Genomic DNA, 56,641 nt, shown 5'->3' with positions numbered 1-56,641 from the left:
ATGGTCGACGGCTCGGCCGAGAAGCCGAGCAGGCCGATGCGTGCGGCAGGCGAGGCGATCTCGATGGCCTCGGCGAGAATGGCGGGATGGCAGGCGGCATCGATGATCAAGGTCGGCGTCACATCGGCCGCGGCGAGGGCCTCGGGCAGGGCGGTGCTGGCGGTGTTGATGACGCGGTCGGCGCCGTTGTACCGCGCCGCTTCGAGCCGGGCATCGATGCGATCGGTGACGATCAGCTGCTTCACGCCGTAGACGTGCTTGAGCACCTGGATCACGGTCAGTCCGATCGGGCCCGCGCCATAGACCAGCGCGACGTCAGAGGCGAACACGCGGGTGTGGTCGGTAATGTTGGCGGCGATCGAGAACGGCTCGACCAGCGGCGCCTGGTCGTCGTCGACGCTGTCCGGCAGCAGATGCGCGTTGGCCGCCGGCACGCAGGCATATTCGGAGAAGCCGCCGTCGCGGTGGACGCCGAGCACGGCGAGATGGGCGCAGACGTTGGGGCGGCCGACCGAGCAGGGATAGCATCGGCCGCAGGCCACCACGGGATCGACTACCACGCGGGCGCCGAGCCGTGCGCTGACACCGTCGCCGAGCTTGTCGATGCGGCCGAAGAATTCATGGCCGATCACGCGCGGATAGCGCGCGAACGGGTTGCTGCCGTGGAGGATGTGGATGTCGGAGCCGCAGATTCCGGCGCGCTCGACCTTGATGCGGACCTCGCCTGCCGAAGGCTCGGGAACCGGGCGCGTTTCGATCGACAGGCGGCCGGGCCGCTCCACCACGAGGCTCTTCACACGTTCCTCCATCCCTTCTCGCCCATTTCGACCGCGAGCTGCCGTCGTATAGCAATCCCAGTTCTTGGATACAAGTTTATGATTGAAAGCCTATTTGGTATCCCTTATAGGATTGGAATATAGGAATGACATACAAAGGCCCCGCAGCGGGCCGGCAGGGGAGGTTTGCCAGTGTCTTTGCCCACATCCATGTCTCGTCGCAGTTTCGTCGGCACCGCGCTCGCGGGAGCCTCGGCCTTGGCGTTCACGCCCGCCCGGGCGCAGTCGGCGAAGTATCGCCTGCGCTACGGCACGGCGTTTCCCGCCACCCATCCCGGCGTCGTCCGGATCATCGAGGCGTCGGAGGTCATCAAGAAGCAGACCAATGGTCTGGTCGACCTGCAGGTCTATCCGAACAGCCAGCTCGGCAGCGAGCCCGACATGTTCTCGCAGGTGCGCAGCGGCGCGCTCGACTTCATGTCGACGTCAGGTGTGAACCAGACGGTGGTGCCGATCGGCGGCATCAATGCGGTGGCGTTCGCGTTCGAGAGTTACGACCAGGTATGGTCGGCGATGGACGGCGATCTCGGCAACCATGTGCGCGGCGAGTTCGCCAAGGTCGGCCTGCACGTGCTCCCGAAATGCCTCGACAATGGCTATCGCAACATCACCTCCGGCGCCAAGCCGATCGCCTCGCCCGACGATCTCAAGGGCTTCAAGATCCGCGTGCCCGGCAATCCGTTGTGGGTGACGCTGTTCAAGACGCTCGGCGCGGCGCCGACGCCGATCAATTTCGGCGAGCTCTATGCGGCCCTGCAGACCCGCATCGTCGACGGCCAGGAGAATCCGCTGGCGCTGATCCAGAGTGCCAAGCTCTACGAGGTGCAGAAGTACATCGCGCTATCAGGCCATATCTGGGACGGCCACTACATCTTCGCCAATGCAGCGCGCTGGAATGTCATGCCTGCCGACGTCCGCGACGCCATCACCGCGGCGCTGTCGGAGGCCGCCGTCAAGGAGCGCCAGGACATCCAGAGCTTCAACGAGAAGGCGCAGGCGGACATGCAGGCGGCCGGCGTGACCTTCAACAAGGTCGACACCAAGCCGTTCCGCGACGCGCTGCGCACCGCCGGCTTCTACACCGAGTGGAAGACCAAGTTCGGCGCCGAGGCGTGGGGCCTGCTGGAGAAATCGGTCGGCCAGCTCTGAGCGAGCTGCCGTTGCATCCCTGATGCATGTCCGCATGCGCGGACATCAGCAGGATCTTGCGGGGAGGGTGGAATGGCCGTTGACATGACCGCGACGACCTCGGTGCCGTCGCATGGCGCCTTTGCGCGTTTCGATCATCTGCTAGGCCGCGCCGTCGAGGCGCTGGCCGCCGCGATCGTGGTCGCCGAATTGGTGCTGCTCGGTGCGGCCACGGCCGCGCGCTACGTGTTCAATGCTCCGCTGATCTGGTCCGACGAGCTCGCCACCGTGCTGTTCGTGTGGTTGGCGATGCTCGGCGCCGTCGTCGCATTGCGACGCACCGAGCACATGCGGCTCACCGCCTTCGTCCGCAATCTGTCGCCGGCGTGGCGGGCGCGCACCGACGCGCTCGGCCTGATGCTGGTCTGCACCGTGCTGGTCGCACTGGTGATGCCGTCCTGGCACCACCTCGAAAGCCACCTGATCAGCCGGATGCCCGTGCTCGAGATCAGCGAAGGCTATCGCGAGGCCGCGATGCTGGTCGGCGTGCTGCTGATGCTGCTCACCGCGGTCGACCGGCTGATCCAGCAGGCGAGCCTCATGCAGATCGTCGGCGCTCTGGCTCTGGTGCTCGCCGGTGCAGGGACGCTCTATGCGGCCGCACCTGTGCTGGAGGATCTCGGCAACTACAATCTGTTGATCTTCTTCTTTGTGCTCGTCGCCAGCGCCATGGTGATCGGCACGCCGATCGCCTTCACCTTCCTGCTCGCCACCGTGGCCTATCTACATTTCAGCACCACCGTCCCGGTCCTGATCGTTCCCGGCCGGGTCAGCGAGGGCATGTCGCACATGGTGCTGCTGGCGGTGCCGATGTTCGTGCTGCTGGGTGCGCTGATCGAGATCGCCGGGCTGGCGCGGGCGATGATCCTTTTTCTCGTGTCGCTGATCGGCCACCTCCGCGGTGGCCTGCAATATGTGCTGCTCGGCGCGATGTACCTGGTCTCCGGCATCTCCGGCGCCAAGGCGGCCGACATGGCCGCGGTCGCGCCGGCGCTGTTTCCCGAGATGAGGCAGCGCGGCAGCTCGGAAGGAGACCTGGTGTCGCTGCTGTCGGCCTCGGCCGTTATGTCGGAAACGATCCCGCCCTCGATCGTGCTGATCACGGTCGGATCGGTGACGGGCGTGTCGATCGCGGCGCTGTTCACCGGCGGGCTGCTGCCGGCGGTGGTCGGCCTGATCGCACTCTCCGTCGTCGTCTTCCTGCAGACGCGCAAGGAGTACATGAGCGGCGCGCAGCGTTTCGATGCCAAGACGCGGCTGCGGCTGTTTGCGATCTCTATTCCCGGTCTCGGTCTGCCGATCGTGATCCGCTCGGCTGTGGTCGAGGGCGTCGCCACCGCGACCGAGGTCGCGGCGATCGGCGTCATCTACACCGTGCTGGTCGGTATCTTCGTCTATCGCCAGTTCGACTGGAAGCGGGTGTATCCCATCCTGGTCGATACGGCCTCGCTGTCCGGCGCTATCCTGCTGTTGGTGGGGGCTGCGACCGGCATGGCCTGGGCGCTGACCCAGTCCGGCTTCTCGCAGCAGCTCGTCGACCTCATGGTGGCCGCGCCCGGCGGCCGCTGGGGCTTCCTGCTGATTTCGGCGCTCGCCTTCGTCGTGCTCGGCAGCGTGCTCGAGGGCGTGCCGGCGGTGGTGCTGTTCGGGCCGCTGCTGTTCCCGATCGCACGCATGATGGGCGTGCACGAGGTGCACTACGCCATCATCGCGGTGTTCGCGATGGGGCTCGGCCTGTTCACGCCGCCTTTCGGCGTCGGCTTCTATCTCGCCTGCGCCATCGGCCGCGCCTCGCCGGACGAGGTCATCCGCCACGTCTGGCCGCATCTCGCCGCACTCGTCGTTGCGCTGCTCTTGATCGTGTTCCTGCCATGGATCTCGATCGGCTTCCTGTGAATCGGGTAGACTGCCGTCATGGATGACGATCTGACACCGCTGACACGACTGGACGGCAAGGCCGGCCGGCGGCTCGCCGACCAGGTCTACGAGCGGCTGCTCGAGGACATCGTCTCCGGCGCGCTGCCGCCGGGCACGCCGATGGCCGAGCTCGATCTGTGCGAGCGGCTCGGCGTCAGCCGCACGCCGGTGCGCGAGGCGCTGATCAAGCTCGCCGATGTCGACCTCGTGCGCATCTATCCGCAAAGCGGCAGCGTGGTGGCGCCGGTGTCGCGCGAGGCGTTCGGCGAGGCGCAGTTCATCCGCGAGCATCTCGAATGCGCGCTGGTTGCCGAGGCCGTGCGCTACATCGATGCGACGGCGCTGCGCGAGCTGACCGAGCTGATCGACAAGCAGAAGGCGGCGGCGACGCCGGCGGAGTTCTACGTCCATGACGAGGCGTTCCATCAGACGATCGCCCGCACCAGCCGGCATCCCCATGTCTGGCAGGTGATCCGTCAGACCAAGATCCATTTCGACCGCGTCCGCCATCTGACCTTGATCGAGGATGCCGGCCATATTCCGCTCCTGATCGCGCAGCATCAGGAGATCCTGGACGGGCTGGCCGCCTGCAACGAGGCCCAGGCGGTCGCGGCGATGCGCCGGCATCTGCGCGAGGTGTTTCGCCGCGCTGACGGCATCTTTGCCCGGCAGGAGGAGATGTCGCAGGCCGAACCGCGCACGCGGGCACGGCGGCGGCGCTGATCGCGCGCTTGATTCATTCTGGAAGGTGACGACATGGAACAGACGTGGCGCTGGTTCGGACCCGATGATCCCATCACCTTGCCGCAGGTTCGCCAGACCGGCGCGACCGGCATCGTGACGGCGCTGCATCACATTCCCTACGGCGTGGTGTGGAGCACCGATGAGATCATCAGGCGCATCGGCTTGATCGAAGGCGATTCATCGCTGCGGCTGCGCTGGAGCGTGGTCGAGAGCCTGCCGGTCTCCGAGGCCATCAAGCTGGGCGAGGGCGATCTGACGTCCTTGTTCGACAACTACCGCCAGTCGCTGCGCAACCTCGCCGCCTGCGGCGTCACCACCGTCTGCTACAATTTCATGGCGGTGCTGGACTGGACCCGCACCGAGCTCGCCTTCCGCCTGCCGGGCGGCGCCACCGCGCTCCGCTTCGACATGGATCGCCTGGCGGCGTTCGACTGCTACATCCTGCAGCGGCCCGGCGCCGAGGCGGAGTTCTCCTCCGACGTGCTCGACCGCGCCAGGGCCTGGGTGGCGCAGGCCTCCGAAGCCGACAAGGACCGGCTGCTCGCGACCATCATGGCCGGGTTGCCCGGCGCCTATGACCGCTATGACGTGCCCGGCCTGCGCCGCATGCTGGAGAAATATCGCGGCATCGGCCATGCCGAGCTGCGCGCCAACTACGCGCGCTTCCTGCGCGAGGTGGTGCCGGTGGCGGAGGAGTGCGGTGTCAGCCTGTGCGTCCATCCCGACGATCCGCCGCGCGACCTGTTCGGCCTGCCGCGCGTGGTGTCGTCAGCCGAGGATCTGCAGTTCATCGTCGATGCCGTCCCGTCGAAGGCCAATGGCATCACGTTCTGCACCGGCGCACTCGGCGCCGGCGGCCACAACAACGTGCCGCGGCTTGCCGAGCGGTTCGCCCCGCACATCCGCTTCGTCCATCTGCGCAACGTCACCAAGATGCTCGACGGCTCGTTCATGGAGGCCGAGCATCTGCGCGGCGATGTCGACATGGTTGCGATCGTGACGACGCTGCTCAAGGAGCAGGCGCGCCGCAAGGCCGAGGGCGATCCGGACTGGCGGATACCGTTCCGCCCCGATCACGGTCATGAGCTGGTCGACGACATCGGCCGCGGCACGCATCCCGGCTATCCGCTGGTCGGCCGGCTCAAGGGCCTCGCCGAGATCCGCGGGGTGATGACCGCTGTCGCGGCCATTAACCGTCTCCCGGTTTGATCGGCAGGGCCGGATAACGCGCTTGTCAGCGCGCTGTCCGTCAACGAGGATGCCAGCCGGAACGTCGTCCACGAGTTGAACAGATGTCGACCTCGCTCTTCGATCTCTCCGGCAAGACCGCGCTGGTGACCGGCTCCTCCCGCGGCCTCGGCCGCGCCATTGCCGAAGGCTTTGCCAAGGCCGGGGCGCGGCTCGTCATCAACGGCACCGACCCGGCGCGCACGCTGGCGGCGGCGGAAGAATTCCGCGCCGCGGGCCATCAGGCCGAGGCCTGCCCGTTCGACGTGACCGATGAGCAGGCCGTGGTCAGCGCCTTCGCGCGTTTCGATGACCAGGGGATCGCGATCGACATCCTCGTCAACAATGCCGGCATCCAGCACCGCAAGCCGCTGGTCGAGTTCACCACCGACGAGTGGCGCCGCGTCATCGAGACCAACCTCACCAGCGCGTTCGTGATCGGGCGCGAGGCCGCCAAGCGGATGATTCCGCGCAACAGCGGCAAGATCATCAACATCGGCTCGCTCGGCAGCGAGCTGGCAAGGCCGACGATCGGGCCCTACACCACGGCCAAGGGCGGCATCCGCAACTTGACCCGCGCGATGGCCGTCGAATGGGCCGCGCACGGCATCCAGGCCAATGCGATCGGTCCCGGCTACATGCTGACCGACATGAACCAGGCGCTGATGAGCAACCCCGACTTCAACAACTGGCTGATGTCGCGCGTCCCGGCGAAGCGCTGGGGTCGTCCCGACGAACTGGTCGGCACCGCGATCTTCCTGGCCTCCGACGCGTCGACCTATGTCAACGGCCAGACCATCTATGTCGATGGCGGCATGCTGGCGGCGATGTAGGATCGCGGAAGACACGAGACAGGGAGGCCGGCCATGCGTGCGGTCGTCATTCACGCGCCGAAAGATCTGCGCATCGACAGCTTTCCCGATCCGGCGCCGGGACCCGGCGAGGTCCGGGTCAAGATCGAGGCCGGCGGCATCTGCGGCTCGGATCTGCATTACTACCATCATGGCGGCTTCGGCACGGTCCGCATCAAGCAGCCGATGGCGCTGGGTCATGAGATCGCAGGCCACGTCGCCGCGGTCGGTGCCGGCGTGACCGGCCTCGCCGAGGGCACGCGCGTCGCCGTCAATCCGAGCCTGCCGTGCGGCAGATGCGCCTATTGCCGCGAGGGGCGGCGCAACCAGTGCCTGGACATGCGCTTCATGGGCAGCGCGATGCGCGATCCCCACGTGCAGGGCGGCTTCCGCGAGTTCGTCACCGTGGATGCCTCGCAGGCGGTGCCGATCGCGCCGTCGTTGTCGCTGGGAGAGGCCGCGATGGCCGAGCCGCTGTCGGTCTGCCTGCATGCCGCGCACCAGGCCGGTTCGCTGCTCGGCAAGCGCGTGCTGGTGACCGGCTGCGGTCCGATCGGAGCGCTGTCGATCCTGGTCGCGCGTTACGGCGGCGCAGCCGAGATCGTGGCGACCGACGTCGCCGACGCGCCGCTTGCGATGGCGCGCACGCTCGGCGCCAGCCATGCGTTCGATGTCGGGGCGAAGCCGTCGGCGCTCGATCCGTGGCGGAGCGGGAAGGGCACGTTCGACGTGCTGTTCGAGGCCTCCGGCAACCAGGCCGCCCTGCGGGCGGCGCTCGACGTCATGAGGCCCGGCGGCGTGATCGTCCAGCTTGGGCTCGGCGGCGAGATGACCTTGCCGGTCAACACGCTGGTCACGAAGGAGCTGCAATTGCGCGGCACGTTCCGGTTCGACCGCGAATTCGAGCTGGCGCTGCGGCTGATGGGCGAGGGTCTGCTGGACGTCAAGCCGCTGATCTCGGCTGCGCTGCCATTCGAGCAGGCGGTCGCCGCCTTCGAGCTCGCCAGCGATCGAAGCCGGTCGATGAAGGTTCATTTGACGTTTTGATGGATGGATTGACGCCGATGAAAGTCGCCTGCATCGGAGAGTGCATGGTGGAGTTTGCGCAGGAGGACGGCTCGCTGTTCCGGCGCGGCTTCGGCGGCGACACGCTCAACACGGCGCTCTATCTGGCCCGGCTCGGCGTGCCCACCTCCTACGTCACGGCGCTCGGCGATGATCCCTTGAGCGCCATGATGCTGGCGGCCTGGCAGGCCGAGGGCATCGACACCTCGGAGGTGCTGCAGGTCGAGGGCCGCGTGCCCGGCCTGTACATGATCGAGCGCGATGCCCGGGGCGAGCGCAGCTTCCTCTATTGGCGCGACCGCGCGCCGGCGCGCGAGCTGTTCGATCGCGCCGACCGCGACATGCTCGACAGGCTCTCCCGCTTCGACTGGATCTATCTCTCCGGCATCAGCCTCTCGCTCTATGGCGAGACCGGCAAGGCCAAGCTGCGTGAGCTCTTGACGGTGGCGCGCAAGCGCGGCGCGCGTGTGGTCTTCGACGGCAACTACCGGCCGCGCGGCTGGGCCAGCCGCGAGGTGGCGCAGCGCGCGTTCCGCGCGATCCTGCCGCTGGTCGACGTTGCGCTGCCGACACTGGAGGATGAGCAGATGCTGTTCGGCGATGCCGACGCCTCCGTCAGCCTGCGCCGCTTCAAGGAAGCCGGGGTCGGCGAGGTCGTCGTCAAGCGCGGCGCACGCGGCTGCCTGATCCATGCCGATGGTGTGCTGGTCGACATCGCGCCGCCTGCGGTGCTCAAGCCGATCGACACCACGGCGGCCGGCGATTCCTTCAATGCGGGTTATCTCGCCGCGCGCATCAAGGGCGCGCCGCCCCGCAAGGCGGCGTTGGCCGGCCACCGGCTTGCCGGCGCCGTGATCATGGCGCCGGGAGCCGTGATCCCGGCCACCGCGATGCCGCGGGACATTCTGACGATGAGCGAGGCATGATGAACAATTTGGACAAGCGCACGAAGCTCGATGCGGTGTTCGCTCTGGCGCCGGTGATTCCGGTGATCACGATCGAGGACGCCGCGCATGCCGTGCCGCTTGCGCGCGCGCTCGTTACCGGCGGTCTCCGCGTCATCGAGATCACCTTGCGGACGCAGGCGGGGCTCGATGCCGCACGCGCGATCATCGATGAGGTGCCGGACGCCGTTGTCGGCATCGGCACGGTGCTGACGCCGGCGGACTACGAGCGCGCCGCCGCGCTCGGTGCAGCCTTCGCGATCAGCCCGGGCCTGTCGATCGGCCTGCTCGATGCCGCGAATGCGGGCGAAATGCCGTTCGCGCCGGGCATTCAAACCGCCTCTGATCTCATCGCCTGCGTGACGCGCGGCTATGAGCTGGTGAAGTTCTTTCCTGCGGTGCCGGCCGGTGGGCTCGCCGCGCTGGATGCGCTGGCCGGGCCGTTCCCCAACGTACGGTTCTGCCCGACGGGCGGCATCAATGCCGGCAACGCTGCGCAATGGCTGGCGCATAAGAAGGTCGTTGCGATCGGCGGCTCCTGGGTCGCCCCCGCGGCCGACATCAAGGCCGGGGCCTGGGCTGCGATCGAGCAGCGCGCCCGCGACGCGACGAAGCTGCGCTGATCTGGCCTGTCCACAACTTAAAATTTTGTTTGTGTCCGACGTTCATCTTCGGCAGCGTAGGCCTCCGTCGGCGCTTGTCATTCTCAAAAAGTATTACAGTCAAATAATATGACTAGTCATCCCAAGTGTTCCGTGGAATAACGGACGTCACCGGCCGTCGAGGCGGGTGAATAGGTGCGTCGGCACCGCTGTTCGCGGCGGCGCATCAAAAAACAGTACCTTTTTGGGAGAGAACGTCTGATGACCCTGAAAGCCCTCTTTGCGGCCTCGGCAACGGCCGCCTTGTTGCTTGCCACGTCCGCTGGCGCCGCGGAGCTGACCGTCGGCTTCTCGCAGATCGGATCGGAGTCCGGTTGGCGCGCCGCCGAGACCTCGGTCTCGAAATCTGAAGCCGTCAAGCGCAAGATCAACCTGAAGATCGCCGACGCCCAGCAGAAGCAGGAGAACCAGATCAAGGCGATCCGCTCCTTCATCGCCCAGGGCGTGGACGCGATCTTCCTCGCGCCGGTCGTGGCCTCCGGCTGGGACGCGGTGCTGAAGGAAGCCAAGGAAGCCAAGATCCCGGTCGTGCTGCTCGACCGCGACATCGATCCCTCCGGCAAGGATCTCTATCTGACCGCCGTCACCTCCGACAGCGTGCACGAGGGCGAGGTGGCAGGCGAATGGCTCGCCAAGACGGTCGGCGGCAAGGCCTGCAACGTCGTCGAGCTGCAGGGCACGGTCGGCGCCAGTGTCGCCACCAACCGCAAGAAGGGCTTTGACGCCGTCGTCGCCAAGAACGCCAACCTGAAGGTCGTTCGCAGCCAGACCGGCGACTTCACCCGTGCCAAGGGCAAGGAGGTGATGGAAAGCTTCATCAAGGCCGAGAACGGCGGCAAGTCGATCTGCGCGGTCTATGCCCACAACGACGACATGATGGTCGGCGCCATCCAGGCGATGAAGGAAGCCGGGCTCAAGCCGGGCAAGGACATCCTGACCGTCTCGATCGACGCCGTGCCGGACATCTTCAAGGCGATCGCCGCCGGCGAAGCCAACGCCACCGTCGAGCTGACGCCGAACATGGCGGGCCCGGCGTTCGACGCAATCGTGGCCTTCAAGGAGAAGGGCACCGTTCCGCCGAAGTGGATCCAGACGGAATCGAAGCTCTACACCGCGACTGACGATCCGCAGAAGGTCTACGACAGCAAGAAGGGGCTCGGCTACTGAGCCGAAGATCTCGCCGTCGTCCTGGCTGTTGCCGGGACGACGGAAATCGATCGTGGCGCCCGCATCGCGTGCGGGCGTCGACTTTCCGGTCTTGCCCAAGTAGTTCGTCATGTCTGATCCTTCAGCTCCGCCGGCGATGCGTCCGTCTCTTCTGGAGATCCGCGGCCTCACCAAGAGCTTCGGTGCGCTCAAGGCGCTGCAGGATGTCGACTTCATGCTGGGTGAGGGCGAGATCCACGCGCTGCTCGGCGAGAATGGCGCCGGCAAGTCGACGCTGATCAAGGTCGTCACCGGCGTTTTCGCGCGGGACGCCGGCACCGTGCGGCTGGCCGATCGGGAGATCGCGCCGCGCTCGGCCAAGGACGCGGTCGATGCCGGCATCGCCACCGTCTATCAGGAAGTCAATCTGCTGCCGAACCTCTCGGTGGCGCAAAATCTGTATCTCGGCCGGCAGCCGACGCGGTTCGGCGTCGTGCGCGAGGCCGAGATGCGGCGGCGCGCGCATGCGCTGCTGCTGGATTATGGGCTGGACATCGACGTCGGCGCACCGCTTTCGAGCTACTCGGTCGCGGTCCAGCATATCACGGCGATCGCGCGCGCCGTCGATCTGTCGGCGCGCGTCCTCATTCTCGACGAGCCCACGGCGAGCCTCGACCGCCACGAGGTCGAGATCCTGTTCAAGGTGATGCGAAAGCTCGCGGCTGATGGCATCGGCATCATCTTCGTCAGCCACTTCCTCGATCAGGTCTATGAGATCTGCGACCGCGTCACGGTGCTGCGCAACGGCCGGCTGATCGGCACGCGCGAGATTGCCGATCTGCCGCGGCTCGACCTGATCCGCATGATGCTCGGGCGGGAGCTGGCCGAGACCACCCACGAACGCGCAGCGAGCCAGCCGGACAAGGCGCGCGAGGTCTGCATCAGTTTCAAGGGCTATGGCAAGCAGGGCTACCTTGCGCCGTTCGATCTCGAGCTGCGCCGCGGCGAGGTGGTCGGGCTCGCCGGCCTGCTCGGCTCCGGACGCACCGAAACGGCACGGCTCGTGTTCGGCGCCGAGCGCGCCGACAGCGGCGCGGCCACCGTCAACGGCGAGACCGTCCGGCTGAATTCGCCGCGCGATGCCGCCGGGCTCGGCTTCGGCTATTGTCCGGAAGAGCGCAAGACGGAGGGCATCGTTGCCGACCTCACCGTGCGCGAGAACATCGTGCTGGCGCTACAGGCGCGGCGCGGCCTGCACCGGCCACTGTCGCGGCGCGAGCAGGACGAGATCGCGATGCGTTACATCCGCATGCTCGACATCCGGCCGCCGGATCCGGAACGTCCGATCGGGCTGCTGTCGGGCGGCAACCAGCAGAAGGCGCTGCTGGCGCGCTGGCTCGCCACGTCGCCGAAGCTCCTCGTTCTGGACGAGCCGACGCGCGGCATCGACGTCGGGGCCCATGCCGAGATCATCCGGCTGGTGCGCGAGCTGTGCGAGCAGGGGCTGGCGCTGCTTGTGATCTCCTCCGAGCTCGACGAGATCGTGACCTATTCCAACCGCGTCATCGTGCTGCGCGACCGCGCCCATGTCGAGGAGCTGAAGGGCGACGCCGTCGAGGTCTCCAGCATTCTTGCGGCGATCGCTGCGGATACCGAGTCCGTGCGCGAGGCCGCATCATGACGCTTCGCATTCCCCGCCGTGGCCTGGCACAAGCGCTCGCACTGATCTTGATCCTGATCATCGATCGCGCGGTGTCGCCGCAGTTCTTCAATCTCCATCTGCAGGACGGCCGGCTGTTCGGCAGCGTCATCGACGTCCTGAACCGCGGCACGCCGGTGGCGCTGCTGTCGCTGGGCATGGTGCTCGTCATCGCGACCGGAGGCATCGACCTTTCGGTCGGTGCCGTGATGGCGATCGCGGGCGCCACCGCGGCGAGCCTCGCCGATACGCATTCGCTGCCGGTGGTCATCGGCTCCGCGCTCGCTGTCGGTCTGGTGTGCGGGCTCTGGAACGGCATCCTCGTTGCCTTCTTGCGTATCCAGCCGATCGTCGCAACGCTCATCCTGATGGTCGCAGGACGCGGCATCGCGCAGCTCATCACCGAGGGGCGCATCGTCACGTTCACGTCGCCCGATCTGGTCTGGATGGGCAACGGCGCCGTGCTCGGCCTGCCGACGCCGGTCGTGATCGCGATCGGCATGCTGCTGGTGACGGGGGCGGTCGTGCGCGGCACCGCGCTCGGGCTCTTGATCGAGGCGACCGGCGGCAACGCGCGCGCCAGCGAGCTGTCGGGCGTCGGCACCCGCGCCATGATCCTGTCGGTCTATGTCTGGTGCGGACTGTGCGCCGCGCTCGCGGGCGTCATTGCGGCCGCCGACATCATGGGGGCGGATGCCAACAATGCCGGGCTGTGGCTCGAGCTCGATGCGATCCTCGCCGTCGTGATCGGCGGCACCTCGCTGTTTGGCGGCCGCTTCAGCCTGGTGCTGGCGGTGGCCGGCGCGCTTATCATCCAGGCCATGAACACCGGCATCCTGCTGTCGGGCTATCCGCCGGAGCTCAATCTGCTGGTCAAGGCCGTCGTCGTGCTTGCCGTGCTGCTGGCGCAGTCGCCGCGGCTCGGCGATCTCTCGCGCTTCACCGCACGCTGGCGGAGGACCAAGCCATGAGAGCATCGACCTCGGTTGCGATCACGGCCTTTGTGCTGGTCGCCGGCTTCGCGTTGTGCGCGCTGCAGTTCCCGAACATCGCCTCGACCCGCGTCGTCGCTAATCTGCTCACCGACAACGCCTTCCTCGGCATCGTCGCGGCCGGCATGACCTTCGTCATCATCTCCGGCGGCATCGATCTGTCGGTCGGCTCGGTGATCGGCTTCACGACGGTGTTCGTGGCTCTGGCGGTCGAGCGCTGGGGCATTCCGCCGTTTGCCGCGTTCGCAATGGTGCTCGTGCTGTGCGCGCTGTTCGGCGCCGCGATGGGGGCGGTCATTCACGTATTTGAGCTGCCGCCCTTCATCGTGACGCTCGCGGGCATGTTCCTGGCGCGCGGCGTCAGCTTCCTGCTGTCGACCGAGTCGATTCCGATCACCGCTCCGATCTACAGTGCCGTCTCCGACTTTGCGATCCGGCTGCCAGGCGGCGGACGGCTCACCGCGATCGCGATGGCGATGCTCGTGATCCTGGTGCTCTGCGCGTTGCTGCTGCATTTGACCCGGTTTGGCGCCAACGTCTACGCGCTCGGCGGCAGCCGTGTGGCGACAGCCCTGATGGGCATTCCGGTCGGGCCGATGACGATCCGCATTTATATGCTGTCGAGCGTGCTTGCGGGCCTCGCCGGCATCGTCTTCTCGTTCTACACCGCGGCCGGCTACTCGCTCTCGGCCGTTGGCGTCGAGCTCGATACAATCGCGGCCGTGGTGATCGGCGGAACCTTGTTGACGGGCGGACAAGGCTCGGTCATCGGCACCTTCCTTGGCGTCCTGATCCAGGGCATGATCCAGACCTACATCAACTTCGACGGCACGCTGTCGAGCTGGTGGACCAAGATCGCCACGGGGGTTCTGTTGTTCGTCTTCATTGCGTTGCAACAAGGTCTGATGGCGCTCGCGCGCCGCTCATCCGTCAAGCCCGCAGGGGCCAAGCCGATGGGGGCGCCGACATGACGACGTCGCACATCGTCTCGATTCCGACCCGGCGCGCGCATTCCAACCATGCCGAGGTCGCCCGCAGCATCGGCATCGACATCATCTCCGGCCGACTGGCCGAGGGGGCGCGGCTGCCGGGTGATGCCGAGCTGACCGCGACCTTCGGCGTCTCACGGCCGGTGCTGCGCGAGAGCGTGAAGACCCTCGTTGCAAAAGGTCTGCTGTCGACCAAGGCCCGCGTCGGCACCGTGGTGCGCGGACGCTCGGACTGGAACATGTTCGATCCCGACGTGCTCGCCTGGCACCTCGACGCGGGCATCGACAAGCGCTTCCTCGCCGACCTCGCCGAGATCCGGTTGGCGATCGAGCCGCGCGCCGCGGCGCTCGCGGCGGAACGCCGTACGGATGACGACGTCGCGGCGATGCGCAAGGCGATGGCGCAGATGGAGCGCGAGCCATCGACATCGGTGGCTTTCGCCGAGGCTGATCTTGCGCTGCACATCGCGGTCGCCAACGCCTCGGGCAATCCCTTCATGCGCTCGATCGGCGCTGTCATCGAGGCCGCGTTGCGCGCCTCGTTCGTCCTGAGCGCCCCGATCGAGACCGCCGATCGCGACACCGTGCTGGTCTGGCACCAGCGCATCATCGACGCGATCGCCGATGGAGACGCCGACGGCGCCTCCGAGGCCATGATCGAAGTCATCTACAACGGCCGGCGGCGCCATGCCCAGTCGGCTGCACGAACGGACCGGGAATGAGCAACGACAACGAGAAGAAGACGCTGCGGAGCCAGGCGTGGTTCGGCCGCCAGGACAAGATGGGCTTCTATTATCGCTCGTTCCTGAAGAACAGCGGCACGCCGCAGGATCGCTTCGAGGGCCGTCCGGTCATCGGCATCTGCAACACCTGGTCGGAGCTGACACCCTGCAACGCGCATTTCCGCGTCATCGCCGAGCATGTCCGCCAGGGCGTGCTCGATGCCGGCGGCTATCCGCTGGAGTTTCCGGTCTCCTCGCTCGGCGAGGTGACGATGCGCCCCACCGCGATGCTGTTCCGTAACCTCGCTTCGATGGATGTCGAGGAGGCGATCCGCGCCCACCCGCTCGACGGCGTCGTGCTGCTGATGGGCTGTGACAAGACCACGCCGGCGCTCTTGATGGGCGCCGCCTCGGCCAACCTGCCTGCGATCGGTGTTTCAGGCGGGCCACAACTGCGCGGCGTCTATCGTGGCCAGATCATCGGCTCCGGTACCAACATCATCTCGATGAGCGAGCAGCTGCGTGCCGGCGAGATCACGCTGAAGGAATTCCACGAGGCCGAGGCCGGCATGAACCGCTCCGCCGGCAGCTGCATGACCATGGGCACGGCCTCGACGATGGCCTCGATGGTCGAGGCGCTCGGCATCGGCTTGCCGGAAAATGCGGCGATTCCGGCTGCGGATGCGCGGCGCAACCTGCTGGCCCGCATGGCCGGACGGCGCATCGTCCAGATGGTCGGCGAGGATCTCAAGCCGTCGGATATCCTGACGCGCCAGGCGTTCGAGAACGCGATCCGCACGCTGGCCGCGATCGGCGGCTCGACCAATGCCGTCGTGCATCTGCTCGCGATCGCCGGCCGTGTCGGCGTCGAGCTGACGCTCGATGTTTTCGATCGGCTCTGCCGCGACGTGCATTGCCTGGTCGACCTGATGCCGTCGGGCCGCTTCCTGATGGAGGACTTCTATTACGCCGGCGGCCTGCCGGCGGTGCTGCGTGCGCTCGGCGAGCGCGGCCTGCTGCACAAGGACGCGCGCACCGTCAACGGCAAGACGTTGTGGGACAATGTCGCCGAGGCTCCGAACTGGAACGCCGAGGTCATCACACCGTTCGAGACCCCGTTCAAGACGGAAGCCGGCATCGCCATTCTCACCGGCAATCTCGCCCCCAACGGCGCTGTCATCAAGCCGTCGGCGGCCTCGCCGGAACTGATGAACCATACGGGACGCGCGGTCGTGTTCGAGAGCGTCGAGGAGATGCATGACGCGGTCGACGACGACAATCTCGACATCGATGCGTCCTGCATCATGGTGCTGAAGAACTGCGGGCCGAAGGGCTATCCGGGCATGGCCGAGGTCGGCAACATGCCGCTGCCTGCGAAAGTGCTGCGTCAGGGCGTGCGCGACATGATCCGCATCTCCGATGCGCGCATGTCCGGCACGGCCTACGGCACGGTGGTGCTGCATGTCGCGCCGGAGGCTACCGTCGGCGGACCGCTGGCGCTGGTGAAGAACGGCGACATGATCACGCTCGACGTCGCCGCGCGCCGGCTGCATCTGCATGTCAGCGACGAGGAACTGGCCGCACGCCGCGCCGCCTGGACGCCGCCGAAGCCGCATGCGGCCCGCGGCTATCAGAAGCTCTACATCGATCACGTGCTGCAGGCCGATCGCGGCGTCGATTTCGATTTCCTCGTCGGCCGCACCGGCTCGCCCGTGCCGCGCGACAATCACTGAGAGGGGCCCATGACCGCTTCCGCCAAAAAGCTCTACAAGGGAGTCTTCCCGGTGGCGCCGACCGTGTTCGACGCCGACGGCCGTCTCGACCTCGAAGGCCAGAAGCGAGCGATCGACTTCATGATCGATGCCGGCTCGCACGGCATCTGCATCCTCGCCAATTTCTCCGAGCAGTTCGTGCTGACCGATGATGAGCGCGATCTGGTGATGACCACGGTGCTGGAGCATGTTGCCGGCCGCGTGCCGATCATCGTCACCACGACGCATTTCTCGACCTTTGTCTGCGCCGAGCGTTCGCGCCGGGCGCAGGAGAAGGGCGCTGCCATGGTCATGGTGATGCCGCCCTATCACGGCGCGACCTTCCGCGTGCCGGACACCTCGATCTATGAATTCTATCGCGGCGTCTCCGACGCGATCTCGATCCCGATCATGGTGCAGGACGCGCCGGTCGCCGGCACGCCGCTATCGGTGCCGTTCTTGGCGCGCATGGCCAAGGAGATCGAGAATCTTGCTTATTTCAAGATCGAAGTGCCGCGCGCGGCCGACAAGTTGCGCGCGCTGATCGAGGCAGGCGGCCCGGCGATCGAAGGTCCGTGGGACGGCGAGGAGGCAATCACCCTGATGGCCGATCTCGACGCGGGCGCCACCGGCGCGATGACCGGCGGCGGCTATCCCGACGGCATTCGCAAGATCATCGATCCGTATTTCGCGGGCGACCGCGAGGCCGCGGCGGCGGCCTATGAGCGCTGGCTGCCGCTGATCAACTACGAGAACCGACAGTGCGGGCTTGCCACCTGCAAGATCCTGATGAAGGCGGGCGGCGTGATCCGCCACGACACGCTGCGCGCGCCGCAGCCGCCAATTCATCCGGCGACCCAGAAGGGACTGATCGAGATTGCGCGCCGGCTCGACCCAGTCGTGCTGCGCTGGGGACGCTAGAGATGAGTGAGCTTCGTGTCGCCATCGTCGGCTTCGGTAAGATCGCCAGGGATCAGCACGTGCCGGCGATCGCCGCCACCGAGGGCGTGACCCTGACGGCGGTGGCGAGCCGCAACGCCTCTCTGCCAGGCCTGCCGCATTTCGGCACCATCGAGGAGCTGCTGCGCGACGGGCCGGAGATCGACGCCGTCTCGCTATGCACGCCGCCGCAGGTGCGCCGCGCGCAGGCGCAGGCCGCGCTCGAGGCCGGCAAGCACGTGATGCTGGAAAAGCCGCCGGGTGCGGCGGTCAGCGAGCTCGATCCATTGATCGCGCTCGCGGCTGCCAAGCAGCGCACGCTGTTCGCGACCTGGCATTCGCGCTATGCGCCGGCCGTCGAGCCGGCGCGCGCGTGGCTGTCGTCGCGTCAGATCCGCAGCGTGCGGATCGACTGGAAGGAGGACGTGCGCGTCTGGCATCCCGGACAGGCCTGGATCTGGGAGCCGGGCGGGCTCGGCGTGTTCGATCCGGGGATCAACGCGCTGTCGATCTTGACCCGCATCCTGCCCGAGCCGGTGTTCCTGACCGAGGCCGAACTGTCGTTTCCGTCCAACCGCCAGGCGCCGATCGCGGCCAACCTGTCACTGTCGACAGCCAGCGACCTGCCGATCGCGGCCGAGTTCGATTTCCGCCAGACCGGGCCGCAGAGCTGGGACATCCGGATCGAGACCGACGCCGGGCAGTTGAAGCTGTCGCTCGGCGGCGCGCGGATGACCGCGGACGATCAGCCGATGGTCGACGAGAAGGAACGCGAATATCCCGGCCTCTATCGTCGCTTCGTCGAACTGACGAAGACCGGCGCGAGCGACGTCGATCTTGCGCCGCTGCGGCTGGTGGCCGATGCGTTCCTGCTCGGCCGCCGGCAATTCGTCGAGCCGTTCGAGGACTAGAGCGATGCCAGAAGCGCGGATCACCAGGGATGTGTTTGGCAGCCTGCCGGACGGCCGCGAGGTCGAGCGCGTCACCTTGCGTGGCGCTCACGGTTTCGAGGCGCGCATCATCACCTACGGCGCGGCGCTGCAGACGCTGCTGGTGCCGGATGCGCAGGGGCTTGTCGATGACGTGGTGCTCGGTCATGACGACTTGCTGAGCTACGTCAAGCTCCGAAAGTTCTTCGGTGCGACGGTCGGGCGCTACGCCAACCGCATCGCCAAGGCGCGCTTTTCGCTCGACGGTCAGGATCTGCGCCTCGACGCCAATAATGGTGCACATGCATTGCATGGCGGTCCCGACGGCTTCGACCGCAAGCTCTGGCAGATCGTCGCGACCGAAGACGGCGCCCAGCCCTCGGTCACGATGCTCTATGTCAGTCCCGACGGCGAGGCCAATTATCCGGGGCGGCTCGACGTTCGTGTCACCTATCAGTTGACCGGGCCGATGGAGTTGGCTGTCAGCTTCAGCGCCCGGACCACCCGGACGACGGTGGTCAACCTGACCAACCACAGCTTCTTCAATCTCGATGGCCTGGCCGCCGGCAGCGACATCCTTGATCATCGTCTGACCGTCGAAGCCGACCATTATCTCGCGATCGACGAGACCGCGATCCCGCTGGAAGGGCCGCCGCACGCCGTCGCCGGCACGCCGTTCGATTTCCGCGAGCCGCATGCGGTCGGTGCCCGCATCCGCGCTGACGACCCGCAGATCAAATGCGGTCGCGGCTACGATCATAATTTCTGCCTTCGACAGCAGGCGGGGGTGCGCTTGGCCGCCCGGCTGGCGTCCGCGCGCTCGGGGCGCGTCATGGAGTTGCTGACCGATCAGCCCGGCCTGCAGGTCTATTCCGGCAACTATCTTGACGGGACCGTGACCGGCAAGGGGCGTGTCTATCGTCAATCCGACGCGCTCTGCCTGGAGCCGCAGGTCTGGCCGGACAGTCCGAACCGTCCGGATTTTCCCAGCGCGCGTCTTGCGCCCGATGACGTCTACAAGCACGAGACGGTGTATCGCTTCTCGACCGCGGGAGCGTCCGCATGATGGAGCAGGTGCCGACCACGATCCTCTGCGACGAGCGCTGCCATCTCGGCGAGGGGCCGACCTACGATCCCCACACTGACACCGCCTGGTGGTTCGACATTCGCGAAGGCCTGCTGTTCGAGGCCAAGATCGGCAGCGGCGAACTCCGCCGCCATGGCCTCGGCAGGATGGCGAGCGCGCTCGGCCGTATCGATACCAACAGGCAGTTGATCGTGGCCGAGGACGGGCTCTACATCCGCAGCATCGCCGACGGTGCGCTATCCCTGTATCTGCCGCTCGAAGCCGACAATCCGGCGACGCGGTCGAACGACTCCCGGGTTCATCCCTCCGGGACGTTCTGGATCGGCACCATGGGCCGCAACGCCGAGTGCGGCCTGGGCTCGATCTACGCGCTGCATCGCGGCGAGATCATCCGCCTGTTCCCCAACGTCACCATTCCCAACGCGATCTGCTTCTCGCCGGATGGCACGATCGGCTATTTCGCCGACACCGACGAGAACGTCCTCTACCGTGTCGCACTCGACCCGGAGACGGGCCTGCCGTGCGGTGAGCCGGAGGTGCTGCTGCGCCATGCCGCCGTCGGGGGGCTGGATGGCGCGGTCGTCGATGCCGAGGGGCGCATCTGGAACGCGCGCTGGGGCGGCGGTTGTGTCGATGTCTATAGCCCGCAGGGCGAGCATCTCCGCAGCATCGCGGTTCCGGCCAGCCAGGCGAGCTGCCCGGCCTTCGTCGGCCGCGGTCTGTCGCGCCTGCTGGTCACGTCGGCCTGGCAGGACATGGACGCGGCGGCCAAGGCGGCCGACCCCGGCCATGGCCAGACTTTTCTTCTCGAGGTCGGCGCCCGCGGTCGCGCCGAGCCTGACGTGAAGCTGTCGATCTGAGAGGAGGAACAATCGAGTCGAGCGTCGTTCAGCCTAACAGCTATCTGGTATCGAGATACGCAATCGCGTATTCCTAGTTCAAATCTGAAAATCTTAGAGGGAGTGAAGCATGCTGAATTTCAAGACCATCATGGCCGCCGCGCTGGCCGGCCTCGGCGCGGTGGCGCTGTCCAGCGCCGCAATGGCGCAGGGCAAGGCAACCGTCGGCATCGCGATGCCGACCAAGTCCTCGGCGCGCTGGATCGACGACGGCAACAACATCGTGAAGGTGCTGAAGGAGCGCGGCTACAACACCGACCTGCAATATGCCGAGGACGACATCCCGAACCAGCTCTCGCAGGTCGAGAACATGGTCACCAAGGGCGCCAAGGTGCTGGTCATCGCCGCGATCGACGGCACCACGCTGTCGGACGTGCTGAAGCAAGCCAAGGACAAGGGCGTCACCGTGATCGCCTATGACCGCCTGATCCGCGACACGCCGAATGTCGACTACTACGCGACCTTCGACAACTTCCAGGTCGGCGTGCTGCAGGCGCAGTCGATCGTCGACAAGCTCGGCCTGAAGGACGGCAAGGGCCCGTTCAACATCGAGCTGTTCGGCGGCTCGCCGGACGACAACAACGCCTACTTCTTCTACAACGGCGCGATGTCGGTGCTGCAGCCCTATCTCGACTCCGGCAAGCTCGTGGTGGCGTCCGGTCAGAAGGGCATGGACAAGGTCGCGACCCTGCGCTGGGACGGCGCCACCGCCCAGGCCCGCATGGACAACCTGCTCAGCGCCTATTACGGCAACAAGCGGGTCGACGCGGTGCTGTCGCCCTATGACGGTCTCTCGATCGGCATCATCTCGTCGCTGAAGGGCGTCGGCTATGGCAGCGGCAACCAGCCGATGCCGGTCATCTCCGGCCAGGACGCCGAAGTGCCCTCGGTCAAGGCGATCCTGCGCGGCGACCAGTACTCGACCATCTTCAAGGACACCCGCGACCTCGCCAAGGTGACCGCCGACATGGTCGATGCGTCGCTGAGCGGCAAGCAGGTGCAGGTCAACGACACCAAGACCTACAACAACGGCGTCAAGGTCGTCCCGGCCTATCTGCTCAAGCCGGTCGTGGTCGACAAGAGCAATTGGGAGAAGGTCCTGATCGAGGGCGGCTACTACAAGAAGTCGCAGGTCGAGTGATCACGTTCGGCCGGCGAGCGCGGTCTTGCGCTCGCCGGCCACTCTCGTCTAGGACAGTCAGTGTTGCGGGATACAAAGCGATGACGGCAATCCTCGAGATGCGCAGCGTCAGCAAGAGCTTCGTCGGCGTGCAGGCGCTCCGCGATGTCAGCTTCACGGTCGAGGCGGGCGAGATCCACGCCCTGGTCGGCGAGAACGGCGCCGGCAAGTCGACCCTGATGAAGGTGCTGAGCGGCGTCTATCCCTACGGGCGCTATGAGGGTCAGATCATCTTCGAGGGCGAGGAGCGCCGCTTCCGCGACATCAACGATTCCGAGGCGCTCGGCATCATCATCATCCATCAGGAACTCGCGCTGATCCCGCTGATGTCGATCGCCGAGAACATCTTCCTGTCGCACGCGCCGCAGCGCTTCGGCGTCATCGATCGCGACGAGGTCTACCGGCGCACCCAGCAATTGCTGGCCCAGGTGGGCTTGAAGGAATCTCCGGATACGCTGATCACCGATCTCGGCGTCGGCAAGCAGCAGCTGGTCGAGATCGCCAAGGCGCTGTCCAAGCGCGTCAAGCTCTTGATCCTGGACGAGCCGACCGCGAGCCTGAACGAGGCCGACAGCCAGGCGCTGCTCGACCGTCTCGTCACCTTCCGCGAGCAGGGCATCTCCTCGATCCTGATCACGCACAAGCTGAACGAGGTCGCCCGCGTCGCCGATCGCATCACGGTGCTGCGCGACGGCCGCAGCGTCGACAGCATCGACTGCCGCGCCGAGCCCGTCCTGGAGGACCGCATCATCAAGAGCATGGTCAATCGCGACATGGCGCACCGCTTCCCCGAGCGGCAGCCCAAGATCGGCGAGCCCGTGTTCACGGTCGAGAACTGGTCGGTCTACCATCCGCAGCATACCGACCGTCAGGTGATCAAGAACGTCGACTTCCAGGTGCGCCGCGGCGAGATCGTCGGCATCGCCGGCCTGATGGGCGCGGGGCGCACCGAATTCGCCATGAGCCTGTTCGGCCGCTCGTGGGGCGTCAACATCACGGGCCGCGCCCGCCTCGAAGGCCACGACGTCAATCTCAACAGCGTACCGGCGGCGATCGATGCCGGCCTCGCCTATGTCACCGAGGATCGCAAGCAGCTCGGCCTGATCCTGGCCGACGACGTGCGCAAGAACATCACCCTGGCGAGCCTATCCCAGGTCGCGCCGAACGGCGTGATCGACGACATCGCCGAGCTCAAGGCGGCGTCCGGTTACCGCGGCCGGATGCGCATCCGCTGCTCCGACGTCTATCAGGAGGCCGGCCAGCTCTCCGGCGGCAACCAGCAGAAGGTCGTGCTGTCGAAATGGCTGATGACCGATCCCAAGGTCTTGATCCTTGACGAGCCGACGCGGGGCATCGACGTTGGCGCAAAGTATGAGATTTACTGTATCATCCAGGAGCTCGCCGATGCCGGCCGGGGTGTTGTCGTGATCTCGTCGGAGATGCCGGAGCTGCTCGGAATCTGCGACCGCATCTGCGTGATGAATGACGGCGCCTTCGTCGGCGAGTTCGCCGGGCCGGAGGCGACGCAGGAAAAGATCATGCGCGCCATCATGCGTAACGAAACCATCAAGAACCAGGAGACGGCCGCGTAAGCGGTCGGGAGGACGCCAGCAATGACCGACAAGACGGTTTCGCTCCCGGAGGAGAAGTCGCATAGCGGCTTCCTGAAGAACAATCTGCGCAGCTACGGCATGCTGCTGTCGCTGTTCGTGATCATGCTGTTCTTCCAGTTCATGACCGACGGCACCCTGCTGCAGCCGCTCAACCTCACCAACCTGGTGCTGCAGAACAGCTATATCGTCATCATGGCGCTGGGCATGCTGCTGGTGATCGTGACCGGGCACATCGATTTGTCGGTCGGCTCGGTCGCGGGCTTCGTCGGCGCGGTCGCCGCCGTGCTGATGGTGCGCTATCACATCGACTTCCCGCTCGCGATCATCGCCTGCCTGATCGTCGGCGCCGCGATCGGCGCCGCGCAGGGCTATTGGGTGGCCTATTTCGGCATTCCCTCCTTCATCGTCACCTTGGCCGGCATGCTCGTGTTCAAGGGTCTGGCGCTGGCGCTGCTGCAGGGGCAGTCGGTCGGGCCGTTCCCGGGCACGTTCCAGAAGCTGTCGTCCGGCTTCATCCCTGAGTTCATGCCGAGCGCGGCGCACCTTTATCCCACGTCGCTCGCGATCGGCGCGGTGCTGACGCTCATTCTGGTCTATGCCAGCGTCAAGGGCCGCGCGCGCGAAGTGGAGCACGGCATCGAGGTCGAGCCGTTCGGCTTCTTCGCCGCCAAGAACGTCGTGCTGGCCGGCGCATTGATGTATTTCACCTACCTGATCGCCTCGCATCGCGGCCTGCCCAACGTGCTGGTCATCATGACCGCGCTGATCGCGCTGTACGGCTTCATGACGCGCCGCACGGTGGTCGGCCGGCAGATCTATGCGGTCGGCGGCAACGCCAAGGCGGCCAAGCTGTCGGGTATCAAGACCGAGCGGCTGGTGTTCATGACCTTCGTCAACATGGGCGTGCTGGCCGCGCTGGCCGGCCTGATCTTCGCCGCCCGGCTCAACACCGCGACGCCGAAGGCCGGCCTCGGCTTCGAGCTCGACGTCATCGCGGCGTGCTTCATCGGCGGCGCCTCGGCCTATGGCGGCGTCGGACGGGTCGGCGGCGCTGTCATCGGCGCCATGATCATGGGCGTGATGAACAACGGCATGTCCATCCTCGGCATCGGCATCGACTATCAGCAGGTCATCAAGGGCCTGGTGCTGCTCGGTGCCGTCTGCATCGACGTCTACAACCAGCGCCGCTGAGCGCTATACGCCGCACATTCTCTGACAGGGCGTCTTAGCCGGGGCTCTTCGGCATCCACCATCGTCATTCCGGGGCGCGCGTCGCGCGAGCCCGGAATCCATCTGTCCTCATGCCCCCCGGTGAAATGGATTCCGGGCTCGCGCGGCGCGCGCCCCGGAATGACGAGGTCGAGTCCGTCGCCGACCTATACCACGTGGAAATTCGACACGCTGTCGTTGGCGAGCTGGGCGACGAGCTGCAGCTCCCAGTCGATATAGGCCTGCATCGCTTCCGCGGCGTTGTCGGTGCCCTCATAGGGACGCTTGTAGACGTCGTCGGCATGCGAGATCCATGAGGACCGATCGCTCTCCAGCACATGGCCGGCAGCCGTCCAGGCGCGCGTACCGCCGGTGAGCGCGCGGAGCTCACGCGTCGTTGCGGCACGTGCATCCGCAAGCGCAAAGGCCGCCTCGGCGCCGTCGTCACTTGTCAGCACGATCGGACCGTCGCCTGGCAGCTTGACGAGATCCGATGAAAAGCGCGACGCCAGCACGAAGTGTGCGCCCGGAATGTGTCCGGCCTTGTAGCTCGGACTGCGCGTGAGATCGACGATGGTCCACGCCGCCGCATCGGCCGCGAGTTGCTCGGCGCTGATCGCCGCGTCGCCAAGCTGCGGCAGCGGCGGTCGGCGTGCGGCGCGGATTTCGGTTTCGGTCGTTCCAACGACATCCGGTCCCACGACCGCCACGTCCCAGCCCATCTGCTTCAGCCATGACGCCGTCATGCGCGCGCGCACGCCGTCATCGTCGAACAGCACCAGGCGGGCGCCGCGCACGCCGACCCACTCGTCGGTCGCCTGCACCAGCTGGCCGCCCGGCGCCGACGCGAAGCCAGCCGGATGGCCGGCGGCGTAGTCCTCGGGCGTGCGAACGTCGAGGCAATACAGCGTGCGCGTCCCAGCCTCGGCCTGATAGCGCGCGAAGGTCGCGGCATCGAGCACGCCGACGCCGACGCGCTCGGCCCAGGCCTTGGCATCCGCCAGCGCGGTCGCGTAGCTCGCCTCTGGCCGCTCCAGCATGCGCGCGGTCCTGCCGCGTTCGACCTGATGGCCGGCAAGGGTCCAGCCGATGGTGCCGTTGCGCAACGCATAGATCTTGTTCGGCAGCCCGGCATTGATCAGCGACTGCGTGCCGATGATCGAGCGCGTGCGTCCGGCGCAGTTGACGATGATCGTGGTGTCGGGCGACGGCGCGATCTCGCGTGCCCGAAACGCCAGTTCGCCGCCGGGGACGCTGACCCCGCGCGGAATGCTCATGGTGCGATATTCCTCGAAGCGGCGGGCATCGAGCACGACCAGATTCGACTCGCGCTCGATCAGCGCCTTGGCTTCGTCGGCCGACAGCGACGGCGTGTGCCGGATGGCCTCGACCAGTTCGCCGAACGCCTTGCTCGGCACATTGACGTCGCGGAACACCTCGCCATGCCGCGCATAGCCCGACAGCCCGCCAGCGAGGACCGACACGTCGGTGTAGCCCAGCGCCCGGATGCGCGGCACCGCGCGCGCGGCATAGCCTTCGCCATCGTCATAGACGACGACAGGTACATTCAGCCGCGGCACGAGATCGAGGATGCGCAGTTCGATCTGCGACAGCGGCAGCGACACCGCGAAGAACGGGTGCGACAGCGAGTAGGGCCCTTCCTCGCGGACGTCGAGCAGCGCCACCTCCTCGCCGGCACGCCAGCGCCGCCGCAGCTCGGTCGGGGTCGTCTGGCGCGGCTGATCGGATGCATTTCGGGGCAGGTGAGAGGGCGTCGGCGATGTCATTCGGGAGTCCGCAGGTGAGGTCCGCCGCGGTCCCCGGCATCGTTCATGCGTCCGTGGAGCAGACCTGCGGCATGGACCCACAATCACGGTGCGCGGCCCGGGGCCGGGGCGCATGGAATCGCCCTTGTGTGGCGGCAGGACGACCGTTTGTCCAGCCCGCCGCCCCCGATTGCGCTCGGCGGCAGCGCCGGTCAGACGTGCGGCCCAAGCATGGCGATGTAGAACAAATCCTCGCTCGAGAGCCCGGCGGACCGCCGCGGAAGAACGGCCGCGTTTCGTCCGGTCGTCCTCTGCTCCGCCATGCGCTCGGAACGGAAGGTGCCGAGCCAGCCTCCAAACCACGAGACGTAGCGCATGAGATCCTCCGCAGCTGCTGTGGCCACTCGACTATCACGCGGCAGAATTGCGCGGACAAGGTCCGGTCATGCTGTCGCGCGACTTTGGCAAATCATGCTCGCTGCAACGCGTCGTCGGCAAATTCCTTTCCCGCCGCGTCCCGCTCGCACGCATCGGTTTCTCCACCGGATGCGTCAACGTCGCCATTCCGGCCCATCAGGTCGTCATGCCAATGGGTACGGAACGCCATCCAAGAGGCGTGATCCTGAAAGGCGACCTCGGCGAACCACTCGACCGTGACAGCGCCGCTCGGCCAATAGCGTTCCTGGTCGTGCCAGCACACCACCGGCCAGCGCGGATTGCGATAGGAGCGGCCGGTCTCGTCATGTAGCGACGGCCGGCCGAGGTGATCGATCAGCCACGCCATCACCTCGGGCAGGAACGTCGCGGCAAACGACACGCCGTGGCGGCCGAGCCGTTGCGGCATCCGCATGACGCGCTGATCGATGATGGCGAACGCCGGCGGCACGGCACCGACGTTGAACTGCCGAATCATCAGCAAGCGGAAGCCGCAGTCGCAGAGCTCGGCGGGAACGGCATGAATCGCGGTCGGCTGTAGCGGAGCCGTGATGTTCATTCCAGTGCTCCCCGCGCCTGGCCGAGCGTGAGGTCGATGGCGTGCTGCAACGCTGTGCGCGTCAGCACATCGCTGCGTTTTAGATAGGCGGTCAGAACGCGTGCCATCCCTGTCTCCCGTCGGCATCTGCACATTGCTGGTCGCAGCCGTCGCAGATCGCCTTGCGTGGAGACGGACATCCGGTCCGAATCCGACGCGACGAAAATCAACAATCTCCGACATTGCTGCCGGTCAGGGAGGACACATCAAGTTTCGTGCCAGATGCGGCGGTCAGTGGAGGCGATGGCCGTCGGCGTCGTCTTCCGGCGTTGCGAGCTGCGCGATCGGGCTGGATTGGTGGTGGATCATCCGCCAGGCGCCGTCGATGCGCGCGAAGTGATTGGCCGCGGCGAGCGCCGCGCCGTCCACCAGCTCGATGCAGAGCACGTGACCATGATCGCCGTCGACGATCGCGTGCGGATCCGCGCAGACGATGTTCGGCCGACCCGGGTTGGCGAGGATGTCGCGCCAGCTGCCGATCACGGCGGCGCGGCCGACGATCGCCGGCCAGCCGGGATGAATGCAGGAGATGCCGTCGCGATCGGCCCAGAGGGCGACGAGCGCCGCGAAATCACCGTCCGTGAAGGCGGCATAGAAGGCCGCATTGGCGGCCAGGATCTCGCGGTCATCGCTCATCGTGATGGCGTGAGCCAAGCCGGTGCGAAAATCAAGCAATGTTTGGAAACGCACATCCGCGCGCCTGCGAAAACTTGCAAGCTTTTTGCAGGACGCGGTCGCAACGCATCAGCCGAGGTCCTGCCATGCTCGAAACGGCCATTGTCGGAGGTGGATTGTGCGGAATGGCACTCGCGCGCAGCCTGCAGCAGCGCGGCAGCACGTTCGCTTTGTTCGAAGCCCGACATCGCCTGGGCGGACGGGTGCTGTCGGCCAGGAGCAAGGCGGGGCTTGCGCTTGACCTCGGCCCGACCTGGTTCTGGCCGGACACCCAGCCGCTGCTGACCGGCCTGATCGCGGAGCTCGGCCTGTCCGACTTTGCCCAGCACGATGACGGCACGGTTCTTCATCTGAAGGAGGCGGACAAGTCGGCCGAGCAGATCGGCGGGCCGCCGGTCCACCAGGGCGCGCGCCGGCTCTCCGGCGGCATGACGAAGCTGGTCGAGGCGCTGGCGCGTGATCTGCCGCAGCCCTTCATCCATCTCGGCCATGAGCTGATGCGCATCGTCGATTGCGGCACGCATGTACGGCTGATCTTTGCCACATCAACGGAATCGGTCGCGATCGAGGCCAAGCGCGCCGTGCTCGCGCTGCCGCCGCGGCTGCTGATCGATCACGTCGGCTTCTTTCCCGAACTGGACGACGCGACCTTCGATGCGATGCGCGGTGCCGAGACCTGGATGGCGGCGCAGGCCAAGGTCGTGATCGCCTACGACCAGGCGCATTGGCGCGACCAGGGCCGGTCCGGCAATGCGTTCGTCAGCCACGAGCAGGCCGTGATCGGCGAGATCTTCGACGCCTGCGATGCCGGCGGCGACCGTGCTGCGCTCGGCGGCTTCCTCGCCTTCTCGCCCGATCTGCGCGCGACCTTCAGTGTCGGGCTGCCGCTGCTGATGGACAGCCAGATGGTGCAGCTGTTCGGCTCCGCGCTGGAAGGCGGCGAGCAGCACTATCAGGACTGGGCGGCCGAGCGCTTCACCTGCAGCGCATTGGATCGCACCACGCCGCGCGGCGAGCACAGCGAGATCGCCAATCCGATGCTGCGGCGGGCGCTGTGGGAGGGGCGGTTGCATCTCGGTGGCGCCGAAACCGCAAGCCACGCGGCCGGCTATCTCGAAGGTGCCCTGAACGCCGCCAGGCGCATCGAGCGTGCGATGGCCCGGCGCATGGGCGAGACCGCCGGGCCGCGCCCGGCCGCGGCGATCGGCGACGGGATGTCGGGCAACGCAGCGAGTCTCGCCTGGTTCGGCGCCTGGGTCGCCGCGCAGCGTGATGCCGCGTTCGACGATTATCGGCAGCGGCTCAACCGCGGCCTCGCCGCGCAGCAGCGCGAGCAGCTGACCCAGCTCGCTCTTCTCGGGGCCACCGAGCAGGTGTTCGCTGCGGCGCTGCAGGTGCTGGACGCACTGACCTTCGACATGCGCGACGTCGCCGTCGAACGCGGTCGCTCCGCCCTGATGCCCGAGATCCAGAAGCCGTTTCGCGACGTCATGCAGTCGCTGCTCGACGACGCCGTCGCGTTCAACCGCACCTCCTGCGCGCTGTCGAACTTTCCGTTCGAGCACAAGCCGTCGAAGGATTATCTGCAGACGATCCTGCGCGACATCGCCGCCGCCTGGCAGGAGTTCTCGCTCGCCGCGAACCGTCTGCTGCTGGCGAAGGCGGAAGCGGCGATGCGCCCGCCGACGAGAGTGTCGTCGTGAGTCGGACGGCCGTGGAGCGGTGACCGATGTCCGGCGCGCGCCGTCGGCTATATCAGCCCCAGATGTGGTGCAGTGCGTGGTGGTGATGATCGACGACGGTCGAAGAATGCGCCGCTGCCGTGGTGTGGGTGGAGGTCGAGTTGTGGGCGGCGGCCGTCGTGTTGTTGTGGTGATGGTGCGAAGAGCCTTGAGTGGTCGTCTTGGTGGTCGTCGATGTCGTATTGCCGGTGGCGTTGGTCGCGGTCGTCGTCCCGGTCTTGGTCGTGGTTCCGCCGCTCGATGTCGCGGCCGTGGACGTGCTGGTACCGCCGGTGCCGTTTGCGATGTTCGGCGTGGCCGTGACCTTCGTCGTCCCCTGGGCGAGGCCGGCGACCGATGTCGCCTTGGAGACCGTCGTTGCCGATCCGACATAGGTCGCGCCGCCGATCGCGATGTTGTTGCCGCTGACGTCGTTCGCGTCGGCGACGAAGCCTTCGCCGGCAGCCGTCAGCATCGCGAGGTCCGAAGTGAGCGCCGCGCCGGTATCCCCGTTCAGGATGCCCTGCAGTCCTTTGATGGCGGTGGCGGAGTCCGCCTGCAGCGTGCCATTGTTGAGCTCGTTGTCGAAACGGCCCTGGAACACGGCGCCCTGGGCGGCATCGAAGCTGGCGCCGAAATTGTTGTAGTTCTCGATCTGCGTGATCAGCGCCTGGCTGGCCGTACCGCTGCCGTTCACGATCGCCATCAGTTGCGCGTTGATCGTGTTCGCCTCGGCGACGAAGGTGGCCCAGAAATTGGTTTGCGCCTGATTGTCTTGGAACCGCGTGACCGTGCCGGTGAGGCCGCCCGGATCCTCGGCGAAGCCGCCGGTGTGGCCCGGATTGCCGTTACCGCCGGCCGCGACGTTCAAAGCGGCGTCGTTCTGGACGATGTCGATGATGTCGAGCAGATTGTCCGCCGTGCCGCGCAGCGCGGTGGTGTTTCCGGTCGCGGCGGCGGCATCGTATTTCTCGAGCTGCAGCGTGACCTGATTCAGCACGGTCTGGAGATGAAGCGTCGTGGCGGCTGCCGCGTTGGTGGTTTCTCCGGCTTCGATCTGCGCGAGCATGGTCGCGTTGGCGAGGATGGCCGTGAGGCCCGATTGCACCGCCGTCAGGTCGTTGGTCACTTGGGTCAGATTGGTCGCGTTGATGCCGCCGGAGATGACGCTCACTGCGGCATTGAAGACCTCGCCGACCACCTTCAGGCTGGTGCCCGCCGTCGCGGCCGCGAGCGTGGTCGGATCGTCTGCGCCTGCCGGCAGGTTCTGGAACGCAACGTCGGTCGCGCCGGTATTGGCGGTGAAGGTGACGTTGTTGAGTGCCGCCGACAGATGCGCGTCGTTGTTGATCTCCGACAGGATCTCGGTCTGCAACGCGTGGATGGTCTGCGACGCCGCCGACAATGTCGTCGCATTCGTGGTCTGCGCGGCCGCGGTCAGCAGCGTGCCGAGCTGGGTCTGGACGTTGGTCAGCGCGGCGATGTCTGTGGAGTTCAGCGCAAACGTCTCGCCACCGATCGTCACGTCGTTCGGGTTGGCCAGGATGGCCGCGATATCGTTCTGCACCGCATGGATGTCAGTGGTGTAGTTCGACAGGAAGGTGTTCGAATTGCCGCTGCCTTGACTGCCGGAATAGAGGCCGAGCGAGATGCGAACGGCGTCGTCGAAGACGACGCCGGCTTGAACCAGATCGGTCGACAGATTGAGCGCACTCGCTCGCGTGAGCAGGTTGGACGTGCCGTTGGCGAGCGCAGTCGCATTGAAGTTGGTGGCCATTCGATCGTCTCCTCACACTTTACTGCTGTCGCGGCATGACAATCCTGGTCGGCAATGCATCTGCGTTCGCCTGTATCGCTTCGATGCAGGTCGTCGGGATGGTGCATGTCGTGACGTGAGGAGCTTTGTAGTTACACAATCGGGCCGTCGGCCGCTGCAAAGTCGTCATCGAACGGGCAGCGGGCCGGCTTTCCAGTCTGTTTGTTTCTGTCTGGCGGAGGAGAAATATTCGTTGGGCGCGTGCGACGTTCTGCCGCATGCCTGATTGGGCGCTGCATCCTGCTCGTCGGTGAATAGAATCATTTGCAACTAATAGCGCCGCGCTTCGTGATGATGCGCGGCTGAAAGAATATAGCGTTGGCGTGCCCCGCCGCTGATGCCTCGTGACATGCCTGCGCTGAAGAGCGGCGCGCGACGGCTTGCAATATCTGCAGTTCGGATGTATGAGCGTCGCCCGTTTCAATACCCAAAGCGTTCAACGCGAGAGGCCATCAGCCATGTCAAGTCCACTGTGCGCGACACGATCCGTGCCGACGCCCGCAGTGCGTTCGGCTGACAGTCACTCCATCATGTTGAACGACCATGGCACAGTCATTGATGGCGCGCCGGCGGGAGGCCGAGCGCGCGCGGGTTGAAGCCTATCAGCTGACGCTGCGCCGCGCGGTGCGGCCGACGCGTTCGCCGCCGGATCTGCACAATGCGATCCGCGAGGCGCGGCGCGGCTTCGAGGCTGACATCATTCGCGATCCAGAAGGCTGGAAGCCCCAGTTGAAGACGCGCGACGCCGCGCGGCTGCGGCTGGCGGCTGCGCGTCATCTGTTTGGCCGCTATTCGGTGGCCCAGCACCTGGAGCTGATCTGGATCGATGACGGCGGGCTCGGCCGCGACGAGACGATCCTGCGCAAGCGCTGGTACATCGCGGTCGCCGGCGGCGGCTCGCTGTACAAGGCAGGCGCCTCGGCTTGGCTGTCGCGCAAGGAGGTTCACGCCTTTCTCCATCCGCTCGGGCAGGTCGGCTTCGACGAGGCGATATGGCAGGCGATCGCGCGGTCCTACACGAGCGATCCGGCGATCGTGTTGCGGATCGCCCGGTCCAGGATTGCGCGGACGCCGCGCGGCGAGATCGCGTTCTGGCGCGAGGCGGCGCAGTTCTTCTGCGCACATCCGACGACGGGCGAGGAGATCGACGATCTCTGCGACTACATCGCGCATCGTCGCCGGCGCGAGCGCCAGTTCAGCCTCAAGGGCCGCTCGCTGGCCGCGCTGCGCCGGCTGATGAACGCATGGCATCGTGATCTCGCGGTGATCGCGCGCATCGAGGCGGCGCGCCGGCGGGCCGAGATCGCCCGTGGCCGCATGGCGGCACGGACCGCGGAGCCAGCGCATTGGCCGGGGGCCGCGCTGACGGACTGGTCATGGAGCCCGTCGAAGGGCTCGGCCACGCGCGACGCGTATGTCATCATGCAGTTGCGGACCGCCGAGGATCTCGTCGCGGAGTCCAGGGCGATGCATCACTGTGTCGCGAGCTACGCGGACAAGTGCATTGCCGGCCACGCCTCGATCTGGTCGCTGCGCTATCGTCACGCCGGCAAGACGCAGCGGCTGCTGACGATCGAGCTCAACCCGCGGCACCGCGCGGTTCAGATCCGCGGCTTCGCCAACCGCGTCGCTAACGCGGACGAGCGCAAGGTCCTGGAGCGCTGGGCCAAGGCGCGCGGGATCGAGCTGCCGCAGACATGAGCTGCGTCGCCCCTGCCGGGCGACGCAGCTCGTACGTCGGTATCAATGTCCGTCGATCGCGGCCGCCTTGGCGCCGCCGGCGACGGAGTAGCGCATCGGGACCTTGCGGGTCTTCAAAAAGGCTTCCAGCGTCTCGCCGCGGAAGGCTGCGTAGACCTCCGGGTTGGAGACGCCGATCACCGCCGCCATCTTCTCCAGCACGAAGAAGCTGACCCCCCGCCTGATCATCTCGATCCAGCGGCGGTTGCGGATCAGGTCGCGCTCCTCGTCCGTGAGACCGTGCTCGTCCGCCAGCGCGTCGAATTCCGCAACGAATCTCGCGCGATGCGCGGGGATCACGAGCCGGTGCAGGAAGTCGTTGATGCGGAAATTGGCCTGGCTGCGGCCATGGGTGAAGGGATAGGTGCCAGCCAGCGTCTCGGCGCCCGCGAGCTCATGTCCGATATGCGCGCGATAGGCCGCGACCTCCCGCGGGTCGGGCGCGCCGCCGAGATCGTCGAACACGAGGGTAGCGATGTTGGTCACCGACGGTGCGTAGGTCTGCCTGTGCACGAGCTTCACGTTCTCGGACAGCGCGCCGCGCATGATCAGCCACATGATCACCTCGGCGCCTTCCATGCCGCCCTTGATCGCATAGTCGGCGATCCGCATCGCAGTGAGCCGCTCCGGGTCCTTTTCCAGCAGATCGAGGAATTCGTTGTCCCAGTCCTCGTTGAGAAAGCCGGCGCGCTCGCCGTGAACCTGGTGCGACAGCCCGCCGGTGGCGAAGATCGCCACTTTCAGGTCTTCCGGATAGCTCTCGATCGCCTTGCGCAGGGTCTTGCCGAGCTTCCACATCCGCTTCGCATTGGGAATCGGCAGCTGCAGCACGCCGACCTGCAGCGGCACCACCATGCCCGGCCACGCGCCGCTGGCATCGCCCATCATCGACAGCGGCGACAGCAGGCCGTGATCGACCGGCTTGCCCTGGAAGAACGACATGTCGAACTCGTCCGCCATCATCGCCATCGCGATGTGCTGCGACAGGCCGAGATGGCCCTTCGCCGGCGGCACGTCGCGCGGTCCGCCGCCTTCGTCGGCGGCGACATAGCGGTCGTCAATGCCGAGCGCGAAGGCGGAGTAGTGATCGAAGAAGAACGAGGTGATGTGATCATTGTAGATCATGAACAGGACGTCGATGTCCTTCTGCTTCACCCAGTCGCGCACGACCGCGAAGCCGTCGAAGATCGGCTTCCAGGCCGGGTCGTTCTGCTTGTTGGTGTCGCGTGCGAAGCCGATGGTGGGCGAGTGCGATGCGCCGATGCCGCCGATGATCCGGGCCATGTGTCCCTCCGCGAATGGGCCGCCGCTGACTGTCACCCGCGGCCGCGCCGGGACGGACCATACGAAGTTTCCCCTGCTAGACAATCATGCTAACGTGCACGGATCGTTTCTCTCGATGAACGAGCGGCTCTCGGATGAAATGGCGGATCGAGGACATTCCTGTGTTCCATGCGGTGGTGGCGACCGGCGGCATGACCGGCGCCTCGCGGTCCCTGGGCATGCCGAAATCCTCGGTCAGCAAATCGGTCGCCCGGCTCGAGCAGGATCTCGGCATCCGGCTGTTCGACCGCAACTCGCGGCGCGTCCGGGTGACCCGCGAGGGCGAGCTGTTCTTCCAGCAATGTCAGAAGATCCTGGATCAGGTCTCGGAGGCCGACGCGGTCATGACCGGGCTGGTCGGCGTGCCCAGCGGCCGGCTCTCGGTGGCGCTGCCGCCGGCGTTCTGCGAGGAGATCCTGGCGCCGCAGCTCGCCGAATTCCACCGCCGCTATCCGCGCATCGAGCTCGATGTCGAGGCAACCACGCGCGCGATCGACATGCTGGCCGACCGCTTCGACATCGCGGTCGTGGTCGGCGTGCAGGAGAATTCCGAGCTGGCGCAGAAGGTGCTGATCGGCGGCCGCCTGATCTGGGTGACCAGCCCCGCCTATCTCGCCGCGCACGACATCGGCGAGGACGTCCGCGCGCTGGAGCGCCATCTCATGATCTGCGAGCGGCGCTATGGCGATCGCACCCTGATGATCAAGCAGCACGGCCATCTCGTCCGCTTCGACGTCGGTGCGCATGTCGCCCGCATCAACAATCCGCTGGCGGTGCGCCGGGCCGTCGCCCACGGCGCCGGCATTTCCTTTCTGCCGGAGCACTATTGCGTCGAGTTGCTCGGCGAGGGCCGGCTGGTCGAGATCGGCAGGGGGGTCGCGTTCGACACCCGCGCCGCCCAGCTGACCGCGATCTTTCCGAGCCGCAAGCTGATCTCCTCGCGCGCCCGCGCCTTCCTCGACTTCCTCGAGGAGATCTGCGCCGCGTCCGCGCACACCCTGATCGGTCAGACCTGAGGTGCGCCGTCCGCCTGTCTCACGCAAGCCGATGGAATGACGGCGCCAATGGCTCTCGCACCAGCTCGCTCAGATTGAGCGTTTCACCGCTGTCGGCGATATCCGAGAACAGCACCTCGATGAAGGGATGCTGCCGGTTGGATGCGGCGCCGCGCCGATATTTCCTGCTCACGATCCGCTCGATCGCAGCAAGGTTCAATTGTCCCAGCGCATTGTATTGGACACGAAACAGGCTCTGCCGGCTGCCCGTGTGCTCGATCGACTCGGCCCAGATGTCCATCACCTTGCGGCTGACGAAGGCCTCGACGCCGACGGCGCCATCTTGGGCGAGCAGGCGCAATCCGTCCATCGTATGCGGCTGCTCATCGACGCGAAATTGGCTCAGCGACATCGGAGATCCCTTTCTGTTGCGTGCATCGGCGGTCTCACGGGAGAGTCGAGAACGGCGATCGGCGCATCGAACGTGTAGGAGAGCCCTGACGGCGCATAGGTCAACTGAACCTCGCCGCCGAGCTGCACGCCGAGCGTTTCGATCAGCCGGGTTCCGAAGCTTCGGCTGGCGGGCTGTTGAACGACCGGGCCGTGTCTTTCGGTCCAGGCGAAGCGGACCCGGTGTTGGTCGACGGTCCAAAGCAGATCGACGCGTCCTTCCGGCACGGACAGCGCGCCGAACTTCAGGGCGTTCGTGCATAGCTCGTTGAGCGTCATCGCGAGGGCGATGACGGCATCCGGCGTCACCAGCACGTCGGGTCCGGTGATCGCAAAGCGTGAGTCGTCGGGCGTGTCGAACGCCTGGACGGACGTACGGATCACCGTGCGGAGGTCGCCGCTGGACAATTTCGCTTGCAGGAGGAGATCGTGTGCCCGTCCGAGGGCCAGGAGCCGCCCGGAGATGGCATGCTGTGCATCCTTGGTCGCCGGCACGTTGCGGAGGCTCTGGGAGACGATGGCGGTGACGGTCGCGAGCGTATTCTTGATGCGATGGTGCAGCTCCTCGAGAATGAGCTTTTGCAGCCTGCTCGCCGTCTCGCGTTCTCTCGCCTCGATTTCGGCCTGCTCGGACCGGGTCTTGGCATTGCTCTCGGCCTCGGAAAGCAGGCGCTTCAGCCCGATGATTTCCGTCAGCAGAAAGTCGGGGTCCACGACCGTGCCGTGAGGAGGCTCTGTGGTGAGGTTGATCTCGAGCATTGGCTGACATGTCCTTGCACCGGATGCCGCCCTCGGAGGGCACAATGGTACGCAGGAGCAGGCCGCCCCAGCGTCACTTCGTTCGCGAGCGGACATTTCCGTTGAAATGCCCGAGTATCTCGGCGGCGTTTGCGAGGATGGTCGCCTTCCTGATCGCGGCAGCGCGCTCGCCGCCTTGCTGCATCAGGCCCGCCGTCTCCAGCGCATTCTCCGCCCTGGTGGCGAGCGTCGCGTGCAGCGATGACCGCTCTCGCTTGGCCGGCTCGGACGGCTTGTCGGGGTGACCTGGCGCAAGCGCCCCACTGCGAACGGCGGCCACCGGATCAGAATCGCGGCGACGATCGGCAGCCCAAAGAATGGCGGCGCCAGGAGCGGTCGCACCAACCACGCGCGCACCGGACGTGGTGGTATTCGAAGAGGTGTTCGAAGTTTTCGACATGCTGTCCGCCTTCTGGTTGCGGCGGGAGCGCATGGCTCTCAGTCACCGATGGCAGCCGGGGGACGCGCGGTGATCATCAACATATGGTGTGTGCGCGCGCAATAGCGAGGTCCAGCCGAAATTATTTGCCGTGAGGATCCGGTCGCCGCCATCGCCTGAAGCGAGAGCGAGTCTGGCCCTGCGGCTCATCCGACGTTCGTAGCATCGTTGCATCGACATGCGAACGTCGGACGCTTGGCTCATTTGTAGATCATGTGCAGTCCTGATCACGATGCCTTGGCATGAGTCAGACGTCGGACGTGTTATCGGCCGATTCCGACGCTCACGCCGGGCGCGTGGATGCCGATGCCGCCACGATCTTCATAGTCACGTCCTTCATAGCCACGCCGCTCGTGCCGGCCATAGCCGTAGGCGCCGCGGTCTTCGCGGATGATGACACGGCGTTCGCGGCCTTGGCGCCAGCAGCGGCCGTTCTCGTTGCAGACCATGCGAACCTGCTGGATGCTGCTCTCCGGGAGGACCGATATGCCGGCCGTGAGCGGGGCAGCGGAGGCGGCTGCGGCCATCAATGTGCTCGCGGCGGCTGCGAGCGTGATCGTAAGAATCTTCATGGTCATGACATGACTCCGGGTGCGGGGATTGCGTCATGGAACCAATCTGCTGGCAATCCCATGGTTCCCCGGCGGTGGCATTTGTTTTGGCGTCGAACGGCTGCCTGTGCGGCGCTGTGGCGACATCGGACAGGACGCTGTTGGTCTCGAGCGGCACACGGACGGGCATGCCCGTCAGGTAACGACCCGCGCCGCTGATGACTTGGGCGAGGAAGCAGTTTAAGAAGCGCGGCTCTTGAATCCGCAGGGTCGGGCGAGGAGGCCGCGATGAATTTGCGCGAGCAGTGGGAAGCAGAGGCCGGCCGGTGGCTCGCCTGGGCGAGAGCGCCGGGTCACGACAGCTTCTGGCGCCACCATCGCGAGCAATTCAGCCGCTTGCTGCCGCCGCCCGGTGCGCTCACGCTCGACATCGGCTGCGGCGAGGGCAGGCTGTCGCGACATCTCGCCTCCGAAGGGCACAGAGTGGTCGGCGTCGATGCATCGCCGTCGTTGATCGCCGCGGCCCGGGCGGCCGATCCCACGATCGGCGTCGTGCGTGCGGACGCGGCCGCGCTGCCGCTGGCCGATGCATGCGCGGATCTCGCGATCGCCTTCATGTCGCTGCAGGACGTTGACGCGATGCCGGCCGCGGTGCGCGAGCTTGCGCGGGTTCTCAGGCGCGGCGGCCGCTTCTGCATGGCGATCGTCCACCCGCTCAACTCGGCCGGGCGGTTCGCGAGCCTGGCATCGGATGCGCCCTTCGTCATCCAGGGCAGCTATCTGGACTCCTACACCTTCAGCGACGCAATCGAGCGCGACGGGCTCAGCATGACCTTCCACAGCGCGCATCGCCCGCTGCAGAGCTATTTCGAAGCGCTGGAAGCGGAGGGATTCCTGATCGAGGCGCTGCGCGAGCCGTCCATTCCCGAAGCGATTATCACCCGCGACAGCAGCCGGCGCTGGCTGCGCGTGCCGCTATTCCTGCATCTGCGGTGCCTGCGCCCGTGACGCCGGAGCGCGGCGATGCTGCGCTCCGGCTGGCGAGGGTCATCCCCGCCGCGCTGCCTCGATGGCGGCGACGTCGATCTTCTTCATCGTCATCATCGCGGCAAACACGCGCTTGGCCTCGGCTCCGCCGGCTGCCATCGCGTCGGTGAGCGCGCGCGGCGTGATCTGCCAGGAGATGCCCCATTTGTCCTTGCACCAGCCGCATTGGCTTTCCTGGCCGCCATTGCCGACAATGGCACTCCAATAGCGGTCCGTCTCCGCTTGATCGTCGGTGGCGATCTGGAACGAGAAGGATTCGTTGTGGGTGAACGCAGGTCCGCCATTGAGGCCGAGACAGGGGATGCCACACACCGTGAATTGCACCGTCAGCACGTCGCCGGCCTTGCCGGACGGATAGTCGCCCGGCGCGCGGTGCACGGAGGCCACGTGACTGTCGGGAAACACCTCGGCATAGAACCGCGCGGCCGCCTCGGCGTCCTTGTCGAACCACAGGCAGATCGTGTTTTTGTGCTGTGCCATTGCAGGGCTCCCTTGCGTTCAGAGTACAGGCCGCGCTTCATCGCCTGATGGGCGGCCGTTTTGGACATGCTCGAGCCAGCCGATCTCGATCTGGCTGATCCAAGGACGGTCCGGAACGTCGCAATCCGACACCTCGATCGGAGATTCCATCAAGTTTTTTCGCGGGTGGTCCATCACCGTTTAGGGGGAAGTTTCACGTTGCCGCATCAATGAGGTCGATGCGGCGTAGTTGCTGAGCGCGGCGGCGCGGTCCGGTGTGCCGATACGCGGCGACAAGGATGCCGGTGAGGTCGTCTGTCGGACACCTTGGTCCCGAGGCGAAAAGATTTCACTTGCTGTTTTTCAGAAATCATGTTTATCTCCACCCATCCCGCCTCGAGCAGAGGGACGTACGCGTCGTCACGAACGTGGAGGCGGGCTGCGATGGACGTGACGGCTGCGCCTGACGAGCGCGGGCGTTACGGACGGCGAAGTCGTGTGGTCCTGGCCTCTCGACGCTGAGGTCTGCGCAACGCGCCAAAGGCGCGTTGTCGCAAAATGGGGGCAAGAGAGCCGATCCCCAGGGAGAGCACGAAGGACACCGTTAAAACCGTTGCGCGGGGAAGGCCGGGTCTGTCCGGCTGTACCTGTGGTACCTGCCGCCTGCATTCTTTTGAGCAGGCGGGCCACGGGCCTCAGCCGAGGTCCGGCCTTCCTCGCGCCCTCTCGTTGTTCAGAGGGACACGAATGCTGCATCACCCGGGCACGACGTGCCGCGGGATGAAAGATGCTTATCAGTTCGCCTCCGTGATGAGGTCGAAGGTGTCGACATCTACTCAACTGTCGTCCCGGACAAGCGCGCGACGCGCGCGCCGATCCGGGATCCATAACCCCAGGGAGATGTGCGAGGCACGATGGTCGACCATTCTCGCCCAGCCACATCCGCCGCGGCGTATGGATCCCGGGTCGGCGTCCGCCAACGCTCCGCGTTGTCGGACTTGCCCGGGACGACATCGAATGCTTGGCGCGTTTTGGACTTCATCACCAGCAATGTGAGTTTTGCAGCGCTGCTCCGATCCATGTATTCAGCAGCCGCGCAACACGGAGGAAATGCACATGACCAAGACCGCCACCGAGATCGAGGACGACCGTCAGATCCGCGAACTGTTGCAGAACTGGGCGATCTGGCGCGATGCCGGTGATTGGGAGCGTTTCCGCACGGTGTGGCATCCGGATGGGCGGATGATGGCGACGTGGACGCAGGGCACCGGTGACGAGTTCATCGAGATCAGCAAGGCGGCCTGGGCCAAGGGTGTCAACATCCTGCACTTTCTCGGCGGCATCTCGGTCGATCTCGCCGGCCATCGCGCGATCTCCCAGACCAAGATGACGATCTCACAGCGGGCCGAGGTCGAAGGCGTCGTGTGCGACGTGCTCTGCACCGGCCGCTTCTACGACTTCCTCGAGAAGCGCGCGGGCAAATGGGGCATCGTGCTGCGCCAGCCGATCTACGAGAAGGATCGCATGGACCCGGTGACGCCGGGCGCGGTGCCGGCGCTGGATCGCGCGCTGCTGGAGCAATTTCCCGTGGGGTATCGGCATCTCGCCTATCTGCAGACGCGCATCGGCTACACGGTGAAGCGCGACATGCCCGGGCTGAAGGGGCCGGAGGTCGAAGCGCTCTATGCGCGCGGCGCCGCGTGGCTGCGGGGCGAGGGGCTGTGATCATCGGCCCCTGCGTCGCCGGTGCCGCGCTCCGAACGGAACAGCTCTCGCCGAGGGGGCTGATCCGGCGGATCTCTGGGGCCGTTACCGAGCGGGTGAGTCTTTTCGGAGTGCCTAGCGGAATCAGCGCAAGTGCTTGAATCAGAAGGGATTGTCTGTCAGCCTTGTTCCTTGGAGCGGAACCGTCGTGCGGCTATTGTATACAGGATTGGCGGTTTTCCGCCGGGAGAAGGCGGAACTTGCGCCTCCTCCCTCGTTTGATGTATACAATGACCAGCTAGAAGTATACCGCCACGAGGACACGCCATGGCCGCTTCTTTTCCGATGAATGCCTGGTACGCCGCGGCCTGGGACGCCGAGGTCAAGCAGGCCCTGCTGCCGCGGACGATCTGCGGCAAGCACGTCGTGATGTTCCGCAAGGCCGACGGCACCATCGCCGCGCTCGAAGATGCCTGCTGGCACCGGCTGGTGCCGCTGTCCAAGGGCCGGCTGGAAGGCGACACCGTCGTTTGCGGCTATCACGGCTTGAAATTCAGCCCGCAGGGCCGCTGCACCTTCATGCCGTCGCAGGAGACCATCAACCCCTCGGCCTGCGTACGTGCCTATCCGGCGGTCGAGCGGCATCGGTTCATCTGGCTGTGGATGGGCGATCCGGCGCTGGCCGATCCGGCTGCCATTCCCGACATGCACTGGAATCACGATCCGGCCTGGGCCGGCGATGGCAAGACCATCCACGTCAAATGCGACTACCGGCTGGTGGTCGACAATCTGATGGACCTCACGCACGAGACCTTCGTGCACGGCTCGTCGATCGGCAACGACGCGGTGGCGGAAGCGCCGTTCGACGTCACCCATGGCGAGCGCACCGCGACCGTGACGCGCTGGATGCGCGGCATCGAGCCGCCGCCGTTCTGGGCGAAGCAGCTCGGCAAGCCCGGTCTGGTGGACCGCTGGCAGATCATCCGCTTCGAAGCGCCGTGCACGGTGACGATCGACGTCGGCGTCGCACCGGCCGGCACGGGCGCGCCGGAGGGCGACCGCTCGCAGGGCGTCAACGGCATGGTGCTCAACACCATCACGCCGGAGACCGACAAGACCTGCCACTATTTCTGGGCGTTCGCCCGCAACTACCAGCTCCCCGAGCAGCGGCTGACGACGGAGATCCGCGAGGGCGTGTCGGGCATCTTCCGCGAAGACGAGCTGATCCTGGAAGCGCAGCAGCGCGCGATGGACGAGAATCCGGGACGCGTGTTCTACAACCTCAACATCGATGCAGGCGCAATGTGGGCACGGCGGATCATCGATCGGATGATCGCGCGCGAAACGCCGCTGCGTGAAGCCGCGGAGTAGAATGGAATGGCCGAGCGTGACAGCGAGCGTTCGATCTCGCAGACCGTACGTGCGCAGCTCACCTTGCGCGACCTGATCCTCACCGGCGGCTTGCGCCCCGGCGAGCGCATCTCCGAGCTGCAGGCGGTGGAGGCCGCCGGCGTCTCGCGCACGCCGGTGCGCATGGCGTTGGTGCGGCTCGAGGAGGAGGGGCTGCTGGAGGCCATTCCGTCCGGCGGCTTCATGGTGAAATCGTTCTCCGAGCGCGACGTGCTCGACTCCATCGAGGTGCGCGGCACGATGGAAGGACTGGCGGCGCGGCTCGCCGCCGAGCGCGGCGTGTCCGTGCGCGACACCGAGCCGATGCGCGAGTGCCTCGCCCAGATCGACGAGCTGATCGCGCCGGCCGAGCTCTCGTTCGACGCGTTCTCGGCCTATGTGGCGCTGAACGCGCGCTTTCATGCCCTGCTGGCCGAACTGTCGCGCAGCCCGCCGGTGATCCGCCAGGTCGACCGCGCCAGCGCGCTGCCGTTCGCCTCGCCGAGCGGCTTCGTGATGGCGCAATCGGCGCTGCCGGAGGCGCGTCACATCCTGGTGGTCGCGCAGGAGCATCACCGCATCGTCATCGATGCGATCGAGAACCGCGAGGGCGCCCGCGCCGAGAGCATCATGCGCGAGCATGCCCGGCTGGCGGCCCGCAACCTGCGGCTCGCCGTGAAGGCGCGTGGTCCGATGGACCTGGTGCCCGCGGCGGTGCTGATCAAGACGCAGATCAACGGCTGAGGAGGCGATCATGCGTTTCCAGGACAATTGGTCGCCTGCGACCCTGGTCTCGACACGCGACCTTGCGCCGGGCATCCGCGAATTCATCCTGCGGCCCGACGGCTACGTCTGCGCGCCCTATCCGGTCGGCAGCCACATCAAGGTCGGCGTCCTCGCCGCCGGCCAGCCCGATGTCCGCTCCTATTCGCTGGTCGGCGAGGCGGACCCGCGTGGCTACCGGATCGCCGTGCGCTTCGCCGAGGATTCCCGCGGCGGGTCGCGCTATCTGTGGTCGCTGCAGCCCGGCGCCCGGCTGGATGTGGCGAGCCCGACCTCGCTGCTGCAGGTCGATTGGCAGCGTCCGCATTATTGTCTGGTCGCCGGCGGCATCGGCATCACGCCGCTGGTCGGAGCAGCGCACGCGCTGCTGCGCAAGACGCCGAACGTCTCGCTGCACTATGCGGTGCGATCGCGCGGTGATGCGGCCTATGTCGATGAGCTCGCGGCGCTGCTCGGCGACCGTCTCACGGTGTATGCCGCGGACCAGTCGCAGCGGCTTGACCTGTCCGATCTTTTTTCGAGTCTGCCGTCCGGAGCAGCCGTGCTGTTCTGCGGACCGATGCGGATGCTGGATGCCGCGCGCAGCGCGTGGGCGGCGTGCGGCCGCGTGCCGGCCGATCTCAGCTATGAAACGTTCGGATCGAGCGGCCGGCTGTCGACCGAGCCGTTCAAGGTCCGGCTGCGCGACAGCGGCGAGGAGATCGTTGTGCCGCGCGACCGCTCGATGCTCGACGTGCTGAATGCCGCCGGCCACGAGGTCATGGCGGATTGCCGGCGCGGCGAGTGCGGCGTCTGCGCGGTCGACGTGGTCGAAGTCGAGGGCGAGATCGATCATCGCGACGTGTTCTTCAGCGCCGAGCAGAAGCACGACAGCCGCAAGCTCTGCGCCTGCGTTTCCCGCGCCCACGGCGTGGTCACGATCGACACGCTGGAACGGGCCGACGCGCTGTGAGTGCGCTGCCGGCTACTTGTCGGCGAGGCTGACCGGCGTCGCCGACGGCGGCTTGCCTGAGGACTTCCGGCCGCTCTGCTGCGCTGCGACGGCGGCGCGTGCGGCCTTCAGACGTGCATCGGTCTCCTTGTCGGCCAACAGCGCGTCGGTGAGGTTCGCTTCGGCGGTGTACGCCGCCTCGGCCGCGGCCTTGGCCGCCGCGATGTTGGCTGCGGTGGGATTGGCCTTCGCCAGCGCCTCCGCCACGTCGCGGTCGGAAATGGCCTTCTCGTTGGCCGCCAGCGCCGCATCGAGATTGGCGTCGGCGACCGTCTCGGCAGCATCGGCAGCCGCCAACGTCGCCGCGGCGGGACTGAGCGGCGGTCGGGGGCGCAATGGTTTCGCTACCGCCTGCGGCTTGACGGCCTGAGCCTGGGGCGGGAGCGCGGGCCGAGAGGATGGTGGCAGTGCCGTTGGCTGCTGGATGGGAGGCGGCTGGAGCGATGGCATGGTCGGTACGAGCCCGATCGGCACCATCCGCGCAAACGAGCTGCGCGCGTCGCGCATCAGGCCGCCCATGATGTCGTCGAGCGGGTCGGCCATCGCGGTCCCGCTCGCCGCTGCGCCAGCAAGCATGCCGATCGCGGCGGCGACGTTCCTCGACGTGATGCAGACGGCCATCGGAGCCTCCCTCGCGACGAAATCGGGCCAGCCGACCCCCGGCGCTCACCGCCTGCCTTATTCCGGAAATGGGTTTGCAGGGTGGCGCCATCGTGGAGCGGTCGCGCCTGACATGCGCCGCATCTGCCACATTGGGCTTTCAGGCGAGCTCCTCGCGCACCCGCGCCGCCGCCGCGCACATCGCCTTCAATTTCCCGAAAGCGGTCGCACGCGGCAGATATTTCATGCCACAGTCCGGCGCCACGACCAGCCGCTCCGGCGCCACCACTTTGAGGCCGTTGCGGATGCGCTCGGCGACGACCGCGACCGGCTCGACCTCGGGATTGCCGAGATCGAGGACGCCTAGCACGATGGTCTTGGTCGAGAGATCCCTGAGAACGCCGAGGTCGAGCCGCGGCTGCGCCGCCTCGATAGCGATCTGCGCGGCGTGGCAATCGGCAAGCTCGGCCAGGAACGCATATCCGCTCGGTTTGCTGGAGCCCGGCACGATGGCGGCATAACCGAAGCAGACGTGAACGATGGTGGGCACCGTAATATGATCCAGAGCCCGGTTGATCGCTTTGACGGCATAGCGCCGCGCCGCCTGCGGATTGTTGCGGACCCAGGGCTCGTCGAGCTGGATGACGTCGGCGCCGGCGCGTTGCAGGTCGCGGGCCTCGGCATTGACGACCTCGGCGAAAGCCATGGCGAGTGCCTCGTCGTCGCCGTAGAAATCGTCCTGGGCCTGCTGGCTCAATGTGAACGGCCCGGGCAGCGTGATCTTGGCGGCACGCTTGGTGTTACGGCGGAGGAACTCCATGTCGCGCAGCTCGACCGGGTGCGTCCGCGTGATCGGACCGGCGACGCGCGGCACTGGCGTCTTGATCCCGGACGGCGAGATGATGATGGCGGGATTGTCGGCATCGACGCCGTCGAGCGCGGTCGCGAACCGATTGGAGTAGCTTTCGCGCCGGATCTCGCCATCCGATACGATGTCGATCCCCGCCTGTTCCATGTCGTGGATCGCGACGATGGTCGCATCGTCCTGAGCGTCGTCGAGCAGCGGCCGGGGAATGCGCCACATGCCCTGCATGCGAATGCGGGGAACGGACTTCGAGAGCATTGCGCGATCAACCAGCCAATCCGGCTGCGGGTAGCTTCCGACCACGGTGGTCGGCAGGAGATGTCGAGGCATATTCACGCAGTGGCCCTCCCGCGGGTCCGACGGTCATCTCGGCGCCAGAATACAACCTAGCGTTTTGTTCGTCTTCGGATCGTCATGGAAATAATTCGTATTTTCTGCAGTTTATCAGTTCATCATTCGTCACGAGGCGGCATCACCGATGCAACACATCCTGATCCTCAACTCCGGCTCATCCTCGATCAAGTTCGCCTTGTTCGAGGAAGATGCCGACCTTGTGGAGACCGTGTATGGCCAGATCGAAGGGCTTGGCAGTGCCGCGCCGCATCTCGAAGCGAAGCTGAGGGGCGCTCCGCTGGCCGATGAACGCCTCGATGCAGCGAGCGCCACCGATCACGAGGCGGCTCTCGGCGTCGTGCTCGAGGTACTGCAGCGCGCCATCGGGCGCACCGAAGTCGACGCCGTCGGTCATCGCGTCGTTCATGGCGGGCTCGCTTTCACGCAGCCGATCGTCGTCAATGACGATGTTCTGAATGACCTGCAGAAGCTCATTCCGCTGGCGCCGTTGCACCAGCCTCACAATCTCTCCGGTGTCCGCGCCGCCCATCGCGCCTTTCCTGGCGCCGTGCAGGTCGCATGTTTCGACACGGCGTTCCATCGTTCGCACCCCTGGGTCAATGATACCTATGCCTTGCCGCGTGAGTTCTACGACCAAGGCATCCGCCGCTACGGCTTTCACGGCCTATCCTATGAATACGTCGTTTCGCGATTGAAGGAGATCGCTCCGCTCGACGAGAAGGGCCGGGTGGTCGTGATGCATCTCGGCAACGGCGCCTCGATGTGTGCGATCCGGGATGGACAAAGCATCGGTTCGTCGATGGGCTTCACGGCACTCGACGGCCTGCCGATGGGCACGCGCTGCGGTCAGCTCGATCCTGGCGTCGTTCTCTATCTGCTTCAGGAGAAGCGCATGACGGCTGCGGCGGTCACCGATCTCCTCTACAATCATTCGGGCCTGAAGGGATTGTCGGGATTGTCGCAGGACATGCGCGAATTGGAGGCCGCCGGCACGCCGGAGGCGCGGCAGGCGATCGACTACTTCGTCGACCGCATCAGGCGCGAGCTCGGCGCCATGGCCGCGGTCCTCTCGGGCATCGACGCGGTCGTGTTCTGCGGCGGTATCGGCGAGCATGCATGGCACATTCGCCAGCGCGTCTGCCAAGGCTTCGAATGGCTCGGGATCGCGCTGGACGAGGACCGCAATCGTGCGAACCATTCGTTGATATCTTCGGATCGATCGCAGGTGCGCGTGCGCGTGGTCCACACCAATGAGGAAATGATGATCGCGCGGCACGCCGCGCGCCTGTTGAGGCCGCAATGACTGAGATGGCCGACCAGACCTGCTGATTTGCCGCTTGCATGTCCTTGCGTTTTGGTATCATCGAGGATGAAAGAACAACAAGGCCGGTGGGGAAGCGATGGAAGGCAGCGTGGTGTTGCGTGAGGCGGACATCGAGTTCGACTACGTCGTGGTCGGTGCCGGCTCGGCCGGCTGCGTTCTCGCCAACAGGCTCAGCAGCGACGGCAAGCACACGGTGCTGCTGCTCGAGGCCGGTCCAAAGGACACCAACATCTGGATCCACGTCCCGCTCGGCTACGGCAAGCTGTTCAAGGAAAAGACCGTCAACTGGATGTACCAGACCGAGCCGGAGCCCGGACTCGACGGCCGCTCCGTGTTCCAGCCGCGCGGCAAGGTGCTCGGTGGCTCCAGCTCGATCAACGGCCTGCTCTACGTGCGCGGCCAGCACGAGGATTACGACCGCTGGCGCCAGCGCGGCAATGTCGGCTGGGGCTATGACGACGTGCTGTCCTATTTCAAGCGGGCGGAAAATCAGTCCCGCGGCGCCGACGACTACCACGGCGTCGACGGCCCGCTGCCAGTGTCCGACTGGCGGCACGAGGACCCGTTGTCTGAAGCCTTCGTGAAAGCGGCGGTCGAGGCCGGGTTGCCCTTCAATGGCGACTTCAATGGTGCGAGCCAGGAGGGGGCGGGGTTCTTCCAGACGACGACCCGTCGCGGCCGCCGCGCCAGCAGCGCGGCCTCCTACCTGCGGCCGGCGCTCGGCCGCAGCAACCTCCACGTCGAGACCGACGCGCTGGCCCAGCGGATTTTGTTCGAGGGGCGCCGGGCCCGCGGCGTCACGTTCAGCCAGCGCGGCCGAATGCGGACGGCCCGCGCTCGCAAGGAGATCCTGGTGTCGAGCGGCGCCTACAACTCGCCGCAACTGCTGCAGCTGTCCGGGGTCGGTCCGGCCGAGTTGCTGAAGCAGCACGGCCTCGACGTGGTCCTCGATGCGCCCGGTGTCGGAAGTGACCTGCAGGACCATCTGCAGGTGCGCATCGTGATGCGCTGCAGCCAGCGCATCACACTGAACGACATCGTCAACAATCCGGTGCGCAAGGTGCTGGCTGGCGTACGCTATGCGGCCTTCCGCAACGGTCCGCTGACGATCGCTGCGGGTACGGCCGGCGCGTTCTTCAAGACCGATCCGCGGCTCGTGAGCCCGGACATCCAGATCCACTTCATCCCGTTCTCGACCGACAAGATGGGCGAGAAGTTGCACACCTTCTCCGGCTTCACCGCCTCGGTCTGCCAGCTCAGGCCCGAAAGCCGCGGTTCGCTGCGGATCAGGAGCGCGGATCCGACGGTGCCGCCGGAAATCCGCATCAATTATCTCGCCAGTGAAACCGACCGGCGGGCCAACATCGAGGGCCTCAGGATCCTGCGGAAAATCCTGGCGGCACCGGCGCTGAAGCCGTATGTCTCGGATGAAGCCTATCCCGGGTCCAAGATCGTGAGCGATGACGACATCCTGGCCTATTGCCGGCAGACCGGCAGCACGATCTACCATCCGACCTCGACCTGCCGGATGGGGACCGATGCTGCCGCCGTGGTCGATCAACGCCTGCGGGTGCGCGGCGTCGACTGCCTGCGCGTGGTCGATGCCTCGATCATGCCGGATCTGGTTTCGGGCAACACCAACGCGCCGGTCATCATGATCGCGGAGAAGGCCTCCGACATGATCTTGCAGGACGCGCGCTGACGCAGGAATGAGTTCGTGACACGTTTCCGGATCGGCACCCGCAAGAGCACGATGGCCTTGGCGCAGACGGAGGAGATCGCCCGTCGGCTGCAGGCGGCGATTCCGTCGCTCGACATCGAGATCGTCAAGTTCGAGACGACGGGCGATTCCGACCAGACCAGCAAGCTGCTCACCCACGGGGGCAAGGGTGGCGCGTTCGTGGCCGAGATCCGCCGTGCCATGCTGGACGGCCGGCTGCATGCAGCGATGCACTCGCTGAAGGACATGCCGGGCAATGAGGAGACGCCCGGTCTGGTGGTTGCCGCGCTGCTGTCGCGCGATCCGCCGGGCGACGTGCTGGTGCTGCGGCGCGGGCTGTCGCTGGACCAATTCCGCAACGATGGCGGCCGGGGCTTCAAGATCGGCACCAATGCCGTGCGCCGGGCCGCCTATGCGCGGCGGCTGTTTCCGCACGCCGAGCTGATCCATTTCCGCGGCGCGGCCGACACCCGCATCCGCAAGCTCGACAATGGCGAGCTGCAGCGGCTGCCGGATGGCGGCGCCGTGGGACCGGCCGATGCGCTGATCATGGCGCGCTCCGGGCTGGAGCGGGTCGGTCTTTCTGATCGCGCCTCGTACGACTTCCCGGTCGCCGACATGCTGCCGGCGGTCGGGCAGGGCATCGTCGCCGTCGAGTGCCCTGCCTCCGATTGGGAGACGCGGCGCATCCTGGCGACGATCGACGATGCAGCGGCGCGGACCTGCGCCGACGCCGAGCGCGAGGTGCTGTGGGTGCTCAACGGCCACTGCAACTCGCCGATCGCAGGATTTTCGACCATCGACGGCGAACAGCTGACGCTGACCGCCTCGGTGCTCGACGAGGACGGCGGCCGCTTCATTGAAGCACAGCGCTCGGCGCCGGCGGATCGTCCGCGCGAGCTCGGCCGGGCGGTCGGGCTCGAGCTGCTCGCCAACGGCGCGGCCGAGCTGATCGAGCGCAGCCGGCCGCGCTAGCAAGTCATCCCTTGTAGGCGCGCACCCGCGCCAGCATCTGCTCCACATGGGCGATCGGCGTCTCCGGCAGGATGCCGTGGCCGAGGTTGAAGATGTGCCGTCCACCGGAATAGCTCGCCAGCACGTCATCGACCGCCTGGTCGAGCGCCGCGCCCCCAGTGAGCAGCGCCAGCGGATCGAGATTGCCCTGCACCGCGACCTTGCTCTGCACCCGCTCGCGCACGAGGCCCGGCTCCGCCGTCCAGTCGATGCTGACGGCATCGATTCCGGTCTCGGCGACGTAGCCCGGCAGCAATGCACCGGCGCCGCGCGGAAAGCCGATGATCTTCGCATCCGGCCGCGCCTTGCGCACGCCCTCGACGATGCGTCGCGTCGGCGCGACGGACCAGCGCGCGAACTCGCGCGGCGACAGCACCCCGGCCCAGGTGTCGAAGATCTGCAGCGCGTCGGCTCCGGCCTCCAGCTGCTTCAAGAGATAGCCGATCGAGCTGTCGACCAGCGCGTCGATGATCGCGCCGAACGCCTCGGGATGGCGATAGGCCAGCAGCCGCGCCGGTGCCTGGTCGGGCGTGCCTTGGCCCGCGACCATGTAGGTCGCGACCGTCCACGGGGCGCCGCAAAAGCCGATCAGGGCAGTGCTCGGTGGCAGCTCGGCCCGCACCCGGCGCAGCGCCTCGAACACCGCTTGCAGCTTCGACAAATCTGCCTTCGCCGACAGCGTCGCGATCTTCTCCGGCGTATCGAGCGGGTCGAGCCGCGGGCCCTCGCCGACCTCGAAGCGGACGCTGCGGCCGAGCGCATGCGGGATCACCAGAATGTCGGAAAAGATGATCGCCGCATCGAAGCCGAAGCGCCGGATCGGCTGCAGCGTCACTTCGGCCGCGAGCTCGGGATTGAAGCAGAGGTCGAGAAAGCCGCCGGCCTTGGCGCGGACCTCGCGGTACTCCGGCAAATAGCGGCCGGCCTGCCGCATCATCCACACCGGAGGCACGCTCTGGCGCCGACCGGCCAGCACGTCGATGAAAGGCTTGTTCACGGCAGTCTCACTCACGCTCGGGCTCCGCAACCTTCGGGAACAGTTTACCGTCCGTGATACATGCCCACGCGGTTCCGGCCAAGGTCATATCGGCTCGGGAGTCGCCGGAGATGCGATCGTCCCCACAGTTGCGGGACGTCACATCGAGGGGAACACGTCCGTCGCCCCTGCGTTGTCGTTCCACAGGGAGATCGATCATGGCTGAGAAATTCAATCCCGCGCCGCACGACAAGCACGCGGTCGATCCGCGCGAAGCTGCGCGTCTCGACCGTGCGACTGCAACGCAGCTCGACAAGGGACTGATGGACACGTTTCCGGCATCGGATCCGGTGAGCCTGCAGCAGCCCTCGACGACCCGCGTGAAGGGCGATGACGTTGACCTGGACCATTCGCCATCGCTTTGGGAAAAGGTGCGATCGGTGTTCGTTCGCTGAACTAACAGGCTAAACGCCCGCCTCGAGCGTGGCGCCGCCGTTGTTTGTCCGTAGTAGTACGGGAGCGGCCGTAGTCTTACGGGTCGGTGCGGACGCCCTCGGACCAATCGCATTTCAGAGTTAAATAAGATGTCCATGGGACTCTCGCGGCGTCCGGAGAGTCCCGCGGAATGGACATTGGTGCGACCAGAGTTGATCGAAGCCGCCTGCCAATGTGGGCGGCTGGCGTGCTTGCGCTCGTGTCGGTCACGATTCTCGCTTACAGCGTATGGGGCGAATGGACTTCCCGACAGGCGGAGGTACGCAATGCCGAAACCGATCTCGGCAACCTCGCTCACTCGCTCACCCAGCACGTCGAGGATACCTTCGAGCTTGCGGATTCGCTGTTGCGCGGCGTCGTCGCCGCGCTCGAGACCGATGACGGCAAGCCCGGTGCGATCGCCCGACTGCAGACGATTCTGAAGACGAGGAAGGCCAATCTCGGCCGCATCCGGGGCATCTTCGCCTATGGCGAAAACGGCGACTGGCTTGCCACCACCGAGGACGTCACGCTCACCAACTACAACAATGCCGATCGCGACTACTTCGCACACCACAGGATTTCGGCCGATCGCTCCCTGCTGATCGGTCGTCCGGTGCAGAGCAGGGCCGGCGGTCAATGGGTCATCACCCTGTCGCGGCGCTGGAATCACGCGGATGGCCGGTTCGGCGGCGTCGTGCTGGCAACCATCGACGTTGCCTATTTTGCTCAGTTCTACCGTCAGTTTGCCGTCGGTCGTCAGGGCACGATCAGCCTGATGAGCCGTGACGGAGCCGTCCTCGCCGACAATGCGGAACCGGACCCGCGGACGCTTGGGCGCCCCATACCTGAAGCGATACCCTATCATCCGGCGTCGGGGCCGTTGCATTTCCGGCGGCTCGGCGAACCGTCCGAACGCATCGGGTTCTATCAGCACGCGCAGCGCTATCCGTTCCTCATTCTCGTGACGCGCACCGAGGCGGAGGTCCTGGCGGAATGGACGCGTGACGCGCTGGTCCGGCTGACGGTGCTGGTCTGTCTGGTTGCGCTGGTCATCGCGATCGGCATCTTCCTCGCGAAGCAGTTGCTGCAGCGGCAGCAGCTCGCCGCGGCGCTGGCGGCAAAGGAGGAGAACTTCAGGTTGCTCGCCGAAGGCTCCAGCGACATCGTGACGCGGATCGAGCTGGACGACTGCATCGGCTACGTTTCGCCGTCGACCATGCGCGTGCTGGGCTGGCACCCGTCGCAGCTCCTGGGCAAGCGCGCGCTGTCCGGTGTGCATCCGCTCGATCGCCCGCAACTGCAGGAGATCCTCGATCAGCTCAGGAGGGGCGCCGTCGACGAGGCGCGCGCCACCTATCGCATGCGTCGCCGCGACAAATCTGAGATCTGGGTCGAGACCACGATCCGCGCCACCCGTCAGCCGGATGGCGCGCTCGACGGCTTCGTCGCCGTCACCCGCGACGTGACGCAGCAGAAGACGCTGCAGGGCCGGCTCGAGACGCTGGCCATCGAGGACGGCCTCACCGGGCTCGCCAACCGCCGCCGGTTCGACGAGCGGCTGCTGGAGGAGTGGGGCAGGGCCTACCGCGACAAGACTTCGCTGGCGCTGCTGATGATCGACATCGACCACTTCAAGGCCTTCAACGACGCCTATGGCCACCCGGCCGGCGACGAATGCCTGCACACCGTGGCCGGCATTCTGGCCGACGAGGCGCAGCGCAGCTCGGATCTGGCGGCCCGCTACGGCGGCGAGGAGTTCGCCGTCCTGCTGCCGAACACCGATGCCGGGGGCTGCGCCAGGCTCGGCGAGCGGATCAGGCGGGCACTGCATGAGGCCCGCATCGTCCACGATCACAACCCGGTGGGCATCGTCACCGCGAGCATCGGCGGCGCGGTGTGCCGGCCGGGCTTCGAGCGCTCCGCCGGCCCGGCCTCGCTGATCGAGGCGGCCGACCGCGCGCTCTATGCCGCCAAGGACGCCGGCCGCGACCGCCTGATCATGGCCGGCGAGGTGATCGATCTGCCCGCCGGCAAGGCGCCGGCGACCGTCCCGGCCTGAGATCGCCGCCCGCTCAGTAGTGCGGCGGAGGCTCATTGCGCGGCCCCTCGGCGTTGCCTTGCGCGTCCTCGAGCCGCTCGACCAGCAGGGCGATCCGCCGCTTCAGCGCGTCGATCTCGCGCCACTGCGCAGTGATGGTCTGGTTCAGCGTCTCGATCGTGTCGTCCTGGAAGGTGAGGCGCATCTCCAGCGTGTCGATCCGCTCGCCGAGCTCCGCGTTGGATGGCTCAGAACTGCTCATCGCGTGCGCCCTCCGGAACGGCGGTGATGGTGGCCTCGCAGTGCTCCCGCAGCCCGTGACCGAGCGCCACCCGTTCGTCGAACACGAAACAGCCGCCGCGCCAGCGGCTCTCGGATTCCGGGATCTCCTCGAGATACTTCAGGATGCCCCCCTTGAGGTGGTAGACCTCGGAAAAGCCGCGCGCCAGCAGCAGCGCGCTCGCCTTCTCGCAGCGGATGCCGCCGGTGCAGAACATCGCGATCCGCTTGTGCCTGGCAGGATCGAGTGCGCGTTCTGCAAAATCCTTGAACTGCCCGAAGCTCTGCAGGCCTGGATCGACCGCGCCTTCGAACGTCCCCATCGCCACCTCGAACGCATTCCGGGTGTCGAGCACGACGGTATCCGGCGCGGCGATCAGCGCGTTCCAATCGGCGGGATTGACATAGGTCCCGACCTGCCGGGTCGGATCGGCGGCGGGATCGCCGAGCGTCACGATCTCCCGCTTCAGCCGCACCTTGAGGCGCCGGAACGGCATGGCCGTGGCGCGCGAGTATTTCAGCTCCAGATTGTCCAGCCGGCCGGCGAACAGCGTTCCGTCGCGAAATGCGCCTACCAGGGCGGCAATTGCCGGCTCGGTCCCGGCCACGGTGCCGTTGATGCCCTCCTCGGCCAGCAGGACGCTGCCCCTGATGCCGCGCTCGGCGCAAAAGGCGTGGAGCGGCGCGCGCAGGTCGCGAAAATCCGGCAGGGCGACGAACTGATAGAAGGCGGCGACGGCGAGGGGCATGCGGCCGTTTACCAGCAGAGCTGACCATAGAAAAGCTGGTATCCCCGGGCATTGCCGAGCCTGGAAGGAATGTGCGATGTAGCCGGCCAGCACTGGTATTCCAACCACCACACGATCACGCAGCGAGCAACGATGAGAAGCTTCCACTTCCCAGGCAGGTCGACGGTCCACGCCCAGAACGGAATGATCGCGACATCGCACCCGCAGGCGGCGCTGGCCGGGATCGAGGTGCTGCGGGCCGGGGGCACCGCGGCCGACGCCGCGGTGGCAGCCTGCGCCCTGCTCGGCGTGATCGAGCCGCAATCGACCGGCATCGGCGGCGACTGCTTCGCCTTGGTACAGCCCAGGGGCGAAAGCCGGATCATGGCCTATAACGGCTCGGGTCGGGCGCCCGCCGCCGCGACCGTGGACTGGTACCTCGAGCGCAAGATCCATTCGGTCCCCCTGACCTCGGCCCATGCGGTGTCCGTCCCCGGCGCGATCGATGCCTGGGACCGCATCCTGCGCGACCACGGCCGGCTCGGGCTCGACCGGCTGCTGCAGCCCGCGATCCGCGCCGCGGAGGACGGCTATGTGGTGGCGCCGCGTGTCGCGTTCGACTGGAACAACCAGTTCGAGAAGCTCAAGAACGGCACCAACACCGCGCGCTACTTTCTGCCGCATGGCAAGGCGGCAGCGGTCGGTGACGTGATCCGCCAGCCGGAGCTGGCGCAGACCCTGCGCGTCATCGCCAAGGAGGGGGCGAAGGGCTTCTACACCGGTGCCGTCGCCGAGGACATGGTGCAGACCCTGCGCGGCATCGGCGGCCTGCACACCTTGGAGGATTTCGCCAACCACCAGACCGAGGTGACCTCGCCGATCGGCACCACCTACAAGGATTACGACGTCTGGCAGTGCCCGCCCAACGGTCCGGGCATCACCATGCTGGTGATGCTCAACATCCTCTCGCGCTTCGACCTCACGCGCATCGATCCGCTCAGCGTCGAGCGCTTCCACCTCGAGGCCGAGGCCGCCCGTATCGCCTACATGATGCGCGAGCAGCACATCGGCGATCCCGCGCACATGACGACCGAGGTCGCGAGCATCCTCGCCAAGGAGTTCGCCGACGAGTACATCTCGCAGATCAGCCTCGACAAGTTGCTCGACCTGCCGAACGTCGCGCCGCCGATGAATCCGGAGACCGTCTACATCACGGTCGTCGACCGCGACCGCAACGTCTGCTCCTTCATCAACTCGATCGCGCATTCGTTCGGCTCGGCGATCGTCTCCAACGAGACCGGCGTGCTTCTGCAGAACCGCGCCGGCGGCTTCCGCATCCAGCCGGGCCATCCGAACTGCATCGGCCCGGGCAAGCGTCCGCTGCACACGATCATTCCGGCGCTCGCCACCAAGGCGGGCCGCGCCCAGATGTCGTTCGGCGTCATGGGCGGCCAGTATCAGCCGGTCGGCCAGACCCACGTTCTGACCAACATCCTCGACTACGGCTGCGACGTGCAGGAAGCGATCGATATGGCCAGGGGTCTGCATTACGAGGGCGTCTATCAGCTCGAGGACGGCGTGCCGGCCGAGGTGATCGAGGGCTTGCAGAAGATCGGCCACAAGACCACCAAGGTGGTGTCGCCGCTCGGCGGCGGTCAGGCGATCTGGATCGACTGGGACAAGGGCACGCTCACCGGCGGCTCCGACCCGCGCAAGGACGGCTGCGCGCTGGGGTATTGAGGCGGCGCCATTCGTCATCGCGAGCGCAGCGACGCGATCCAGAGCCGTGGCTGTCACTCTGGATTGCTTCGTCGCTTCGCTCCTCGCAATTTGCGATGGTGGCTACGCAAGCTGCATCCACACACGCCGCTGTCGTCCGGCCTTGCGCCGGGACCCATGACCCCAGGCAGTGGTTTGAGGCAGGCCAGCCGTTAGTTCTTCGCACGTCACGTCCGCCGCGGCGTATGGGTCCGGATCGGCGCCGCGACACGCGGCGC

The 56,641-nt window shown here is 66.4% G+C and carries 52 protein-coding genes (1 of these 52 running past the window's edge); 35 read left to right on the top strand and 17 right to left on the bottom strand.

The genetic code is table 11. The features are described from left to right. On the bottom strand, positions 1-809 hold the 5' portion of the coding sequence (locus tag QW861_RS12765) for a Zn-dependent oxidoreductase (RefSeq protein WP_315750323.1). 214 nt of this gene lie to the left of the window's left edge; the window shows 809 of its 1,023 coding nt (coding positions 1-809); it begins with the start codon at positions 807-809; its stop codon lies off the left edge, out of view. A gap of 159 nt (positions 810-968) precedes the next feature. Here QW861_RS12765 and QW861_RS12760 point away from each other — a divergent pair, with 159 nt between their 5' ends. The 21 genes from QW861_RS12760 to mmsB all read left to right on the top strand — a co-directional run bounded on the left by QW861_RS12760 (position 969) and on the right by mmsB (position 24,571). Beyond that, positions 969-1,985 (top strand): TRAP transporter substrate-binding protein, encoded by a 1,017-nt coding sequence (locus tag QW861_RS12760; RefSeq protein ID WP_410052178.1) that lies wholly within the window; start codon positions 969-971, stop codon positions 1,983-1,985. Between the two features lie 72 nt (positions 1,986-2,057). Further along, complete coding sequence (locus tag QW861_RS12755; protein ID WP_316193114.1) at positions 2,058-3,920, top strand: TRAP transporter large permease subunit; 1,863 nt, start codon at positions 2,058-2,060, stop codon at positions 3,918-3,920. Between the two features lie 18 nt (positions 3,921-3,938). Next, a complete protein-coding gene (locus tag QW861_RS12750; RefSeq protein ID WP_315718189.1) occupies positions 3,939-4,664 on the top strand; it encodes a GntR family transcriptional regulator in 726 nt (241 codons plus the stop codon). Positions 4,665-4,697: 33 nt separating this feature from the next. Beyond that, the gene (uxuA, locus tag QW861_RS12745) at positions 4,698-5,894 is read left to right on the top strand and encodes a mannonate dehydratase (protein ID WP_316193113.1); all 1,197 of its coding nucleotides are present in this window, start codon (positions 4,698-4,700) and stop codon (positions 5,892-5,894) included. A gap of 83 nt (positions 5,895-5,977) precedes the next feature. Further along, positions 5,978-6,745 (top strand): glucose 1-dehydrogenase, encoded by a 768-nt coding sequence (locus tag QW861_RS12740; protein WP_315750327.1) that lies wholly within the window; start codon positions 5,978-5,980, stop codon positions 6,743-6,745. Positions 6,746-6,778: 33 nt separating this feature from the next. After that, positions 6,779-7,810, top strand: coding sequence for an L-idonate 5-dehydrogenase (locus QW861_RS12735; RefSeq protein ID WP_316193112.1), 1,032 nt, complete (start codon positions 6,779-6,781; stop codon positions 7,808-7,810). A 47-nt stretch (positions 7,811-7,857) separates the two neighbouring features. Further along, on the top strand, positions 7,858-8,754 hold the full coding sequence (locus QW861_RS12730; protein ID WP_409977992.1) for a sugar kinase: 897 nt from the start codon (positions 7,858-7,860) through the stop codon (positions 8,752-8,754). Further along, the gene (eda, locus tag QW861_RS12725) at positions 8,751-9,395 is read left to right on the top strand and encodes a bifunctional 4-hydroxy-2-oxoglutarate aldolase/2-dehydro-3-deoxy-phosphogluconate aldolase (protein WP_316193111.1); all 645 of its coding nucleotides are present in this window, start codon (positions 8,751-8,753) and stop codon (positions 9,393-9,395) included. The genes QW861_RS12730 and eda overlap by 4 nt, the downstream gene beginning before the upstream one ends. Before the next feature lie 240 nt (positions 9,396-9,635). Then, on the top strand, positions 9,636-10,601 hold the full coding sequence (gene ytfQ / locus QW861_RS12720; protein ID WP_316193110.1) for a galactofuranose ABC transporter, galactofuranose-binding protein YtfQ: 966 nt from the start codon (positions 9,636-9,638) through the stop codon (positions 10,599-10,601). A 109-nt stretch (positions 10,602-10,710) separates the two neighbouring features. Further along, positions 10,711-12,261 (top strand): sugar ABC transporter ATP-binding protein, encoded by a 1,551-nt coding sequence (locus tag QW861_RS12715; protein ID WP_316175846.1) that lies wholly within the window; start codon positions 10,711-10,713, stop codon positions 12,259-12,261. Then, complete coding sequence (locus tag QW861_RS12710) at positions 12,258-13,250, top strand: ABC transporter permease (RefSeq protein ID WP_315718199.1); 993 nt, start codon at positions 12,258-12,260, stop codon at positions 13,248-13,250. Before QW861_RS12715 ends, QW861_RS12710 begins: the two co-directional genes overlap by 4 nt. Then, on the top strand, positions 13,247-14,242 hold the full coding sequence (yjfF, locus tag QW861_RS12705) for a galactofuranose ABC transporter, permease protein YjfF (RefSeq protein ID WP_316193109.1): 996 nt from the start codon (positions 13,247-13,249) through the stop codon (positions 14,240-14,242). Before QW861_RS12710 ends, yjfF begins: the two co-directional genes overlap by 4 nt. Beyond that, positions 14,239-14,982 carry a FadR/GntR family transcriptional regulator gene (locus QW861_RS12700; RefSeq protein ID WP_315718201.1) on the top strand — a complete coding sequence of 248 codons (744 nt, stop codon included), beginning with the start codon at positions 14,239-14,241 and terminating at the stop codon, positions 14,980-14,982. The genes yjfF and QW861_RS12700 overlap by 4 nt, the downstream gene beginning before the upstream one ends. Next, entirely contained in the window at positions 14,979-16,715 is a 1,737-nt protein-coding gene (locus QW861_RS12695) for an IlvD/Edd family dehydratase (protein WP_316193108.1), read from the top strand. Before QW861_RS12700 ends, QW861_RS12695 begins: the two co-directional genes overlap by 4 nt. Positions 16,716-16,724: 9 nt before the next feature. Next, positions 16,725-17,654, top strand: a complete 930-nt coding sequence (locus QW861_RS12690; RefSeq protein WP_315718204.1) for a dihydrodipicolinate synthase family protein — start codon at positions 16,725-16,727, stop codon at positions 17,652-17,654. A 2-nt stretch (positions 17,655-17,656) separates the two neighbouring features. Further along, entirely contained in the window at positions 17,657-18,583 is a 927-nt protein-coding gene (locus tag QW861_RS12685) for a Gfo/Idh/MocA family oxidoreductase (RefSeq protein WP_315718205.1), read from the top strand. A 4-nt stretch (positions 18,584-18,587) separates the two neighbouring features. Further along, entirely contained in the window at positions 18,588-19,667 is a 1,080-nt protein-coding gene (locus QW861_RS12680) for an aldose epimerase family protein (RefSeq protein ID WP_315718206.1), read from the top strand. Next, complete coding sequence (locus QW861_RS12675) at positions 19,667-20,548, top strand: SMP-30/gluconolactonase/LRE family protein (RefSeq protein WP_315718255.1); 882 nt, start codon at positions 19,667-19,669, stop codon at positions 20,546-20,548. Before QW861_RS12680 ends, QW861_RS12675 begins: the two co-directional genes overlap by 1 nt. A gap of 109 nt (positions 20,549-20,657) precedes the next feature. Beyond that, positions 20,658-21,728 carry a multiple monosaccharide ABC transporter substrate-binding protein gene (gene chvE / locus QW861_RS12670; protein WP_315718208.1) on the top strand — a complete coding sequence of 357 codons (1,071 nt, stop codon included), beginning with the start codon at positions 20,658-20,660 and terminating at the stop codon, positions 21,726-21,728. A gap of 80 nt (positions 21,729-21,808) precedes the next feature. Then, the gene (gene mmsA / locus QW861_RS12665) at positions 21,809-23,359 is read left to right on the top strand and encodes a multiple monosaccharide ABC transporter ATP-binding protein (protein WP_315718210.1); all 1,551 of its coding nucleotides are present in this window, start codon (positions 21,809-21,811) and stop codon (positions 23,357-23,359) included. 21 nt (positions 23,360-23,380) lie between these two features. Further along, positions 23,381-24,571, top strand: a complete 1,191-nt coding sequence (mmsB, locus tag QW861_RS12660) for a multiple monosaccharide ABC transporter permease (protein ID WP_315718212.1) — start codon at positions 23,381-23,383, stop codon at positions 24,569-24,571. Between the two features lie 185 nt (positions 24,572-24,756). Here mmsB and QW861_RS12655 read toward each other — a convergent pair whose 3' ends face one another. From QW861_RS12655 to QW861_RS12640, 4 genes are all read right to left on the bottom strand, one after another. Further along, entirely contained in the window at positions 24,757-26,376 is a 1,620-nt protein-coding gene (locus QW861_RS12655) for a rhodanese-like domain-containing protein (protein ID WP_316193107.1), read from the bottom strand. 191 nt (positions 26,377-26,567) lie between these two features. Continuing rightward, entirely contained in the window at positions 26,568-26,732 is a 165-nt protein-coding gene (locus QW861_RS12650) for a hypothetical protein (protein ID WP_315750340.1), read from the bottom strand. Between the two features lie 92 nt (positions 26,733-26,824). Beyond that, positions 26,825-27,343, bottom strand: a complete 519-nt coding sequence (locus tag QW861_RS12645) for a hypothetical protein (RefSeq protein ID WP_315750449.1) — start codon at positions 27,341-27,343, stop codon at positions 26,825-26,827. Between the two features lie 276 nt (positions 27,344-27,619). Next, on the bottom strand, positions 27,620-28,024 hold the full coding sequence (locus QW861_RS12640; protein ID WP_315718215.1) for a nuclear transport factor 2 family protein: 405 nt from the start codon (positions 28,022-28,024) through the stop codon (positions 27,620-27,622). Positions 28,025-28,149: 125 nt separating this feature from the next. On the opposite strand from QW861_RS12640, the gene QW861_RS12635 reads away from it, so the two are divergent. Beyond that, entirely contained in the window at positions 28,150-29,766 is a 1,617-nt protein-coding gene (locus QW861_RS12635; RefSeq protein ID WP_316193106.1) for a flavin monoamine oxidase family protein, read from the top strand. 52 nt (positions 29,767-29,818) lie between these two features. Here QW861_RS12635 and QW861_RS12630 read toward each other — a convergent pair whose 3' ends face one another. Next, the gene (locus QW861_RS12630) at positions 29,819-31,561 is read right to left on the bottom strand and encodes a hypothetical protein (RefSeq protein ID WP_315750342.1); all 1,743 of its coding nucleotides are present in this window, start codon (positions 31,559-31,561) and stop codon (positions 29,819-29,821) included. A gap of 582 nt (positions 31,562-32,143) precedes the next feature. Between QW861_RS12630 and QW861_RS12625 the strand changes: the two genes are divergently transcribed. Further along, complete coding sequence (locus tag QW861_RS12625) at positions 32,144-33,301, top strand: PcfJ domain-containing protein (protein WP_316193105.1); 1,158 nt, start codon at positions 32,144-32,146, stop codon at positions 33,299-33,301. A gap of 42 nt (positions 33,302-33,343) precedes the next feature. Here QW861_RS12625 and QW861_RS12620 read toward each other — a convergent pair whose 3' ends face one another. Then, positions 33,344-34,624, bottom strand: coding sequence for a gallate dioxygenase (locus tag QW861_RS12620; RefSeq protein WP_316193104.1), 1,281 nt, complete (start codon positions 34,622-34,624; stop codon positions 33,344-33,346). Positions 34,625-34,758: 134 nt separating this feature from the next. Here QW861_RS12620 and QW861_RS12615 point away from each other — a divergent pair, with 134 nt between their 5' ends. Beyond that, positions 34,759-35,679, top strand: a complete 921-nt coding sequence (locus QW861_RS12615) for a LysR family transcriptional regulator (protein ID WP_315750345.1) — start codon at positions 34,759-34,761, stop codon at positions 35,677-35,679. 19 nt (positions 35,680-35,698) lie between these two features. On the opposite strand, the gene QW861_RS12610 is transcribed toward QW861_RS12615, so the two are convergent. The 4 genes from QW861_RS12610 to QW861_RS12595 form a co-directional block, all read right to left on the bottom strand. Beyond that, positions 35,699-36,070, bottom strand: coding sequence for a signal transduction histidine kinase (locus QW861_RS12610; protein WP_316192159.1), 372 nt, complete (start codon positions 36,068-36,070; stop codon positions 35,699-35,701). After that, positions 36,061-36,867: a sensor histidine kinase gene (locus QW861_RS12605; protein ID WP_316192158.1), complete on the bottom strand. Its 807-nt coding sequence runs from the start codon at positions 36,865-36,867 to the stop codon at positions 36,061-36,063. Before QW861_RS12605 ends, QW861_RS12610 begins: the two co-directional genes overlap by 10 nt. Positions 36,868-36,940: 73 nt before the next feature. Continuing rightward, positions 36,941-37,339: a hypothetical protein gene (locus tag QW861_RS12600; protein ID WP_316192156.1), complete on the bottom strand. Its 399-nt coding sequence runs from the start codon at positions 37,337-37,339 to the stop codon at positions 36,941-36,943. A 269-nt stretch (positions 37,340-37,608) separates the two neighbouring features. Further along, entirely contained in the window at positions 37,609-37,917 is a 309-nt protein-coding gene (locus QW861_RS12595; RefSeq protein ID WP_316171619.1) for a hypothetical protein, read from the bottom strand. A gap of 267 nt (positions 37,918-38,184) precedes the next feature. Here QW861_RS12595 and QW861_RS12590 point away from each other — a divergent pair, with 267 nt between their 5' ends. Further along, a complete protein-coding gene (locus QW861_RS12590) occupies positions 38,185-38,904 on the top strand; it encodes a class I SAM-dependent methyltransferase (RefSeq protein ID WP_315718225.1) in 720 nt (239 codons plus the stop codon). A 39-nt stretch (positions 38,905-38,943) separates the two neighbouring features. Here the strand turns inward: QW861_RS12590 and QW861_RS12585 are convergent, their stop codons facing one another. Further along, positions 38,944-39,423, bottom strand: a complete 480-nt coding sequence (locus QW861_RS12585; RefSeq protein WP_315750348.1) for a VOC family protein — start codon at positions 39,421-39,423, stop codon at positions 38,944-38,946. A gap of 1,095 nt (positions 39,424-40,518) precedes the next feature. On the opposite strand from QW861_RS12585, the gene QW861_RS12580 reads away from it, so the two are divergent. The 4 genes from QW861_RS12580 (at position 40,519) to QW861_RS12565 (ending at position 44,230) form a co-directional block, all read left to right on the top strand. Then, on the top strand, positions 40,519-41,127 hold the full coding sequence (locus QW861_RS12580; protein WP_315750349.1) for a nuclear transport factor 2 family protein: 609 nt from the start codon (positions 40,519-40,521) through the stop codon (positions 41,125-41,127). 306 nt (positions 41,128-41,433) lie between these two features. Further along, positions 41,434-42,477 carry an aromatic ring-hydroxylating dioxygenase subunit alpha gene (locus QW861_RS12575; RefSeq protein WP_315750350.1) on the top strand — a complete coding sequence of 348 codons (1,044 nt, stop codon included), beginning with the start codon at positions 41,434-41,436 and terminating at the stop codon, positions 42,475-42,477. A gap of 6 nt (positions 42,478-42,483) precedes the next feature. Continuing rightward, the gene (locus QW861_RS12570) at positions 42,484-43,239 is read left to right on the top strand and encodes a GntR family transcriptional regulator (protein ID WP_315718241.1); all 756 of its coding nucleotides are present in this window, start codon (positions 42,484-42,486) and stop codon (positions 43,237-43,239) included. A 10-nt stretch (positions 43,240-43,249) separates the two neighbouring features. Further along, positions 43,250-44,230, top strand: a complete 981-nt coding sequence (locus tag QW861_RS12565; protein WP_315718243.1) for a PDR/VanB family oxidoreductase — start codon at positions 43,250-43,252, stop codon at positions 44,228-44,230. Between the two features lie 12 nt (positions 44,231-44,242). Here the strand turns inward: QW861_RS12565 and QW861_RS12560 are convergent, their stop codons facing one another. Next, entirely contained in the window at positions 44,243-44,890 is a 648-nt protein-coding gene (locus tag QW861_RS12560) for a hypothetical protein (RefSeq protein ID WP_315750352.1), read from the bottom strand. Between the two features lie 139 nt (positions 44,891-45,029). Further along, complete coding sequence (locus QW861_RS12555; protein WP_316193225.1) at positions 45,030-46,064, bottom strand: cobalamin-independent methionine synthase II family protein; 1,035 nt, start codon at positions 46,062-46,064, stop codon at positions 45,030-45,032. 148 nt (positions 46,065-46,212) lie between these two features. On the opposite strand from QW861_RS12555, the gene QW861_RS12550 reads away from it, so the two are divergent. The 3 genes from QW861_RS12550 (at position 46,213) to hemC (ending at position 50,107) form a co-directional block, all read left to right on the top strand. Then, on the top strand, positions 46,213-47,391 hold the full coding sequence (locus tag QW861_RS12550) for an acetate/propionate family kinase (RefSeq protein WP_316193103.1): 1,179 nt from the start codon (positions 46,213-46,215) through the stop codon (positions 47,389-47,391). 97 nt (positions 47,392-47,488) lie between these two features. Further along, positions 47,489-49,114 (top strand): choline dehydrogenase, encoded by a 1,626-nt coding sequence (locus QW861_RS12545; protein ID WP_316193102.1) that lies wholly within the window; start codon positions 47,489-47,491, stop codon positions 49,112-49,114. 15 nt (positions 49,115-49,129) lie between these two features. Further along, on the top strand, positions 49,130-50,107 hold the full coding sequence (gene hemC / locus QW861_RS12540; protein ID WP_315750355.1) for a hydroxymethylbilane synthase: 978 nt from the start codon (positions 49,130-49,132) through the stop codon (positions 50,105-50,107). Between the two features lie 4 nt (positions 50,108-50,111). Here the strand turns inward: hemC and hemE are convergent, their stop codons facing one another. Next, entirely contained in the window at positions 50,112-51,143 is a 1,032-nt protein-coding gene (hemE, locus tag QW861_RS12535) for a uroporphyrinogen decarboxylase (RefSeq protein WP_409998625.1), read from the bottom strand. Between the two features lie 197 nt (positions 51,144-51,340). On the opposite strand from hemE, the gene QW861_RS12530 reads away from it, so the two are divergent. Both QW861_RS12530 and QW861_RS12525 read left to right on the top strand, forming a co-directional pair. Further along, a complete protein-coding gene (locus tag QW861_RS12530) occupies positions 51,341-51,577 on the top strand; it encodes a hypothetical protein (RefSeq protein WP_315718250.1) in 237 nt (78 codons plus the stop codon). 170 nt (positions 51,578-51,747) lie between these two features. Further along, a complete protein-coding gene (locus QW861_RS12525) occupies positions 51,748-53,658 on the top strand; it encodes a diguanylate cyclase (protein ID WP_315750357.1) in 1,911 nt (636 codons plus the stop codon). A 13-nt stretch (positions 53,659-53,671) separates the two neighbouring features. Here QW861_RS12525 and QW861_RS12520 read toward each other — a convergent pair whose 3' ends face one another. Both QW861_RS12520 and QW861_RS12515 read right to left on the bottom strand, forming a co-directional pair. Continuing rightward, positions 53,672-53,899: a SlyX family protein gene (locus tag QW861_RS12520; RefSeq protein WP_315718252.1), complete on the bottom strand. Its 228-nt coding sequence runs from the start codon at positions 53,897-53,899 to the stop codon at positions 53,672-53,674. Further along, complete coding sequence (locus QW861_RS12515) at positions 53,886-54,665, bottom strand: rhodanese-related sulfurtransferase (protein ID WP_315750358.1); 780 nt, start codon at positions 54,663-54,665, stop codon at positions 53,886-53,888. Before QW861_RS12515 ends, QW861_RS12520 begins: the two co-directional genes overlap by 14 nt. Before the next feature lie 132 nt (positions 54,666-54,797). Between QW861_RS12515 and ggt the strand changes: the two genes are divergently transcribed. Continuing rightward, on the top strand, positions 54,798-56,384 hold the full coding sequence (gene ggt / locus QW861_RS12510) for a gamma-glutamyltransferase (RefSeq protein ID WP_315750359.1): 1,587 nt from the start codon (positions 54,798-54,800) through the stop codon (positions 56,382-56,384). The last annotated feature ends 257 nt before the right edge of the window (positions 56,385-56,641 follow it).

The sequence above is a fragment of the Bradyrhizobium sp. SZCCHNRI1029 genome, assembly GCF_032487555.1.
Lineage (GTDB): Bacteria > Pseudomonadota > Alphaproteobacteria > Rhizobiales > Xanthobacteraceae > Bradyrhizobium.
The sequence above is the reverse complement of the archived record's forward strand: the minus strand, read 5'-3'. Positions and strand labels throughout refer to the sequence as shown.

Bases quoted from the DNA above. Each gene is read 5' to 3' on its own strand.
- QW861_RS12585 (WP_315750348.1), bottom strand. From the start codon at position 39,423: ATGGCACAGCACAAAAACACGATCTGCCTGTGGTTCGACAAGGACGCC.
- QW861_RS12545 (WP_316193102.1), top strand. From the start codon at position 47,489: ATGGAAGGCAGCGTGGTGTTGCGTGAGGCGGACATCGAGTTCGACTAC.
- QW861_RS12755 (WP_316193114.1), top strand. From the start codon at position 2,058: ATGGCCGTTGACATGACCGCGACGACCTCGGTGCCGTCGCATGGCGCC.
- QW861_RS12700 (WP_315718201.1), top strand. From the start codon at position 14,239: ATGACGACGTCGCACATCGTCTCGATTCCGACCCGGCGCGCGCATTCC.
- mmsA (WP_315718210.1), top strand. From the start codon at position 21,809: ATGACGGCAATCCTCGAGATGCGCAGCGTCAGCAAGAGCTTCGTCGGC.
- QW861_RS12680 (WP_315718206.1), top strand. From the start codon at position 18,588: ATGCCAGAAGCGCGGATCACCAGGGATGTGTTTGGCAGCCTGCCGGAC.
- QW861_RS12600 (WP_316192156.1), bottom strand. From the start codon at position 37,339: ATGCGCTCCCGCCGCAACCAGAAGGCGGACAGCATGTCGAAAACTTCG.
- QW861_RS12575 (WP_315750350.1), top strand. From the start codon at position 41,434: ATGGCCGCTTCTTTTCCGATGAATGCCTGGTACGCCGCGGCCTGGGAC.
- QW861_RS12580 (WP_315750349.1), top strand. From the start codon at position 40,519: ATGACCAAGACCGCCACCGAGATCGAGGACGACCGTCAGATCCGCGAA.
- QW861_RS12635 (WP_316193106.1), top strand. From the start codon at position 28,150: ATGCTCGAAACGGCCATTGTCGGAGGTGGATTGTGCGGAATGGCACTC.
- QW861_RS12735 (WP_316193112.1), top strand. From the start codon at position 6,779: ATGCGTGCGGTCGTCATTCACGCGCCGAAAGATCTGCGCATCGACAGC.
- QW861_RS12650 (WP_315750340.1), bottom strand. From the start codon at position 26,732: ATGCGCTACGTCTCGTGGTTTGGAGGCTGGCTCGGCACCTTCCGTTCC.
- chvE (WP_315718208.1), top strand. From the start codon at position 20,658: ATGCTGAATTTCAAGACCATCATGGCCGCCGCGCTGGCCGGCCTCGGC.
- QW861_RS12640 (WP_315718215.1), bottom strand. From the start codon at position 28,024: ATGAGCGATGACCGCGAGATCCTGGCCGCCAATGCGGCCTTCTATGCC.
- QW861_RS12565 (WP_315718243.1), top strand. From the start codon at position 43,250: ATGCGTTTCCAGGACAATTGGTCGCCTGCGACCCTGGTCTCGACACGC.
- QW861_RS12750 (WP_315718189.1), top strand. From the start codon at position 3,939: ATGGATGACGATCTGACACCGCTGACACGACTGGACGGCAAGGCCGGC.
- QW861_RS12695 (WP_316193108.1), top strand. From the start codon at position 14,979: ATGAGCAACGACAACGAGAAGAAGACGCTGCGGAGCCAGGCGTGGTTC.
- QW861_RS12590 (WP_315718225.1), top strand. From the start codon at position 38,185: ATGAATTTGCGCGAGCAGTGGGAAGCAGAGGCCGGCCGGTGGCTCGCC.
- QW861_RS12610 (WP_316192159.1), bottom strand. From the start codon at position 36,070: ATGTCGCTGAGCCAATTTCGCGTCGATGAGCAGCCGCATACGATGGAC.
- mmsB (WP_315718212.1), top strand. From the start codon at position 23,381: ATGACCGACAAGACGGTTTCGCTCCCGGAGGAGAAGTCGCATAGCGGC.
- uxuA (WP_316193113.1), top strand. From the start codon at position 4,698: ATGGAACAGACGTGGCGCTGGTTCGGACCCGATGATCCCATCACCTTG.
- yjfF (WP_316193109.1), top strand. From the start codon at position 13,247: ATGAGAGCATCGACCTCGGTTGCGATCACGGCCTTTGTGCTGGTCGCC.
- QW861_RS12715 (WP_316175846.1), top strand. From the start codon at position 10,711: ATGTCTGATCCTTCAGCTCCGCCGGCGATGCGTCCGTCTCTTCTGGAG.
- QW861_RS12605 (WP_316192158.1), bottom strand. From the start codon at position 36,867: ATGCTCGAGATCAACCTCACCACAGAGCCTCCTCACGGCACGGTCGTG.
- QW861_RS12555 (WP_316193225.1), bottom strand. From the start codon at position 46,064: ATGCCTCGACATCTCCTGCCGACCACCGTGGTCGGAAGCTACCCGCAG.
- QW861_RS12740 (WP_315750327.1), top strand. From the start codon at position 5,978: ATGTCGACCTCGCTCTTCGATCTCTCCGGCAAGACCGCGCTGGTGACC.
- QW861_RS12570 (WP_315718241.1), top strand. From the start codon at position 42,484: ATGGCCGAGCGTGACAGCGAGCGTTCGATCTCGCAGACCGTACGTGCG.
- ggt (WP_315750359.1), top strand. From the start codon at position 54,798: ATGAGAAGCTTCCACTTCCCAGGCAGGTCGACGGTCCACGCCCAGAAC.
- QW861_RS12550 (WP_316193103.1), top strand. From the start codon at position 46,213: ATGCAACACATCCTGATCCTCAACTCCGGCTCATCCTCGATCAAGTTC.
- QW861_RS12675 (WP_315718255.1), top strand. From the start codon at position 19,667: ATGGAGCAGGTGCCGACCACGATCCTCTGCGACGAGCGCTGCCATCTC.
- QW861_RS12655 (WP_316193107.1), bottom strand. From the start codon at position 26,376: ATGACATCGCCGACGCCCTCTCACCTGCCCCGAAATGCATCCGATCAG.
- QW861_RS12690 (WP_315718204.1), top strand. From the start codon at position 16,725: ATGACCGCTTCCGCCAAAAAGCTCTACAAGGGAGTCTTCCCGGTGGCG.
- QW861_RS12560 (WP_315750352.1), bottom strand. From the start codon at position 44,890: ATGGCCGTCTGCATCACGTCGAGGAACGTCGCCGCCGCGATCGGCATG.
- ytfQ (WP_316193110.1), top strand. From the start codon at position 9,636: ATGACCCTGAAAGCCCTCTTTGCGGCCTCGGCAACGGCCGCCTTGTTG.
- QW861_RS12520 (WP_315718252.1), bottom strand. From the start codon at position 53,899: ATGAGCAGTTCTGAGCCATCCAACGCGGAGCTCGGCGAGCGGATCGAC.
- QW861_RS12595 (WP_316171619.1), bottom strand. From the start codon at position 37,917: ATGAAGATTCTTACGATCACGCTCGCAGCCGCCGCGAGCACATTGATG.
- QW861_RS12710 (WP_315718199.1), top strand. From the start codon at position 12,258: ATGACGCTTCGCATTCCCCGCCGTGGCCTGGCACAAGCGCTCGCACTG.
- QW861_RS12620 (WP_316193104.1), bottom strand. From the start codon at position 34,624: ATGGCCCGGATCATCGGCGGCATCGGCGCATCGCACTCGCCCACCATC.
- QW861_RS12625 (WP_316193105.1), top strand. From the start codon at position 32,144: ATGGCACAGTCATTGATGGCGCGCCGGCGGGAGGCCGAGCGCGCGCGG.
- eda (WP_316193111.1), top strand. From the start codon at position 8,751: ATGATGAACAATTTGGACAAGCGCACGAAGCTCGATGCGGTGTTCGCT.
- QW861_RS12685 (WP_315718205.1), top strand. From the start codon at position 17,657: ATGAGTGAGCTTCGTGTCGCCATCGTCGGCTTCGGTAAGATCGCCAGG.
- QW861_RS12615 (WP_315750345.1), top strand. From the start codon at position 34,759: ATGAAATGGCGGATCGAGGACATTCCTGTGTTCCATGCGGTGGTGGCG.
- QW861_RS12530 (WP_315718250.1), top strand. From the start codon at position 51,341: ATGGCTGAGAAATTCAATCCCGCGCCGCACGACAAGCACGCGGTCGAT.
- QW861_RS12515 (WP_315750358.1), bottom strand. From the start codon at position 54,665: ATGCCCCTCGCCGTCGCCGCCTTCTATCAGTTCGTCGCCCTGCCGGAT.
- QW861_RS12525 (WP_315750357.1), top strand. From the start codon at position 51,748: ATGGACATTGGTGCGACCAGAGTTGATCGAAGCCGCCTGCCAATGTGG.
- QW861_RS12630 (WP_315750342.1), bottom strand. From the start codon at position 31,561: ATGGCCACCAACTTCAATGCGACTGCGCTCGCCAACGGCACGTCCAAC.